The following is a 53,685-nucleotide window of genomic DNA, read 5'->3' as shown; positions in this document are numbered from 1 at the left end:
CTCGACACTGGCATCGACGTGTCCGGTCACGAGGAACTGGCGGCCTCACTGGAGCGTGGCGGGTGGGCCGAGTTCGACGAGAACGGCGCTCGGGTCGACTCGGAGCCAAACGCACAGACAGCGTACCCGGGAGGCGGCCACGGCACGAGCGTCAGCGGCATCATCGCAGGCGGCAGTACGGATGCTGGAGAGGAGTACGGTATCGCACCCGGAGTGAACCTCTACAAGGCGAAGATGGTCAGCCAGCCACCGGAGGGAAACCGGACACTCTCGGTGTTCGCGGGTATCGAGTGGGCCATCGAACAGGATGTCGATATCCTGTCGATGAGTCTCGGCCTCCCGCAGTACAACCAGGCGTTCGTGGAGCCGATTCGAAACGCCGTCGAGAGCGGCCTGCTCGTGGTCAGTGCCACCGGAAACTCCAGTCGGTACGCGTCGGTCTCACCGGCGAACATTCCCAGGGTGCTCTCGGTTGGTGGCGTCGACGACGACCGGACGATATACGAGAACAGCAACGGCGAGCGTATCGACACCGACCGCTACTGGGGCGACACCGCGGCCGACTCCTGGCCCGACTCGTACACCGTCCCCGATGTGACCGCGCCGGCCGTCGACATGCTGGCGCCAGTGCTCGACGGCGAGTACGAGCGGAATACGGGTACGAGCTTTGCGGCACCCTGCGTGGCCGGCGTCGCAGCGCTCGCACTCGCCGCGACCGACGCCGACACCGCGGCGGTTCGGCATGCGATTACCGAAACAGCCCGCCACCCGGCCGCCGCGGATAGCTTCGATGTCGACCCCGGACACGACGACCGGTACGGACGTGGCATCGCCTCCGCGATGGCGGCGATTAGCCACCTCGAGGCCAGCGCAACACTCTCCGGGAGGGTCACGGACGCGTCCGGCACTCCACTCGACGGGGCGACGGTCGCTTCGGAGGCTGGGCTCCAAACCGAGACAGATTCACAGGGCCGGTACGAACTGACACTCCCGCCAGCCCCGCAGCCTATCGGCGCTACGTCTCTCGGTTTCGAGACGCAGGTGGCGAACATCGACCCGACCAACACCGAGAGCCGGACGTTCCAGCTCGCCCAGACGAACGCGCTCGGCGTCGAGTTGACCGACCGCATGGCGACACGAATCGATACAGGAGAGCAGGCGACGGCGACGTTCGACGTTGCGAACGTCGAAACGGTGACCGTCGAGATAGCGGCCGAAGGACCGTTCGACCCGGCAGACCTGAACCTCAGTGTTGCTGGTACTGCAACGCCGTTTGGAGAGGCGGTCAGTGTCGACCCGGACCAGACGCAGATACGGGTCGCGGTCGCGGTTCCCGAGTCGCTCCTGCTCGCGCAGTTCCGGCTCTCTTACGAGTTCGCGGGCGGCGGTGAGTCGGCCACTGGTGAGGGACATCTGGTCCACGCACACGCCGACCCGCTGGTCATTGCCCCGTCCGACCCACCGACGCTGCAGGCTCCGGTCGACCTGGTGGCTCCCGACACGACGGTCGAACTCACACAGGGACAGGGCGAGGTGGTTGCCGAGGCAGGCGACGACGCGGGACTCGTCATCGACAAACCACTGACACTGACGGCTGCCGACGGAGCCACGCCGACCATTCAGTTCACAAACGACGGGGCAGAGAACCCGGCGGTCGCGCTGGTTGACGTAAACGACGTGACCATCTCTGGGCTTTCTGTCGACGGAACTGGTGCCACAACGGCGATTCAGGTGGCCCGCGACGGTGCCGTCCCGCGGCCGTTGGCAAACCCATCCGGCGTGACGATTCGTGACCTCACCGTCTCTGGAGCGGACACGGCTGTTTACACCGGACAGGCTCCGGCTCTAGACATCGTCGACAACGAGTTGACGGCCGAGACGACAGCCATCAGCGTCGGTCGGCAGGTGGATTTCAGAGACACCGTCACCGTTACCGGTCGGGCGAAGACAACAGTTCGGGACAATTCGATTGCCGATGTCGAGACGGGAATCGACGTGGTCGGACAGGTCGCGGCTGTCGACGGTAACACGCTCTCGAACATCGACGCGACCGCGATTCATCTCGGGACGCCTCGGTTCCTGAGTCGGCACTGGGGAGTGGATATCGGGCCGATTCGCTCGAACACGATTACCGGGTCGGGCCGCGGTATCGTCGTCTCTGGTGTGCTGACTTCACCAATCGAGAAGAACGACTTGTCCGACATCGACGCGACGGCACTCGTCGTCGAGGGGGCAGTTCTCGCTGCGATTCGCGCCAACCGTATCGACGGCGCACAGACGGGACTCACCATCGCCGACGGTGCGGAGGTCACGACGCTTGCCGACAACGAATTTACCAACATTCAGCAACCGGGCGACGAGGCACAATCGGACGAGACAGACGAGACTGACACGGGTAACCAAGACGACACAGACGAGACAGGGTCTGGCGAAGATACCGAATCGGCCACTGACTCGGGCTCTGAGGCGGAGACCAGCGAAGACGGAGATGGCGACGCTGACTCGGACGCCGGCGGTCCTGGGTTCGGACTCGTGAGCGCGCTCGTCAGTCTTGGCGGCGCAGGCTACCTGCTGGGACGGCAGGGGGACGACGACACAGCATCGAGGGAGTAGGCTACAGTTTGGGCGCACTCACTGTCGGGTCACTCGGTCTCGAATCTGGGCACTCTCCGTCGCCGAGCGCATCGAACTGGCCTGAGTCGCGTCGGTACTGTTATACTCGGCTCGAAAAAATACGGCATATGGACATCTCGGAGACGGAATTGCCCGGTGTCGGCAAACGGTTCGAGGTCGATATCGGCGGCGGCGAGAGTGCAGTCGTCGTCGTCCACAACACCGGCCGGCGCGAACTGTTCGTCCGCCCGGAACCGGACGCCGACGCCGAAGAACTGCTCGATTTGAGTGACAAGGAAGCCCGAATTATCGGCTCGATTCTCGAAGGCGCACACTTCCAGCCCGTCGCGACCGACAACACGGCGACACAGATCGGCGACAACGTCATGCTGGAGTGGTACACGCTCGACGAAGACTCTCCGCTGGTCGGTAAGACGCTCGCTGCGGCCGACGTTCGAAACGCGACCGGCGCAACTATCGTGGCTGTTGAACGCGGCGACGAGGTGATCCAGAGCCCGGAAGCGAAGTTCACCGCCAAAGCAGGCGACCAGCTCATCGCCGTCGGCACCGGCGAGAACCACGAGGAGTTCGCCGAGGCGTATACGTGAGGAGGATGTGCAGTGCTGGTGGTCCACTAACGTGGCGCGGCTCTGGGGGTGTCGTCGGTGGCTGCTGAACTGTTCGAGATTGGCGTGATGTTCGTCGCGCTCGCGACTGTCGGCACGGTCGCGAGTCGGCTCCGCCAGTCGGTCATTCCGTTCTATATCGTCGTCGGCATGCTTTCGAGTGGCTTCGTCGCCGGCCGGCTCTCCGAACAGTATCTCGGCCGGGAACTCGCGGTCGGTCTCTCGGCGGAAGCAGACCACTTCATCGAACTCAGCGCGGAACTCGGTATCGTCTTTCTCCTCTTTTTTCTCGGCCTGGAGTTCAACCTCGACCGCCTGCTCGCCAACAGCGAGCAGATAGGCAAAGCCGGCACCATCGATCTGGTCGTCAACTTCGGTGTCGGGCTGATACTCGGATTCGCCATCTTTCGGGATCCGCTGGCCGCCTTCGTCGTCGCCGGGATGGTCTACATCTCCTCGTCGGCGATCATCACAAAGTCGCTGATCGACCTGGGCTGGATCGCCAACGACGAGAGCGCTCCGCTTCTGGGGACGCTCGTCTACGAGGACCTGTTCATCGCGGTCTATCTGGCTGTCCTCTCGGCGCTGCTCGTCGCCGGCGGAAGCGCCACGACGGCCGCCCTCTCGGTCGGCACCGCCGTCGGATTCATCCTGCTGCTTCTGGCTGTCGTCTACCTCGGGACCGGCTTTTTCAGCGAGATAATCGACACGAACTCCCACGAGTTCGTCGTCCTCCGGGTTACCGGTGTGACCGTCCTGATTGCCGGCATCGCGCTGGCCGTCGGCGTGAGCGAGGCGGTCGCGGCCTTTTTCGTCGGGATGGCGTTCAGTTCGACCGGTGAGGCCGAACTACTCGAAGACCTGCTCGAACCCGTCCGGGACATCTTCGCGGCGGTCTTTTTCTTCTGGATTGGACTCGTCACCGACCCGACGCTGTTTGCCGGTGTCGCTGGCCTCGTCGCCGTTGCTGTGCTCGTGACGACGCCGACGAAACTTCTCAGTGGCTTCTTGGGCGGGAAGGTCTACGACCTCTCGGACCGCCGGGCGACCCGTGTCGGTCTCGGGATGGTCACTCGCGGCGAGTTCACGCTCATCATCGCCTCGCTGCTCATCGTTAGCGAAACTGGGAGCGCGCTCGCGCCGGCTGTCGCCGCCGAACTCAACGCCTTCGCTGTCGGGTACGTTCTCGCGATGAGTATCCTCGGGACGATGCTGATGCAGTACTCCTCGGTCTTCGAGGACCGCGTCGTTGCCTGGCGCGGCGGTGAGTAATTACTCAGAGACGGTTTCGGTATCTCGCTCGGGACCGCTCAACTCGACCGTGTGGCGGGTGTGTCGGGCGTGCGTCTTGGCAAAGCGCTCGGCTGGGCGTTCGGTGAGAAACTGCTCGCCCTGTGGACACTCCCGGCACTCGACGCGGTACGGCGTCACGTCGTCGGGATAGTGGCCCGTGTGTCGGTAGTGGTCCATCGCGAACTGTTCGACGGCGCTGTTGCCCGCGTGGAGTTCTTCGAGTTCGTATTCGAGGTTCCACTCCTGGCCACAGCGCGAGCAAGCGACCGTCGGCGTTCGCTCGGGGCTCTCCTGGTCGTGTGGGTCGTCCATGCGCGGTGTTCTCCCGGCGGTTGCTTGGGCCTGTCGGCTACGTCTTACGTTGGTCGCCCTCCAAAGTCAGGGAGTTGTGGAACTCCGTCCTCCCACGTCAGTGCGTCGAGTGTCGCGACGAGATGGTCTATCCGCTGGTCGAAGACGTTTAACGGGTGTTCGTCGATGAACGTGGCAGCCTCTCGCTGGACGGTTTCTCCGCGGTAGTCGACTTGGAGATGACACTCGCCGAACTCCGGGTGCGTCTCGTCTTGGTGCCAGCCAATCATGAGGTCCCGCTCGGACTCGACCCACTGAATCTGGTAGTAGTCGTGCTCCCGGCCCTGCGGGAAGTCGAATGAAACCTGTAACTCCGCTTCAGCGACGGGATAGGACGCTTGGAGAAACGCCTCCGGGTTCACTGTGGCCCGAACCTCGCTTTTGTTCAATTTGGACGGATGGTACCAGACCGCTTCGACTGGCCCGTCTTCGCCGGCCTGGGTCTGGAGCCAGCTGTGGACGCGAGTGAGCAGCGTCCGCTTGTCGAGGTTCGCCCGGTTTGCGAAGAATATCATCGGCTACGAGAGTGAGACCGGCGAGTTCGACGACCCATCTTCACCGCCGTAGAGTTCACGAGCGTCGTCGTACAGTTCCAGCGCGTGACTGAGCAGACGCTTGTTGTCCTCGTACTGCTCCCACTTCCGGAGCACTCGGTTGCGATGCTTGACCGCCTCGCTATCTGTCTCCTCGGTCAGCGTCGACTCCAATTCGCCGCGCGAGTCGACGCCAAACTCCGCTTTCCAGTCGTCAATGTCCGCCTGGATTGCGGCGATTTCTTCCCGGAGTTCTTCCCGGGTCTGCTCGTTTATCAACTCCGTCAGTTCGGTGAAATACCGCAACTGGTAGTTCGGTGCATACTTCGTGTTTCCGTCGTCGCCGTCGACGGCCTGTAACTGCCCGAACTCGACGAGCATCTCCAGTTCGTCTTTGGCCGTCTGCCACGAGGAGACCTGCGCTTGTTTGCGCACCCACTCGACAGAGCGCTGTTCTGTGAGCGCCGTTGCAATCTCTCTGACGCGCTCACGCGCCGTGTGGTCCTCGGTCCAAGAATCGAGCCCACGGTCAGTCATATACGAGTGTACCCGCGCAAGTCTGTTATTTCTTTGGACTACTCTCGTATATGCGAGATACTCACTGTTCGCGGCGCACTTCGTCACCGCTCGCATTCCCGAGATTTTCGCTTCGCTCGAATCTCGCTGTTCGCGGCTCCTTCCGCCGCCGCTCACATCTTGGAGAGCTCCTTCCAGTCGCTCTCCCTGCTCACGGGTCGTTCCTCCCCGTTCGCGTCTTGGAAGGCTCCCTACGGTCGCCTTCCCTGCTCGCGGTGCGCTCCGCTTCTCGCTCGCATTCCCGAGATTCTCGCGTTGCTCGAATCTCGCTATTCAACAAGACGTTTGTACCACGCCCCCACACACTCCCGTATGGTCGAAAACGTCATCTGGCCCGCCTATCTCGACGCGGATCTCACTCGCGACGAAGGCCGTCGAGTCTCGAAAGACCTCGCTGTCTCGGAACCCACCGTCGACGAGATTGCGCAGGCCGTCCAGCAGGTTGGCTACGACGCCGTCATCGAGCGCTCGAAGACCTACCCCCGCGAGTACGAACCCCGCGGCCGAGTCCTCGTCAAGGGGGCCGAGGACGCTTCCAAGAGTGACCTGCTCCAGGCCACCGCGGCCTACCTCGACGTGATCCGCGGATGAAACGCATCGGCGAGGCCGTCCGGATGGCACAGGGCAAACTCATCGTCCGCAGTCCCGACGACAGCCACCCCGACCTCGGCAGTGACGTTATCGACGAGGATCTCAATGATGTCGGCACCGTCGTCAGTGTCTTCGGGCCCGTCGAGCGGCCGTATCTCGCCGTGCTGGCCGACCGCGACGACGCCGCGTTGCTCGTCGGGTCGCCGCTATACGCCCGGCAGTAGCTACTCTCGCTGGAACCGGTCGAGCAGCCCAGCCAGTCGGTCGACCGAGGAACTGGTCAGTAGTCCAACCAGCCGCTGGCTCCGGTCGTACAGACTCCGGAGCGTCCGGACTTTCTTCAAGTCTCGTTCGGCCTGGTCGGAATCGGCCGCTTCCAGTTGCTGCTCGGCTCGTTCGAGCGAGCGGAGCATCGTCTCGATTTCACGACGCACTTCGCGGTCGAGAAACTCCTGAAAGACCGTCCAGAGGTCCCGTTCAGCCTCGTAGAAGGCTTTCTTCCCTTCGCCGGGAATCGAGCGCCGCCGAACCAGATACAGCCGCTTCAGGTCGCTCATCGCCGTACTGACCGTCGATTTCGCGTAGCCGCTCTCCTCGACGAGGGTGTCCAGCGACATCGGCTCGTCGGCGAAAAACAGTAAGCCGTACAGCCGGCCGTAACTGCGGCTCAAGCCGTAAATTTCGGCGGTGCGCTCCATCGCCTCGATAACCTCTTCGCGGGCCGCGTCGATCTCTGCGCTCGGCGCCTGACTCTCGTCCATCATGCTCAGATACACCACGAAAGGGTTAATACGTTTTGTTCAGTATATTCGGTTAATGCCGAATATAGAAAATCAAGCCGAACGGAATGGTTCGGAGCCGGTTGTCCGTGCGGCCGGCATCGAGAAACGCTACGAGTCCTCGCTGCCGCTCGTGGACCGCTCTGTGTCGGTACTAACTGGGGCCGACGTTGCGCTGTACCCGGGCGAAATCGTCGGTATCGTCGGCGAGAACGGGTCGGGGAAGTCGACGCTGATGCAGATTCTGGTCGGGGCGCTCGCGCCCGACGCCGGGGACATCACACGCCGTGGCACCGTCGGCTGGTGTCCACAGGAGCCACTGCTGTACGACCGCCTCACCGTTGCCGAAACGTTCGAGTTGTTCGGCGAGGCGTACGGACTGTCAGACGAGCGCCTCCGTGAGCGCCGCGACACGCTGGCCGAGCGGCTGGATTTCGAGGAATTTCTGGAGTACCGGATCGACCACCTCTCGGGCGGCAACCGCCAGAAGGTCAACCTTGCGACGGCGCTGCTGCACGACCCCGATGTACTCTTGCTCGACGAACCGTACACGGGCTTCGACTGGGAGACCTACCTCGCTTTCTGGGAGTTGGCCGAACAGCTCCGGGCAGAGGGTACGACCGTGGCGATTATCTCACACCTGATTAGCGAACGCGAGCGCTTCGACCGGATTCTCGAACTCCGCGACGGACGGCTCCACGAACAGGACGAGCCACCTCAACAGGCTCGCTCGGCGGCCCACGCCGGTGGTTCTCCGTGAGCGTCCAGACCGGCACGCGGGTCCGTCTCGCTGAACTCCTGCGCCAGCCGCTGACGCTGCTCGCGCTGTTCGTCCTGCCACCGGTCGTCATCGAAGTCTACGGTGTCGCCGCGGGGTCGTTCCCACAACTGCCGACTAGCGCCAGTGAGCCGGCGACGCTTGGCCGGCTCACCGGCGCGGTGTTCGCCGTTGCCTTTCTCGCCGCGCTCGTCGGACTATTCCAGATTGTCAGTGCGCGCGACGGCGACAGACGCCTCGCTATCGCCGGCCTCGCCCCAACGACACTGCTCGCAACCCGGCTGGCGACGACGCTACTGGTCGGAATCGGCGGCGCCGTCGTCGCGTTGCTGACCATCTCGCTGCGAGTCGACGTGGCTGCGCCGGCCATCGCCGCCGGTGCGCTCGTCCTCGCCGGGAGTATCTACGGCCTGCTCGGCATCGTCGTCGGCGCGGTCCTCCCACGAGAACTCGACGGCTCGCTCGTGCTCGTTTTCCTGGCTGACTTCGACACTGTCGTCTCTTCGGGACTGGTGCCCGTCGCCGGCTCGGTTTCGCTTCCGGTCGTCGGCGAGGTCACCGTCACCGACGTTGCGCCGCTTGCCCACCCGCACGAGCTGTTCAGGACCGCTGTCCTCGACGGCACGCTCGCCGACGGCCACCTCGTGGCCGCCCTCGGCTGGGTTGCTGCCCTTCTCGCCGTTGCTGTCCTCGCGTACACCCACTCGACCGGAGCGGGGTGGTCGGCGTGAGCCGCGTCGGCCTCGCTATCCAGACTGGCCTGCGAGACCTCCGGCGCACGCCGGTACTGGTCGCGCTGCTCGTCGCTGGCCCGGCGTACATGATTTGGGTATTCAGCGCAATCGCACCCGACGGGCCTGCGACGGTCTACCTCGGTACCGAGACGGTCCAGACGACGCTGTCGGCAGTGTTACCGGCAGTGGTGACGCCGATGACGGCCGCGCTGTTGTCCGGTGTGGCTGGCCTCTTTCTGATGCAGACGGCCGCCAGCGCCGATTCGCGGCTAGTTGTCGCTGGCTACCGTCCAGCAGAGGTTGTCCTCGCCCGCTTCGGACTCGTCGCTGCCGTCGCCGCAACCGCAACCCTCGTCTCGACGGCTGTGATGCTCACGACATTCCAGCCCGCCCGCCCCGGCTGGTTCCTGCTCGGCACGGGGCTGGCGGCGCTTTCCTACGGCTTGGTCGGGGTAGTCGTCGGCGCGCTCGCCGACCGCCTCGTCGGCGTCTACCTCCTCGTCTTTGGCTCGCTCATCGACCTTTTCGTCTTCCAGAATCCGCTCGCGACCGACACGCCAGCGCTCGGTACTGTCCTGCCCGGCCACTTCGCGCTCGCGGTCACCACCGAGGCTGGCTTCGCCGAGTCGGCCCCAGTCGAACCGGTCGCCGGTGCGCTCGCCTATCTTGTGGTACTGGCCTGCGTTGCGGTGGCGACCGTCTCGCGCACCCTCCGCGTCTGATCCCTGACGACCCGCTTGCGGGCCGTTCAAACCTGTCCATCACTAACCACCGGTATGGAAACCGTCACCGCCGCCGATGGCACCACCATCGCCTACGACCGCTTCGGCGAGGGTCGTCCGCTCGTCTGTCTGCACGGCACCGGCGTCCGCCGGACGATGTGGGCACTGCTCGGCCAGCAACTCTCGGAGTTCTCACTGCTCGCGCCCGACCGACGCGGCCGCGGCGACAGCACCGACACCGACCCCTACCACTTCGAGCGCGAAATCGAGGACGTTCAGGCGCTTGCCGCGGCCTGCGAGGAAGACCCGATTCTCGTCGGTAGTTCCTTCGGCGGACTACTGGCGATGGCGGCCGCCGACGCCGTCGACCCGGCCGGACTCGCGCTGTACGAACCACCGCTCCCGCGGGCGACACTCGAGGAGGCCTCGGAACGCAGTCTCGCTACCGAAACCGCCGCACACATCGACGCCGGCGACCCCGAAGCGGCCGCTCGAACCTTCTTCACCGAGGCGACCGGCGCGGAGTCGGTCGAACACTGGCCCATCTGGCCGGAGTGTGTCGAGTTTGCCCACACGATTCCCCGCGAGTGCCGCACTGTCGAGAACTTCGAGATTGCCGACGCCCCGACCGAGTTCGAGACGCTGCTGCTCACCGGCACCGAGAGCCCGCAGTATCTGCAGGATGGTATCGACCAACTGGCGACCCGGATTCCCGACCACACCCTCGCCACGCTGGCGGGCGTCGGCCACGCTGGCGTCGCGACTGCGCCGGACCAGGTTGCCGACGCGCTCGAATCAACCTTCGCGTAGCGAGTGTCCCGACTTGGTGGTGGACAGCAGGATGTCGATAACCTACATATCCCGGGAGGTCGTAGACCCGGGCGATGGAGACCGCCCTCGACGCGCTCCCGGGTCGACCGATGTCAGCCGAGGATATCGCGGCGCTGAACAACGCCGCGACCCTTCGGGTGATTCCCTACACCTGGCTCGGCGAGCAGGTCATGGCCGCGCTACTGTTGTACGACGAGCGCCGCGCCGACGACGACGAGGAGGTCGGCGCGGACGCCCGCGTCACCGACACCGACGCCGAGGAGGAAGCGGAGGACAACCCCTTCGGCGGCCGTGACGACAGCATCGGCACTGTCGAGGTGATTGGTGGTGAGGACTCCGAGCCAGAACCGGCAACCGAGCGCGTCAAGGAGGAGGACGACGACCTCCGGGTCTACGCGGTCGGCTACGACGACGGCGACGCCGCCTGGGTGGTCATCAGCGAAATCGACCCCGACGCGGAGTTCACCGACGCCGAACCCCCGATTCGGGAGTGGGCGACGGAGACCTATCACGAGGCCATCGTTGACCGCCTCGCTATTGGTCCCTCGGAGTACGAACTCGCAGAGTAATCAGTTCCCTGCCCGTACCGTCGCGCCGTTGTTCACTTGCGTTTCGTTCACGCTGACGGTCTGGCCGCCGACTGTGTAGTCGCCGGGGTAAGCGACACGGATGTTCGCGATACCGTTGTTGTTTGCCGTCGCAGTCCGTCGGTACTCGAACTGTTCGCCCGCGGTCTGGATTGTCCGTGTAACAGTGACGTTCGTTCCCGGCTCTGCCTGTGTCCGAACCACCGCGCCGTCAACGACGGCGAACGCCCGGACGTTACTCTCAGAGTAGATGAGCTGATAGTGGGCGACACTGTCGTTGCCCGCGCCGAAGTCCTCGAACAGCGTATCTTGGATAGTCCCTTCGGGCGCGTCAACGTCGGTCAACACGACATACCCAACCCTGTTGTTGAAGTTATTGAAATACGAGTCGGGGTTGCTATCGGAGATGAACGGTTCGTACGTTCCGCGTGCGTACCCGTACCCACGTGACTCACCGTTGACGAAGTGGTTGTACATCCGGTTTTCGCCCCACTCGCTCAGGACGAAGTTATCGGGATAGGACTGGTTCAGCTCCTCGACGCGCTCGTCGACGCTCTCCATCGCTCCGATTTGCTCGTCGGAGTACTGAATCTGTGAGAGCAGCGACGGGACGAAGATAAGATTGAGCAGGAATATCAGTCCGACTGCGCCGACGAGATACGCACCGATAGTTGGTGTCTCGGGGAGTGACAGTGACGGGCCTTCGGGAGGCTCTCGGTCGAATATCGTCACCGGCCGCGCGAGGTCGACGGCGCTGAGTAGATACACGAGGCCGACGCCGGCGAACACTGCACAGAGAACCGCGAACTTCGCGGCAAAACGAACCTGAAAGGTTGCAATGGCGAGGTAGTACCACGCGAAGGCAACGGCAGCGAGCCAGCCCGGTTCGTAGCGACGAACCACGTAGTATGTCAGGACCAGCAACGGCACGAGCGCGAAGTAGAATCCCAGCCCGAGTTGGCTGAGCGGGCCAAAGACGATTGCCTGGTCGAGTCTGAATAGCGACGCCGTCTCGGTCGCGGTTTCGCGGTTGAAGAAGGCATCCGAGCGCTCCTGCAGGCGCGCAACATCTTCCGGCCGCAGTCGACGGAACAGGACAATTCCGACGACGCCGAGGACGCCCTCTGCACCCAACAGTCCGAGCGCCGGCAGGTCTACACGTTGCCACAGGTGCGCCAGAACTGCGAGTGTAACGACCCCGACAGCGACGGCGACAGGCACCGTTGCGGCGATGGATTCGTGCCAGCCCCACCGGAGGTGTGCACCGAGTGCGAACAGACTCCCGACGACGACTCCCGTGAGCGCTGGCAGATTCCCAACGAACGGGTCGACTCCCGCTTCTGTGTCCGTCACGACTCGCCCGGCGAAGTAGGCTCCAATGGGGACGAACGACAGCGGCGACCCGCCCCAGGTGTGTGCGAGTGCGCCGGTGCCGAGCGCGAGCAAGCCGGCCACGGCCCACGCTCGCGGGGTTTGGACGTGCTTCCATGCCGGGTTGTCGGTACCGCTCTGCTGGTGCTTCTGCACGTCGACAGCCAGCCAGACCAGTGTATAGACGATGACCCCAATCCAGAGATACTGGTACGGACCGTGGTCGAGAAAGCCAAGCGCGGTGTAGGTGACGTGCACTGGCGTCAGCGCCAGGGTGAGGACCGCTGCGAGCGCGATTCGTCGGTCTCCCGTGAGGGTGCGCGCAATCCCGTACACCGCGAGGCCGAGTATCACGCTTGCGAGGACTGGCGCGAACGCGGCGACGAGGTCCGGCGCGCCCGAGAGTTCGGCCAGCCACCAGTTCAGTGCATGTGACATCGGTCGAATCCGCGTGAGTTCGCCAATCGTCGAGAGCATCCCGAAGTCGAACGCGCCGCTGGAACGCGCAAGCAACTCCGCCTGCCAGTACCGGAAGAAGTAGGAGTCATTCGCCGGCGAGACGACGCGGCCGTTGACGAACACCTGCCCAAAGAACAGCGAGCGCGCGGCGACGAGTACGGCGAGGGTGCCAACCAGTCCGACGAGCGCCCGCCGGTCGACTGCTGGGAGCGCGATATCGAGGTCTAGTTCCCGGTCGGTCGTCGACGTGTCTTCTTCTGTTCCGTGCAGGACGGCTCTGACGGCTTGCCGGTCAGCGAAGTGGTAGTCGCCGTCGGGCGCGTTCTCCACGAACGGGCGCGAGACGAGTTCGCCGAAAGTACCCGAGTCGAGGTCCGTATCGTCGAAGGCCCACGACTCCTCGTCCTGCTCGTGGGCATGTAACTGCTCGAGCGTGTCCTCGTGCTCTGGGTAGTCGTCGAGATACGAGCGCGTCGCTTGTTCGACACGCTCGGTGTCTGTCATTACTGGTATCGGTGGACGAGGGCGGATTTAGTGGTTACGCTCTCAACACCTTCCTCCGACTGGACTGCTTTTCCAGCGCTCAGTCAGACAGTGTGACCTCTGGTGTCTCCGCCTGACCGACCGAACACACCCCGACATCGCGAATCTCGAAGCGCGCCCCGCCTTCGGGGCTCTCGGTGACGGTCACGTCCCAGTCGTGACCCTCCGCAACCCGGCGGACGATGGAGAGGCCAAAGCCACTGCCACCCTGTGCCGTCGTGTACCCCGGCGTGAAAATTTGCTCACGGTCGGTCTCTGGAATGCCTGGGCCGGTATCCTCGATGAAAAACCCCTCGTGGTCTCGCTCGCTCTCTGGCCCGGATAACTGCGAGAGCGCGCCGAACCGAACAGTCACACCCGGGTCAGTGTGTTCGACGGCGTTGCGAAGCAGATTCTCGACGACAGATTTGGTCCGCTCCGGGTCTGCCTCGATTGCGAACGGTTCGATGTCGAGTTCGTCTGCGTCGCGACTCAGCGTCTGCCACGCCCGCGTCGCCAGTTGGTGAATGTCAACTTCACAGGTATTGTTGACGGTGATGCCAGTCTCGGCGAGCGTCCGGAGTTCGTCGATCATCTCTTCGATGCGGCCCAGTGCCGTCTCGACGCGCTCGAAGTCCTCGGCGGCGTGAGACTCACTCGCCAGCTTGATGCCCGCCTGTGCCGTCGTCAGCGGCGTCCGCATGTCGTGTGAGATGAACGAGACGATTTCTTTGAGGCGCTCGTTCTGGGCCTGGAGCTGTTCGCGCTGGTGTTTTTGTTCGGAGACGTCTCGCAGGATGCCAACCGACCCGCGGAATTCCTCGTCGAAGGGGAGTGCCGCCATGTGGTCACGACACGGCACCACGTCGCCGTCCTTGGTGTGGATATCCACCTCGAAGGCCTGGCGCTCGGGGCCGCCACCTGAGACGATCGACCGCAGACTCTCGTTTGCCTTCTCGACGCCCTCCTCGGTTTTGATGAGGCCCGGCGAGGACCTGATAATTTCCTCGCGGTCGTAGCCCGTCATCTCGACAAACGCCTCGTTGACGTAGCTGAACGCGGCGTTCTCGTCGACGACGTAGGTGGGGTAATCCAGCGCCTGTAGGACGGTGGCGTAGCGTTCGGATTCGCGCTCGGCGCGGAACTCCTTGGCTGCGTGGGCGACCCGATTGGCCAGTCGTTCGAGTTGGTCCGGTCCGCCCTTCTGGAGGTAGCCCGTGACGCCGGCGTTGATCGCCTCGCTGGCAATCGTCTCGCTCCCTTTGCCGGTGCAGAGGACAAAGGGGAGGTCCGGGTGGCCGTCTCGCACCTCGGTCAGTAGTGTTAGGCCGTCCATCTCGGGCATATCGTAGTCGCTGATAACGCAGTCGATTTCTTTCTCGGCGAGGTGCTCGGAGACCTGGGTGGGGTCTGTCGTGTTGACGACGGTGATTTTCTCGAGGTGTCGATGCAGGAACTCCTCGACGATATCGACCTGGCCGCGGTCGTCGTCGACGTGGAGTACTGTCGGGCCGTGTGCTGGCAGCGAGGGAGGCATCTGTTATTAGACTATTAGACTGTGAAAATATAGGGATACATCCTAATCTGGTTGGGCCACTTACTCTGACACACAGAATATATTCGGGTTGGAGTACCAACTCTGTTTGGTGGGTGTTTTATACATAATTCATCTTCAAAATTCACTTTCCAGTGCCTTCTCCACGTCGGCACTGATTGACGAGTACGCTTAGGCAGATTACTGGTCCGATAGTTTGCGTAGATTCACTGGACTTGTGTCGTCTGAGAGCCGCTTACTCTGAGTTATTACGGGACTCGCTCAACTTTTCCCAGATTTCTGCACAGCCGTCACCGTCTTCGATTTCAGCCAGGTGTTCTGACTCTGTTTCATTACTTGCCATAGTTACTCAGTATCTTAGTAAACAAATAACGACGATGCTACTTAAATCCTGTTACCGGCTGGACGGTAGTGTTTAGTTTGGAGCATTATGCCAGCGAGCGAAGCTTTGGAGCCATTTTTCAGCGGTCTTCGGTTCGACGTGACTGAAACAGTTTGAGAACGAAGAGGTTCGGCGTTTTACCTCGCGAAAGATACGTTCGACGCTATTCCGACTTCCGTGGCGTTCGGTTTGAAATCGGAGCCCTGCTCGGTGAAGTGCAGCTTGGAGGTGGTTCGCGCCATCAACGAGAAACACGGCGTCTTCGACATCGTGTTTCTGACGAAGTTCTCGAAGAAATATCTCCGTTAGAGCGGTTGTCGTGGTGGAAAACAGCCGCAGGTGGAGCAGTTCGTTTGTGTCTGGATCAGCAGCGGCGTACAGCCAGTACTGCTGATCGTTGATGCGAATCACTGTCTCGTCGACCGCGACGTGATTCGGAGTTTTGCCACTGGTCGGCTGTAGATCGGCTTTCTGAACCCAGTCGTGCACCGCCTTTCGAGAGCGTTGGACACCCAACTCATCAAGAACAGAGATGGTATTCGAAAGTGATAGTCCTGCCAAATGCATCTGAATACCAAGCTTCATCGCTGGCTCGGGTGTCCGCTCGCGCTCCACAAAATCCAAATCAATCCAGTCGCTACTTCCGCTGAGGCGTGTGATTTCTGGCATAGAGCACCACAAAATCATCACGCCTCACTTTTCACGCTTAACTAAACACCGCCGGCTGGACCACCTACCGGCGTTTAAATAGTGGTCAGAACATTATACGAGGTATGAACGATAGGTCGGATGCTGACCGTCTCTTCGAGCATCTCGGGCTCGGAGAGTACGAAACCACGGCGCTCAAAGGATTGCTCACCCACGGCCGGTCGACGGCGCCGAATCTTGCCGAGGCAACTGGCATTCCAAACGCGCGTATCTATGACGTACTTGATGAGTTGGCTGACCGCGGGTTCATCAAAGTCATTCCCGGCCGGCCGAAGGAGTTCCAACCAAAACCACCTGCGGATATTCTTGACCGCGCAGTCGAGAATCGTCAGCAGCAGTTCGAGTCGTTCCGCGCAGAACTCGATGATATCCGGGATGTCTTCCTTGATGCATACGAGTCCCGCTATCAGGCTGCCAGCGAAGACCTGTCGCCGACCGAGGAACTGTTTCATGTCGTCGATGTTGGCGAGCCTAGTGAGGCTGAAACGCGAGCTATCTATCGTAATGTTGAGGACACGCTGAACGTCATGACGAAAAGCCTCGAGTACTTCGAGAGCATCCGACCAGCGCTTACCACGGCAACCGAGCGTGGTGTCGACATCGAGATGCTGTTTCTGCACCCCGAGCATCTCTCCGAGCACAACGCCGAGATTCAACGAGAGGTCCTCCGAGAACTCAGGTCCGAGTTTCCCTCCGTCGGCATTCGGTTCAGCGAGCAGCCCCTGCCGTGGCGTGGTACGCTCGCAGATCCGAGTGTGGACTACGAGACCGGCATCGCCATTGTCCTCGTCGAAGAAAAAGACGTACCACTCCACATGCGTCAGGCTGCTGTTACAGAAAACGGCTCGTTCGTAGCCGGACTCAAACGGTATTTTGACCTCGTCTGGCAGTACGAAAGCGTTGACCCCGACAATATCGTAGAACTGTAATTTGTGATGACCGATTCACTCGCTGCTTCGTTCTCGAATCAACGTTCGAATCGTCTCCTCGACAGTGCGCGTCGGTTCCCAGTCGAGTTCTGATTTCGTGCGGCTCGTATCGACAGTGAACTGATCGACAAGCGTTTCGCCGCTGCGTGGGTTCTCGACCAACCTTACTTCCGTGTCGATGTCTGCTTCTTCGCTGGCAATCGTCTGCACCAGTTCACCGACGGCCTGCACGCTTGGATCTTCGTCACTCGCGATTTCGTAGGCTCGGGCTCCCGTCTCACCGCGTTCGAGTTGTGCCGCCAGCTGTTCGGCACTCCTGATGTACGCATTCGCAACGTCTTTAACGTGAATATAGTTTCGCGATTGGGTCCCGGGTTCGTAGACCGTCAGTGGCTCATCGGAGAACACTCGATCGATGAAGAAGTTGATGACCGTGCCTTTGCTCACCTGTTCGGTCCCGATGGTATGCTCGCCGTAGAGATTAGAGATGAGGAACAGGTGGGCTGGGAACGCGTCCTCGGCGTACGTTCGGATCGATTGCTCGCTCAGGAGTTTTGTCCGCCCGTACCAGTTTAGCGGGTCTCGAGGCAGATCAGCTGTGATCGGGAACTCTGCCGGGTCGCCCAGGACAGCCATACTGAACGGGAACGCGAGCGCAGCGCCGGTCTTTCGACAGAACCAGGCCACGTTTTCTGTTCCCTGGACGTTGACTTCGTAGGCGAGGTCTGCCTGTTGTTCGCAGTCGTCGACGCCGCTGATTGCCGCCAAGTGCATGACGATGTCTGCGCCGCTGAGGGTGTCCTCCAGTCGGTCCCGATCACGAATGTCGACGTGCTGGACGGTCACGTCACCAATCTCTCGAATCGTCCCGAGATAGAAGTTGTCGAGTGCGATAATCTCCCAGTCTGGATGCTCTTCCTGCAGTTTGTGAACGACACGACTGCCGATATATCCCGCAGCGCCTGTGACTGCTACTGTCAGTGATTCGTTGTCTGTGGTCATGAGTTCGTCTTCACGTCTCTGTCTGTAAATGCCGTTGCAAGTTCTCTGATTCCTTCTCGGAGTGTATACTCTGGTTGATAGCCAGTTGATTTGACGCGGTCGAAGTTCACGTGATACGAGGGACCGGGGTGTTCGTCTTCAAGATACGTGATGTCGATACCTGCCCCAACCTCGTCGTGGACAATCTCGGCAATCTCGCTAATTTGGTAGTTTTCGCTGTTCGCGCCGACGTTGTAGATCAACTCGGGCCACGAGTCCGGGTCGAGTGTTGCCTGTTTGAATGCGCGCGCTGCGTCTGTGACGTGCATGAATGGTCGCCAGTTCGAGCCGTCGCCGTAGACGGTCAGTGGCCGGTTCGTGAGCGCTCGAAACACGAAGGTGTTCACGACCAGATTGAAGCGAATACCCTCTGCGTAGCCGTAGTTCGTGCTGAGGCGTAACGCTGTCCCATTACCGTCAAACTCCGCGAGCAGTTCTTCGGCCTGTAATTTTGACTCAGCGTACGGGTTGATTGGGTGGGGCTCGGTGGTTTCGTCGACGTTTTCGTGGGGCGCTCGGCCGTAATTGTTGCACGATGAGGCGAACGTGACGGTGTCGACGCTGAGTTTTTCGGCTGCGTTGAGGACGTTTTGTGTGCCCTCGAGATTGACAGCGAAGGTCTCCTCACGGCGGTCGTGGGTGCTCGCCGCGCCCGTGATTGCAGCGAGGTGAATCACCGCGTCGGTGCCACGCATCGCGCTTTCGACCTCACCGTAGTTTCGCACGTCGCCCTGTCTGAATTCCAAGCTGTCGCCGATGTCTGCACCCATGAGGTTTCCCGGAGAGCCGCCGGTCAGCGAGTCAAGCACGACAACGCTGTCAACCTCGTCGGCGTCCTGTAGCTGTGGCACCAGTGCGCTCCCGATGTACCCACAGCCGCCTGTAACCAGCACCGTTTGCTCGGCCATAGTGTTCAGTCCTCGAGAACGCCCGGGAGGAACCGGTCCTCATGTGCTTTCACGCGCCCGTCGTATCGGAGCAGCGTCTCGAAGATATCCGAGACCGCATCCTCGAAGGACTGTGACTGGCCGTCAATGAGGTCCGCATAGCGGTCGTTTTCGATCTCCATCTTGTGTTCCTCGTCCTCATCGCGTGGGTTCTCGAAGTGTTCGACTGCCACGTCGAGGCCGTGCTCCTCGCCAACGTCGGCGATCGTGTTCGCAATCTCGACGATGCTGATTGCTCGCGTAACTTGGTTGTAGACGACGTGGTCGTCTGGTCGCTCGTCCGGGTTGGTGAGTGCGAGTTGTGCGAGACCTTCGACGGAATCTTCCAGCGAGACGAATGGTTTGCGCTGCTCACCCTTGCCGTAGACTGTCACCGGATAGCCTGTAACTGCCTGCGCGCAGAATCGATGCGCGACCGTTCCGAAGTAATAATCGAAGTCGAAGCGGGTGTTCAGACGCTCGTCTGCGCGTGTCTCTTTTGTTTCTGTGCCGTAGACGATCGCGGTTCGGACATCGCTGACCGGGATATCGAACTGCTGGTTGGCTAGCCGCATGTTCGCCGCGTCGTGGCTCTTCGTCAGGTGATACCACGATCCCGCCATCGCTGGGAACGGTACCTCGTCGCGTTCGTCTTGGTTCTCCATCGTCGCGCCGCCCTCTGGGATTGGGAACTCCGGCGCGCCGTAGACGCCCGTGGTCGTGGTTTCGATGAAGTGCGTGTCGGCCATGTCGTTTTCGTGAAGGCCAAAGAGGAGGTTTCGCGTCGACTGGAGGTTGTTGTGCTGGGTGTAGTTGGCGCGTTCGCCGTTGATTTGTGAGTACGGCGCAGAGGGTTGGGCCGCTGTGTGGACGACGGTGTCCGGTTCGTGGACTTGCAGGAGTTTGTCCACTTCCGCGCGGTCGGTAAGGTCCGCTTCGACGAACGAGAGGTTGTTGAGGTCGTGGACCTTCTTGGCGGCTTCGAGGCGATCGTCGATGTCCGCGATTGGGGTCGCGCTGACGCTGCCGACTTCTTCGACCCACTCGCGGCGCGCGAAGTTGTCGACGAGGACGACGCGGTCGTCGGTTCGTGTGGCGATTCTGAGTACGGTCGGCCAGCCGAGGTAGCCGTCACCGCCCGTGACGAGGATGCTCATGGTTACTCAGAATGTGAGTAAGTACATAGGTCTTTTCGTGTAGTTTGGCTGTAGCGACCTTCGACTGTGTCGCGTTACTCCAGTGCCTTCAGATTGTGCTGCACATCGAGCCAATCGAAGACGGCAGCGGTGGGTTCGATTGCGCTCGCGATTTGGCTCGCCGATTTGTACGCCATCGGTGCCTCATCGAGCACCGATTCGTCGATTGATTCGGAGTAGATGCCATCCATCGCTTCCTCGAACTCTCCGACAGAAATCGTCTCTGCGGCTTCACGACGGCTCATCGTCCGACCAGCGCCGTGTGGCGCGGTCCGGTTGTACGACTCGTTGCCCTTCCCGCGTGCGAGGACCGAACCATCGGCCATGTTGAACGGGATCACGAGTCGCTGGTTGTCTCGTGCTGGCGTTGCGCCTTTTCTGATCGTCAGATCGCGAAAGTCGATGTAGTTGTGGATCGATTGGAACCGCTCGCGGGGTTCGATATCGAGTGCAGCACAGATTGCGTCGCTCATCAACTCGCGGTTCCAACGGGCGTACTGCTGAGCAAACAGCATATCCACGTAGTAGCCGTGTGCCTCACGACCCTCCAGCCAGTCTAAATCGGTGTTGCGATCCTCGATTGTTTTGCGTGGCCGAGAGAGTGCCTGAAAGACCTCGTCGACTTCCGCTTCGTCGAAGTCGGTCCGAATTGCGTCTTTCCGGAGGTGGGATTCACCTTTACCGCCGGTCACCCACGCGAACAACTCCTCGTCGCTGACGGCCGTCGGATCGAACTTGAGATAGTCGTGATAGTCTGCGGGAAGCGCCCGCCGGATCGCGTCTGCATCACGGTACTCGGTTGCTTTGGCCTGCCAGTACTCGGCGACGGATTTGCCCAGATACCGCGAGCCGCTGTGGATGATCAGCCAGTAGGTGCCGGCGTCGCGGGCCTGTGCGAACTCGACGAAGTGGTTGCCGCCGCCCAAGGTCCCCGCGCTCTTGATGATGTGGCCCATCCCTTGGCGCTGGTCCGCGAGGACGCGTCGACAGAGCGATTTGAAATACGCGCCGTCGTAGCCGTCGAACTCGAAGTCGATCGGGTCGATTGACTGGCCGAACCGCTTAGGATAGGCCGTCTCGAACTGCTCGAAGACGGTGTTTGCTCGCTCGAAGGGAAACTCGTTGACGAGGTGTGGCGCATCGTCGTACGCGTGGGTCTGTTGGCCCATCGGCACGGCAGCACGAACTCGCTGCTCGCGGGTCGTGTGGTCGAGCGGGAGGGTGTCGCCGAGATTGGTTGCGGCCATGCCACAGCCAACATCTAAGCCGATGATATTTGGAACAACTCGGTCCGGCAGCGGCATGGTGAACCCGACCGGCGCGCCCGCACCGACGTGTGCATCCGGCATCGCTCTGACCGGTTCTGTGAAGGCTGGATGGTCGATCAGCGTTTGAATCTGTTCGAGACAGTTCTCCTCGATGAGCGACTCGTCGTCGACCATCACTCGGGCGTCGGTGTATTCACCGGTCAGTTCGATGGGCATCGGTTCGTCTTTCGATTGACGGGATGGGGATTTGAGTATGGTGTTGGTGTGTTGGTATTTGCCACACTCCTATACAGATTAACCATTCAAACTCTCAACTTGCAATATACGGAAGACTTGATCCTCCACAGAAAGTATTTATTGTACTGTGATCGATGTTGTCCTGATGTCCGCTCAGCCGCTCGTCGGAAAGCCACGCCGTCAATTTGCTGTCCGCGCGACCGCCTCCCCGAGGCCGTAGCGGGCGGCACACTGGTGGTGTGGGTACACATGGACGACAGAGAACTCCTCCGGCGCGAACTCCGTGCCACGCGAGAGGAACTGGTTCGTAAACAAGCACGGTCTACGGAGGGTCAGCCTATCGAAGACAGTCAGCTCCCGCTGATGCCGGATCGCAAGGAGCGTTTCCTCCGGATCGCGTTGATGGGTACCGACGAGCTGGAAAGGCATATCGAGCGGTTGGAACGCGACCTCGCTGATCTCGAAACAGGGTTCGAGGAGGGAGAAGACACTGACTGATCACCGGTGCCGTTCGTAACTGAGGTGAACAATCATGGCCACGACTGGAACTGACGATTCGACAGAGACCGAGCGTGTCTTGCACATCCGTTTCGAACAGAGCAACACCGAGTGTATCGAGGAGACTCTCCGTGCGCTTGACGCGGGCGACGACCCTGCGGCGTACTTCGAGTGTACCTTTCACGACCCGGACCAGTTGCATCAGGTGACGCGTCCACGAAATCTTGAATTGCTTCGGACGATTGCACAACACGAGCCAAGTGGGATTCGCGAGACAGCTCGGCTTGTTGATCGCGACGTGAGCCAAGTCCACCGCAATCTCGGTGAACTTGCAGATCTGGGTCTCATCGAGTTCGAGGCAGACGGCCAATCGAAGCGGCCCACTGTCTGGTACGATGCTATCGAGGTGGAATTACCCCTGCAGACGGACGATCAAGACTCCGAGCACGCTGACGCCTGATTCTCGGCCCTTGGTTGTCGGACAAAGCCAGTGAGTCTGTGATGATTCTTTGTCTCTCTCTTGTTCGTCAGCGAAGCGCTTGATGAATGGTTCCAAACGGAAGTCGGTTAGCGTCCTTTGTGTGTTGTCTATTCTACTCAGTCTGATCGGAGAAGGGGGATTTTGTACGCCGCTTCAACCTTGCCAGCCATTAGCGGAACTCGTTGGCTGAGGAATTTCCTCGCGGGCATCTCCATATGCTAGATCAGCCGGTGCTGGGTGGGTATCGTACAGACAATCATCGCACGACCACCAGACACTGCCGAGCGGTGCGCTGCACTCGACGTTGATATCACCGCTGTTGCAACTCGGACAGTGGAGCCAATCGTTGAACATGCGCTGCTGGTCGGACTCGTCGATGCGAGCATCACACTCCCGACAGGCAAAGGTCGCTCCATCTGCATCGAGATCTGTAATCAGCGCGATGGTCCCGCTCCCGCTGGCGCAACTTGGACAACTCACCCACGACGCTGCATCTGACCAGTGGGCAGGCCGGAGCGTGTGGATCTCTTTGTAGACCGGTAGATTGTCGTTCTCCGCACGGCTGAGTACTTGATCCAGTACACGTTCGAGTCTGAACGACCCAGTTAACTCCCTGATGGAACTGGTCGGATAATATTCGCTCTCGTGCTCAGTGAGCGTCAGCGGGTCGCGGACGGCCAGTTCGTACGTCTCCCCATGCCCAATTACCTCGCCGGTCTCTGCATCGCGTCTATGGCGATCATCAGGAAGGTGTAGCACGTGGAGATACGGAGAGTCACGTCTGGTTTGAGTGAACGTTTCCGCCGATATCGCCTTCTCGTATACCTCCGCGATGGGAGTGAGTGACCGTGTTGCAGTCCGCTTGTATGGTGTCATACTGTCGTTTGTATTCGGTTATTCTACTCGCTCGAACCCATCGAGGCTGCCGTGGGTGAACGTAACCTGGTATCTGACGAGTGAGTCGACAGCATCGAACGACTCTGTGATCTGGAAGCGGCCGTGGTACGACTCTCGTTCAGTCCAGCCGTCGTGAATGCGTTTCATCATCCCCACATAGTAGCGGAAGTCGTCCTCGTCAACATCCTCGTCATCCGCGTATGGTCGCTCTTCTGGCGGAACTGGTTCCGCATGCCACTCTTTTTCGAGCAACCGGCCGTCTGCGGTGATCTTGAACGTGTTCATGCAGGGTCTGTCGATGCCCTTCGTCTGCCAGTTGACTTCCTCTGGTGGCGCGACACCGTCCGGGTAGTTCGGCAGGTGTACGCCGTCGTACAGTTCGACGATATCAAATAGTCCCATAATTTCACCTCCTGCAATCCAATCACACTGATCGGGTGCTAAGGCCGACGGTGACAGTACACTGTTTTTGTGAGTGTGTATTAACGCTGTTTGACGTATGTCCTACTATGTCATGGCCATCTGACGACGACTCCGATGGGAAATACGATAGTATTCTGCTCTCCAAGAGACGTGTCACGAGACCACGCAGGCTTTGAACCGATTGTTGATTGTTCGCATACCCGCAGAAAGTACTTATCCAATTGCCCGGTACAGGAGACAGATGCACCGACGGAAAACGGATCGGACCGAACAACAACGCTGTTAGTGAGCGGTCTGCGCGACCGCCTCTTTGGGCCGTAGCGGGCTGTGTCCCTGACAGCGTGGAGCAAACACATGGATGACGCCGAACTCCTCCGCCGAGAGCTTCGGGCGGCACGAGAAGAACTGGTTCGCAAGCGATCACGCCAGTCTGAGGACCCGGGAAAGACGGGAGATGCGCTGCCGCTGATGCCCGACCGCGATGAGGAATTTCTCCGGCTTGCGTTGATGAGTATCGACGACCTGGAAACACACGTCAAACGGCTTGAGCGTGATCTCGACGATCTTGAAGACGGGTTCGACAATCTGGAACGAACTGAGACGGAGTAACACAGTCTCTGATATTCCTGTCGAGGTGTGTGGTGGTAACTAACATACGATAAGAACTGCTTTTACCAGTCGAAATGAACTGCGTCTGTGAAGGTCTACCCGAAGATTCCGCGCTACGATCATCCGGTCGTTCCGGACGAATTCTTCGATGCCGATGATCTGCTTCTCGTCGAGAAGTTCGACGGGAGTTCGTTCCGGTTCACGCTGTATGATGAGCGGTATGGTGATCTGTATCCGGAGCAGGTAGCCGCGGCAGCTGACGGCGACGGCAGCCTTGTGTTTGGCACCCGACGCCAAATTCGTGGGAGTCATCGAGATTCACTGGATACCATCGACGGGGCACTCCACCGGGCCGTGCGATGTCTCCGCGAGGGTGTCGACGAGACGGTCCTACGAACTGCCCACGAGGAGTTTGGCTGTCCCGTCGTGGTCTATGCTGAAAACATGGTCTACTCCACAGTGGACTACGGCTTCACCGAGCAGGCTGTTCCAGCACTCGCCGCCTTCGATCTGTTGCCGTTCGACGCGATCGAGACGATGACACCAAGAGGAAATCCCTACGAGGAAACCTTCGAGGGATTCTGCTCGGCGTCCACTGCGTGGGACGTGTTCGAGCGACTGCAGATATCGGCTGTTCCACCCGAATTCGCATTTGTGCCTGCGACACGTCTCGATCAACCTGAATCAGGATTCGATCCAGATACCTACACCGTCCCCGAGTCTTCGCTGGCGAACGTTCGTATGGAGGGAGTCATCGTTCGGAGTGACGAGCGGGCACGCCGGGTGAAGATTCTCAGGGAGGGCTTTCAGGAGCGAAACCGCGAACAGTTCGGGAGACAACCCGACGACGCCAAGACAGGTGCCGAATATGTTGTCGCAACATACTGCACGTCGGGTCGGATTCGGTCGGTGCTCAGGCAGCTTGTTGTTGAGGAAGGCCGGGAATTCGGATTGCACCTGAACGAGGAGTTACACGAGCGTGTCGTTGAAGATATCTGGGCAGAGAACTGGCAAGAGTTGATGACTCTCGATCGGTCGTTCACCCCGGCAGAGATCTATCCGCTCGTTGCACAGCGGTGTATCTCGGAGTTGCGCTCGATGCAGACGAATGCCGAATTGAACGATGTTGCGCCGACAGAGATCTGGACACATCTGGAGTGAATTGTTCCGGCATGCTGCTAACTATTTAATAGATTGACACTGCTACATGGAGTATGAAGATCGAATCGGATACCATCTACCGACAGGATGAGCACGATGAAGTGCTCGTCCTTGGTGTCCACCAGCGGTATGACTCATACGATACAGACGAAAATACGGGTGCCGAGAACGGGATGTACAGGCGGTTGAGGCGACTGCCCCGGGGCTTGACCCTGGGGTTGAAGCCGACAGCATTATACTGCTTGAATCTGCACAGTTCAGTATGGGGAAGATGGAATGTTACCCGAAACTGCGACAACGCGGGGTCGTCACAATCCCAGAAGAAGTCCGAGACGGCCTTAATCTGGAAGAAGGTGACCAGCTAAAACTCACCGTCCAAAAACTCGACTGACAACGATGAAACACACGCTTCGCTCCCGTGCGTACCTGCCTGACGACGTGGCGAGTGAAGCGTGGTACCAGATTGACATCCTCCGTCAGATTCGTAACCACGCTGTCCGAGACTACTACAATTCGGACTACAACAACCGACCATCTGACTACGACCAACACGCCAAGCTCACCGAATGGACAGACCGCTGGCCGACCTTTGCAGAACCATCACGACACGCCGCACAACAAGCTATCAGCCAGATCCACAGCGATTTGGAAACGATCCAAGAACGCCGAGAAAACGGCTACAATGTCGGTCGGTTGCAGTGGCAAGGTACCGGTGAATTTCGGTCGGTATCGTACAATCAACCCCGTCGCTGGAACGTGGATCACAACACGGGCGACGACCGATTCGTTCGACTCCGACTCGAAAAAATCGGCTGGTTCAACGTCCGAGCAGACCGTGACGTGCCACCAGCGGAAGCCATTGAGGAGATCATCCTGAAAAAAGAGACTACGGGTGAGTGGTACATCTCGCTGGTGACTAGTCCCGAAGACACGCCAGAAAAGCCATCACTAAGCGAGGTTGAACCCGAGGACTGTATCGGTGTTGACCTCGGCATCACCAACTACATCCACACATCCGAGAACCTGTCCGTAGGGACCCTTAGCCTGTCAGATGAGTACGACCGCTACGGACGCGAGCAGCGGAAACTCGACCGGAAAGAACACGGCTCTGCCAACTGGGAAAAGCAACGCCAACAGGTCGCACGAGTCAAACGCAAAATCAAGCGCAAGGTCGAAGATTTCCAGCACAAACTCACGACGTGGCTCGTCAAAGAGTACGACGTGGTGGCCGTCGAAGACTTGGATGTGAAGCCGATGCTAGAAACCAGTCAGAACGCGAAAAACAAACAGGACGCCGCGTGGTCACGCTTCATCGAGTTGTTGGAATACAAAGGTGACCTGCACGGCACGCACGTTGAAACGGTCGAACCTCGCGGAACGACGAAAGAATGCGCGTTCTGTGGTGTCGAAACGGCCAAGCCGATCTGGGTGCGCGAACACTCGTGTCCGGCGTGTGGACACGTGGAAGACCGCGACCTCAACGCGGCGAAAAATATTCTCAATCGTGCACTGCGGCAGTTAGGGGCGGGACGCTCCGAATCAACGCCTGTGCAGACTGCGCTCCCTACGTTCACACCTCAACGAGAGGCCGTGGATGCAAAGCGCGTCGTTGAAGCAGGAAGCCCCGGGGCCTGACCCCGGGGTGCGTTCACGTGCGATACGCCTACGAGTGGGATAGATATGGAGCGATGCCTGGAGCCACTATTGTCGATCCGATTGAAGAATTCACTACGGCTGTTGGAGAGAAAATTCGTCGGTTTGATCATGTCTGACGACGGCCAGAGCTGTTTATTCCATTGGCGACAGGTTCGGATGCTGGAGCGAAGACTATCTGCACCAATGCTCGAACGGAATCATCGCACAAGCCCAACAACATGGCTGTACGCACATCGCGTTCGAGGACTTGGAGCAGATTCGAGAACGTATCAGCGACGACAAGAAATTCCAGCAATGGGCATTCCGCGAACTTCAAGAACAGACCGAAAACAAAGCGGAACCGGCTGGCATCGTGGTCGAAACAGTCGAACCGTCCTACACCAGCCAACAATGCTCGAAATGTGGCTGTACGCTCGAAGAAAACCGTGACGGCCAACGGTTCCAGTGTCTCGACTGTTCGTACGCGGCAAACGCCGACTACAACGCGGTCGTCAGACCCCGTCTGACGGGTAGCAAACGCGGAGCGTTTGCGACGGCGAAAAATGTCGCCCGGAAACTCGCGCTCAAACTCCAGCGAGGGCAGAAGCCCCCCGCTGGAGGGGCGTTCTGTCAGTACGCCCTGAACTCGGGGATAATGACCGTGAACGCTACTGAAGTGGCGTCCGACACCTATGTATCGGCAGAACGGGAGTCCACCGACAAGCCAACGGGTTCAGCCGTTGGTAGCTGATGTCAGGAAATCGCGTCCAGTTTCAGATTCGAACTGTTCGCATCCAGTCGTCGATTGCCGACCGATATGCACTCTTGTCCGGATCTGGGAACGAATCCAGTGTGTTGAATTGATCGTGAATTGCGTTGCGTGCACGTTCTTCGAGTTTTTCAGGAACAAACTCTGCATCAGACGAGCGCTTGTGGCTGACCAGATCCTCGACAACTGCTTCATCACTACCATCGACTGCCTTGGCTAATTCAAACACATCCGCCTCGATATCCTCGAATTCGACGACATACTGAGCGCCGAGCAGTCCCCGATAGACGTAAAGAAACTTCTTTGCGTCAGGTGCGTAGCCCTCAACTTTCTCCGGATCGAGATGTTTGTAATAGTTCGATTTTGCCATGCCAAGATATGCGTGCGGAACGTTCAGTGGAAGATGCTCGCGAATGAGATTCTGGAGTGAGTCAATTTCCAGTGGCATCCCGTTCATGACTGTTGGCGCCTCAATAACGAGTTCGATGATATTGTAGTTCGCTTTCGCCAGCAGTGAGCCGAACTTTTTGAGTTCATTACTCCGGAGATCGACCTCCGCGAACGCTTCGAAGCCATCGGTTGTTCCGTCCATATTGACAGTCACTTCCTCAGTGGGGGTGTCCAGATAGGCATACTCTTCAGCTGGCGCGAGGTGGAGACCTCGAACGTCAATGTCGCTTTCTGCGCTATCGAACCCATAGATGTGACTACCGGTAACTGCATAGAACCGTGGCTGGTTCTGTGTTCCTTTCTGTGCGACGGCCTTTTCGATGAAATCGCGTAGTTCTGCTGCGCTATATGTCAGGTCGAGATCTTTGATCGTCATCTGTCTAGTCCTCTTCGCTCGTGGATACTATTCGCATCGACAATGCGCGAATATCTCTACAGAGAATCTGGCGTCAGTTGGTCGATGGAGTCGATGCAGACTGTCTCGGCGAGTCGTTCACGAAGCTCATTGATAGTTACTGTCGCCTCGATAGTCACAGCAACCGTCGCTATGGTCGCGGACAGTCCGGGTTGAATCCCGCGGAGTCCATCAACACTGACCGCACGAACGCCCTCGATAGCTGCCAACCGCTGCTCGGCTTCGGTTGTGAGATCGAAGCCGGCGCCATCTGGAATACGAACGGCAACGATAGCCGTTACAGTCGTGACTGTCGGGTCTGTCTGAGTAGTTCCCATATCAATCACCTCGTGAGCGCCGCGCGGTCGTGCCGCGACGCACGCTCTGATGCGCGAGGAGTGATTCGAACACTCGTTTCGGCCATGGCGAGGCCGCGTGATCGGCCAAGCTACACCACTCGCGCAAAAAATTGAACTAGAATGGGTCGAATGTCGTGATCTCGTCGATGACCTCCCCGACCTCCTCGGTGTGCTCGATGAATTCAAGCACGTTCTCCGACCAGCCAGAGATGTTGTAGACGCCCTCGTAGCCTTCCGGCGTGACGAGGTCGCCGTACGATGCTAGGTCAATCATATACAGCGACGCCTCCGAAGCAACAGCCTCTCGATACGCGTCGAACTCCTCACGGATCATGTTCGCGTCGTCGCTGAACCGAACCCGTGAATCCCAGATCTGCATGTCGGTGAATACAACAATTCGGTCAACCACGATCTCCTCCTTGCGGAGGTATCGAACCGCCTTCCATCCGTTCGTCGAGTTCCCGACCTCTTGGTCGATACCCAGCAGTGCATCCTGGCGCTGAAGCACTGGTGCGTCGACGTGCATCTGGACGGCCTGGAAGTCGTCACCGAATCCACCGACACGAGCACCTCGGTCAGCGAGTATCGCTCCGAACAGCGAGCCGATTTCCTTCCGCGCGAGGGTACTGTTGTCAGAAAGATGTGCGTCCATTGATCCTGAAAGGTCCACAGCAACGAACGTTTCACCCAGACCGTCCGGAATGGTCTCGACGGAGTCGATTCCGGAGTGCTCCCGAGGGGAATTGAACCCCCGACCTCCAGCTCGAAAGGCTGGCGTCTCTCGCCAACGGAGACTCCAGGAGCAAACCAGTATATGCCGGGACCAACTGGTCCTGAGGCCGACCTCATCTCGGTCAGCCGGACGCCTGGAGAAGGAGTCGAACCGAGAACCCGTTGCCGGGCTGCCGTAGCAGGTCAGTGAGGTCACCAGTCCTCAGACACGGCAAGTGAGCCGATGAGGATTCGACCCTCAGTCTCGTGCACCCAAGGCAGGGATCGTGCCACTAGACTACCGGCCCACAGAGGCTGCCGACCGTCGGCAGCTACTTGTCTATCGATACGTCTACGTGTGCGAGAGGAGTTGAAATCCCTCGCACACAGGAGGGCGTACTTTGGGGAGTCCGGGAATACCACATCGGGCCATGTCGGTTACAGACCCTGCCGGGTCCAGCAGTCCGCCGATGGAGGACATCGACCGGCTGCTGCCAACCTCGATGGGTATCCCCAGCGTTCGACACGCCGCCTACGCCGACGTCGGGACCGAGTGAAGTCTTAGACTTCACGAGGGTCGGAAGAGGTGTCTTCCGGAATTTGAACCCGAGCCACGGCCGCGACAGGGCCGCATGCTGCCGGACTGCACCACGTCGGCGTGCAGTCGCCCCGGCCGGAATCGAACCGGCGACCTCTGGATCCAAAGTCCAGCGTCCCTCGCCAGCGGAGACTCCGGGGCTGGTGAGTGGATTGATGATCCGCGATCCTCAGTGGAACTCTGTTCCACGGTGGACAGAGCAGCAGCTCTCGGTGGGGAACGGATGTAATACCAGCTCCTCTGACGCTCAGCGCGTCGGGAGCTGTCGTTCCGTTGTGGAACGCAGGTCAAAATGCCGCGAGCATCATCGCCTCGACTGATCCAACGGAGGGGTAGCAGTCTGGCTGGACAATGAATGCAGGCGACAACCCGTCTTTCCCGGCTCCGAACGGGTATTCCGTGTGGGAGCCAAGTTATGCGGGAGAAGGTGACCGGCTATCGCCGGCGGACATCTTGCCTTCGAGTTTGACGTCCTGCCAGCGATTGCCGTCCAATTGTTCCACACGCTGATTGTGTAGGTATTCGCCAGCCACGTGACCTGCGGCTAAAAGAGAGCAAACAGGTCGTGGGGTGGGGCGAATTGAAATCATCGTGTGGGAAACCTCCAGTTTGTGCGTCGTGTTTGACTTCACTCACAACCAAACGTGCCAGTTGTATTAACTCTAGTTATGGTGTGTTACCAATGGTCAAGACAGGCGTGAAAATCGTTGGATCCGATGTTCGAATGCCAGAACAATGATCGGGACAACCTTCGGCTGAACGCCGATCATCCTGGCTATGAGTGGGGTGTGTACGCTTGCTCGACGTTGGTCAACTAGCGAATCATGACCTGCCCCAGATCAGAGGATCTTGATGTGGAAACTCCGCTTTTGCCGTCTGTGGTGGGGTGTAGTACCGCGATGCGACATCATAGTATCCAAACTCAGGGGGGATACGAGCACATGCTTCAGCCAATCGCTTCTCGGCTGTGTGCGTGATCCCGAAATCGTCGTGAAAGCGCTCGAACATGCCGACTTGATTTGAGGTGTTCACTCGTTGTGGGGTGTGTGGGTGAGACTAGTCGGTGTGGATGTGTTTGTGGTGGAACACTCGACACAGTGGATTCGTTGTTTCGAGAAGTTCACGACACACCCGGGTGGGTGCTCTGATTTGTCAGTACCTGTTCTGAATCTTCATCGGAGCGTATCTGCTTCGACTGATGCTGAACAGTTGGTGGTCACGCACGATGTACTACCCTGTAACTGCGCCCGTAACCTCCCCCATCGGAGTTACGTCCACTCGTGGCTGTCCCACCCTTCGTAGTGCTTCAGGCGACTCTTGATCTCGAAGGCTTCCCACTCGCATTCGTCGTACAGTAGATCAGCGAGTGTTCCGAACTCGCCACTGTTCAGTTCGATACCGCGCTTCCCTCGATTGGTGATATAAGGAGCAGTCCGGAGTTCGTCAAACAACTCACTCGCAGTGGGATAGTCGCCCGTCTCGATAGCAGCTATGGAGAGGAGATTTTCCTCAGTGATTGGAGAGCCCCAGCGGTGCTCGGCTATCATTGCGGCGAGGAGAGCGCATTTCACTGACGGCTTGCGCATGTCTACTTATTCTCCTCCTCTATTATAAAAGGTGTTAATGGCTGTTTACGCCAAAAGAAACACCTATGTACGTCGATCAGTATAGTAAGCATATGAGTGAGTCATCGCAGGGACATCCGGCAGCGGAGAAAGACACTAAGGAGGCTCGTCTCGAGAACCCGAGTGGTGTCCTTCATCTCTTTCAGCACGAGAGTGTTCCGATCCTCCTCGACGCTATTCTTACCCTTCCACCGGGTCGGGAATTCAACAAGACGGAGTTTGCTGACCACGCTGGTGTCACTCGACAAACGGTGAGTACCTACATCGACCTCCTGCTGGAAACTGATATTGTCGAAGAGGTACCAAACACCTCGCCTCGCCGGTACCGTGTCGCCAAGAGCGATGTTGTTCAAGAACTCTTTGAACTGAACAGCGCGCTAAACGTCGCCGGGAACTAGCGAGAGCGAATCTGAGAGTCTTGTTGATACTTTTTGAGCGGGTAGATCAGACTAGGTTCAGTATATAACGTCTGTTTCTAGTCCAATCTGGTCTTTTACAGGCGATCAAGACGAATGCCTCGGAGTTTGATCCCATAGATGAAGTCGACATTCAATAAAATTGATGATTAAATGAATTCTCCGAATGTCGTCTCGCTCGCGGTACTCTAATTTCATAAGCCGGTCGTGTACTCAGTTACTCCTAACGATAGACGACAGCGGATGGTTACTCGTCAAGTGCGTCGAGAATCTCTCGATCTTCTTTGATGAGGCGATTGAGTTTCTCGTCAGCGGTCTCGTCTTCGATCAGTTGTGCAACCTCTTCATCACTATCATCACCGGGTTCGGCGTGATCCGCATCAGGAACGATTGCCAGGACATCGAGGACTTCTCGTAGCATTTCAAACGCTGCTGCACGCGAGATATCAAGAATCTCTGCAATTGCACGATGTGTCATCTCGCCAGCGGCGTACTGCTGGGATAGTGGAATGAATTCAGCAAGTGTCACAATCCCGTACTGGTCAATAAACCGGTCGATTTCCGGATTAGTTCCCCGCTGTGCGATGACACGGGCAAGCTCTGGAGTAACTGTGAATTCTGTCTCTGCGATCTGGATTGTAACCTGAAATTCCTCCGCACGGTACTGTGTACTGCCATTGACCGTCCCTATTTCAGTGACGAGGCCAGCTCGTTGGAGGAGAGCAATATACTTGTACGCGGTCGATTTTTCGATGCTGAGATCAGGCAATAATTCTGGGATAGTTGCCGAACCTTCCCGGAGTTGTACATACAACTCCGCAAATTTCGGCTCCTCGATGAGTTTGAAGATGGGAGAGAGATCAGACACGACAGTCTCTCGGGATGCGGTTCGGTCGGTTGCCATGATGTTTGCAGTTTGTGGTCCGCAAACTAAAAACTTAGTTATTATAAAAATAATCTCCCGCTTCAGGGCGGCGTACCGTCCTGTGGGTGGGAAACGGCGCTGACCGTTGGCTCGGCGAGACACAGTCGGTGCTGTTGCGTTCCTGTATCCGAGACGACGGCCAACTGTGCGTTGATCCGCGCTTCCGTCGCACCGAGCGTCGGCGTGGCGATATCATCCGGTGCGCAGTTGGGACACCGACACCGAGCGAGACGCTACGTGGTGTTTCGACAGTCCGGTAGGCGTACACCGACACCTGATTGCCTTCACCTATAGTAATCTCCAGAAGTATCTACTCACATCTCTCGCCACATCCCCGAGAACCAACGAGATACGGCATTCCTCGGCGGGTATACCTGCAAAGACTTCCAGATTCTACTATAGCTGGGTGCCACAACTGCAACAGCGGACTTCGAGCGAGGGCAACCCCACATGAAGCCCGGTGAACAATTGTTCAAGCGCGGCCACGGCGGCGTGTTCACTTGTTGGATCTTCATCTCCGGCGACCTGTAGCCCACCATCCGGTTCGACTTCTATTACTGCTCACACAGTTGCAGCATCAGCGTCATCTGCGTCCAGTGACAGCTCGATATCAATCTCATCAAATCGGACAACTGGCCGTTTTGACCGACCGTCCTCCTGCAGATCAATGACATTCAATGCGTCGAGTTCGGTCAGGTTGCGATGGACTTCTTTAAAATCGCGACCGACGAGATCGGCAGCTCCGCGCATACTTTCCGGTTCGTGGTGCCGAATCGCTCTGAGCAATGCAAGATTCGATGGGCTGAGCAGCCGTTGTAATTCTTTTTCGTTATCAAGGACGAGGACGTGTCGCTCATCCACTTCCTCACCACGTTCGAGGGCGCGGATATCCTCAAGTAGTTCGCTGTGCTGTTCGTCACTGTCCAGTCGAACTTCGAGTGTCTGGTTTTCTGTCATTGTGTCTCACTCCTAATGGGCTGGTGTGACCGATGAACTCACTCTGACTCCAACGCATTGAGTTCTCGTTCGAACCGCTGGATGAGCGTTTCCATCCCGGGAAATTCAATTTCTTCGACGGTATCAGTGGTGTGGCGTTCGTGGCCTTTCTGGCGTTCGTGTGCGTTATCATAGCGAAGTATCGTTTCGCAGTCGGTCGTTCCGTAGTGTAGCGTGTAGTCGTATCCACATGGATACTGATCGCTGTCTGTCCGACGCACGCGAATGTGTTTCACGTAATTTCCATCTTTCTCTGTTAGTTCCCGCTCGGTCTCGTAAGGCACCATCCACATTCGATGGTACGTCCCCCATCAATATAGGTTTGATGGGCTTATTCCCATCAATACGTTGGTAACTGCTGTGATGGGGTTAGCGGAATCGAGGGTGGTAAATTCCCATCCTCCAGGAGGCGGCGGAAGTTGCCGAGTAGGCAGGAGTCGTTCATTGTTTTGTATGGGGGAACAGGAGTTATGAGGGCCACAACAGTCTATTCGGGGGCGTCACGGTGGTGTACCGTCTGACGGTGAAGAGACTGCTGTGATTGTTGGCTCTGTGAGACACAACCGATGCTGTTGTGTTCTCGCATCGGAGACGACAGCTAAGCGCGCACTGACGCGACACTCTGTCGCACCGAGTGTCGGCGTGGCGATGTCGTCCGGCGCGCAGTCTGTACATCGACAGCGGGCGAGATGCCAGCGCGGCGTCTCCACCGTCCGATAGGCGTACACCGATACCTGCTCGCCTTCGCCCAACTGTGTATCACACCCAGTGCACCGGACCTCAAGTGACGGCAGCCCCACACGAAGGCCGGTAAAGAGTTGTTCAAGCGCGGCCACGGCGGCGTGGTCGCTTGTTGAATCTCCATTGCCGGTGACCTGCAAACCGCCGTCCGTTTCGACTGGCTTCATCACCGCTCACCTCCGATGGCCTCGATGTCACTCGGATATACCTGCACCGGCACGGCAGCGTGCTCAGTCTCATCATCACCGACGAACTCGCCGAGGGGCCCAGCCCACGCTGGCTGTGCGTCACGACCAACGGCCTGCGTGAACAACCGCGCCCAGACTGGCCCGTCGTCGAGGCGCTCGCTGTCCTCTGGGGCGACTTCGAATAACGCGGTGCTGCAGACGACGATGGTCAGTAGCTTCGATCGTGAGATGGCGACGAGGAGTCGTCGTGGATTAACGATGAACCGTTCCTCGTTTCGAGCGAATTGTGGATCGGAGACTGTCGCGGAGACGGCGATGATATCACGCTCATCGCCCTGATACTTCTCGACAGTGTTGGCTGTCACGGTGTCGGGTAACACGGTACTAAGTGTACCTCGTTGTGCGTTGTGCGGTGTGACGACTCCCACGCTCGGTGGCTCATTCATTGCTGCCTCGGGCTGCCCGTGTTCTTGTACCTGCGACGTGTTCGCGTCGCCGGCAGGCCCCTCGCCGAGGGTCCCGCTCGCACCGCCGTCCGGACGCGCTGGGGGCTCGTGGTGGACGTTGAGGCGAACGGGTTGATCAGGCGGACTTTGGATGGCTTCACCATTGTGTGCTCGCGGTCGTGGTAACCCACGAAGACGAGCGACGAGCCAGCCTCAAAGACCGCTTCTTGGCCTGCCGTGGCCAGCTCAACGCAACAGATCGGGAGCGATCATGGCTTGGCGGTGGTCAGCATGATTCCTTCGTTGTCAGGAGGCACGTATCGAATGTGGGAATTTCAGGGACTAATCGAGCGAGAAGTCACGCGAGGACTGCGTTTGCGCCAAGGGCGTTGGCGAGTACCTCTGTGGCAAAAAAGTAAGCGGTACGGGAGGAACGCCTGTCTGAACTCATATCTGTCGCTATCGCGTAGCACAATTCAACAGTTTCGTTCGATCCACTCAACCCATTCTTCGAACTCATCTGCGCCACACTGGTCGGCAATCGATCGGTACGTGTCCTGAGAGATTTTATCAGCCTCAGTCAATGGGACGGTGACGACCCGAACGTCGTCAGTTTCCGGATACTCGTACCGAAGCTTGACGTGACTCCCGGTCCGATCGACTGGTCTGAACCGTTTTGAGCGGAGTGCTTTGATGATTTCACGGCCGGAAAAATCAGCATACACCATTTCTTAGCCAAGCCATGGCGGCGGCGTCTCATCCTCATCAACCGCATCTGGATCAATTCCAATATCACGAAGGAATTGGTCTTCGTCCTCAACGGGATTCCCACCATCTTCGTGAAGCGCAAGTGCCTCTGCAAGCATGGCGAGGGCTTCAGCTTTTGAGTCACCGGATGATGCAACCCCGGTCTCAATATCTCGGGCCGTCACGAGATCTTCCTCGTAACTAAACTCGACGCCTTCCTTTCGGTGACCATCCGCTGTTTTACTCATTGCACGTTCGTTAGCTCGCCGCAATAAAAAGTGTATCTGTCCAACAATGGCGCTGAGCCGATTTCGGCCCACTTTATTTATTTCTGTCGACAGACGGCGTTCGCGTCAAGAATGATTCTCTCCATCACTTGAGAAGGTCGAGTTCGGATGCAACACGCAGGAAGTCGGCGTGCTCCATCCCGAGAGACGCACTAGCTTCTCGATAGGTTAGCTCACCGGCTTCGATCTCGTCCCAGAGGGCAACGATCTCGTCGAGAATCTCGTCACCGTATCGTTGCGTTGCATACTCTAGCGTCTGGCTCTCCTTCTCGACAGCGGATGCAATCTCGTCGAGGGAGAGTTCGATCCTGAAGTCGACCGCTGTATACGTGGCTGGCTTCTCTTGGAGTCGATCGAGGAGGCCTGCTTCGTGCAGTTCACGACAGTATTCGTGTGCTGTCGAGTGCGGTAAATCAAGCTCGCGTTTCAATTCCGTGACTGTGAACTGCTCGTGTGCTGCTGCGTAGGTCAAAATGTCCAACTTCCGGTCGTTTGCCAACTGTTCTCCGATTTCTTGGAGTTGCTTCCGGGACAGTGGTGCAGGATCAGTTGTGCTCATCGTTCTTGCTTGATATACGATATTCTCGTATATACGGTTTGTGTGTACGTCTCAATAGCTGTGACTGTGGCCCGCTGGAGGGCATCAGGGTGGCGTTCCCTCCGGTGGGTTTCTTATTTTGTCACGGTGACGTTCCATCTCGTGGCGACGAGACAGTACCGATGGTCGGTTCAGCGAGACACAGTCGGTGCTGTTGCGCTCCCACATCCGAGACGACGGCCAATCGCGCGCTGATCCGTACTTCCGTCGCACCGAGCGTCGGTGTGGCGATGTCGTCCGGTGCGCAGTCCGGGCAGCGACATCGAGCGAGATGCCAGCGCGGTGTTTCGACAGTCCGGTAGGCGTACACAGAAACTGTGGCGCCTTCGCCCAACTTGGCCCCGCAAGCACAACACCGGATGGTCAGTGTCGGCAACCCGACGCGAAGCCCGGTGAACAATTGCTTGAGTGGCGCCACAACAGCGTGTTCAGCAGTGGCATTCGCATCACCGGTGATGTGGAGACCACCGTCTGTCTCCACTGACTCCATCATTGATCACCTCTGTCAGTGTCGATGTCGCTCGGGTACACTTGCACCGGCACGTCCGCGTGGTCGGCAGCATCGTCACCGACAAACTCGCCGAGGAGCCCAGCCCACGCTGGCTGTGCGTCACGACCAACCGCCTGCGTGAACAACCGCGCCCAGACTGGCCCGTCGTCAAGCCGCTCGCTGTCCTCTGGGGCGACCTCGAACAACGCGGTGCTGCAAACGACGATGGTCAGTAGCTTCGATCGTGAGATGGCGACGAGCAACCGCCGGGGGTTCAGGATGAACCGTTCCTCATTTCGAGCGAATTGTGGATCAGACACCGTCGCCGAGACGGCGATGATGTCACGCTCGCCACCCTGATACTTTTCGACGGTGTTAGCTGTCACGGATTCGGGCAGGACAGCACCGAGTGCGCCACGCTGAGCGTTGTGTGGTGTGACGACACCCACGCTTGGTGGGCCATCTATTGCTGACGTGTCGTCCCGCGTGTGCGACGTATCTTGTTCGGGGCCCGGCCCCTCGCCGAGGGTCCCGCTCGCACCGCCATCCGGACGCGCCGTGGACTCGTGGTGGACGGATGAGGCGAGTGCGTCGATCAAGCGGGTTTCGATCGGGTTCACCATCGTGTGTTCGCGGTCGTCGTAACACACAAACACAAGCGATGAATCGGACTCGAACATGGTTTCCTGCCCTCCTGTCGCCGGGTCGACGCAGCGGGTTGGGAGCGGTCGTGCCTCGGCGGCGGTCAATGTAACCCCGTCCTCGCGATACTGGAACTGCGTGAGTAACTGTGCAAGTTCCTCATCGAACCGATGGGACTCCGTGAGTTGCTCGATCCGAAGCTGGTCGGCTGGGTGGGCTGGTTCACCCGAGGCGTCGCCGGTCATCGGTCACCTCCTGTGGGGTCGCTGTCTGCATCGGTAATGAATCGCGCGAGCGCGCTCTGTCGTGAGCCGCCGTCGGTGGCTGTCGGGTGGCGCTCAGTCGTCGCGGCGAGTGCTTGCACGTATTCCAGTGCGGAGCGATACGCCTCTGTCTCTGCAACCGGCCGGCGCCGCGTGTTCGCCCAATCCACCTCAGACACAGTCGCCAGTTGGCGGTGATCGCCGACGAGCAGTGTTTGCCCGTCGGGTTTGAGTGCGCTCGTGGCGAGGAAGAGTCGTGGCAAGTCGAGCATACTGGCTTCGTCGAGACAGACGACATCGGCCAGGCCAGGTTCGTACCGCATCGCCGCCGGGGCGGACGTGCTGTCGATGGCCGAGCATGTCTCTGCGACAATTCCGAGGACGCGATACAGCGTCGCCGGCGTTGCAAACAGGAGTCGCTGTGTCGGCTCGTCTTGTGTCATCGCACGCGCAATGCTCTCGATCGTTTCCGTGCCGGCGTCGCTGTGGTACGCGGCGTACGTAACCTCAACGCGAGATGTGTTGGCATCTGCCCGGACTGTGTCCACTGGTGGCGGTGTCGGCGTGACACGCACGAGATCGAGATCGGTTAGTCCCGACGTGGCTGCTCGCCAGTTATTGAGACAGTCGACCACGCCGCCGAGGACGGCATCGACGGCTTCGTGCGAGGGAGCAATGACAATGCCTGTGAACGACTGGTTGTGTTGTGCGCGTGCGTACGCCCGAGCCAGCAGGGCTGGTGCGGTCGCGCCGCTGGTTTTGCCCGTTCCCGGTGGGCCCTGCAGCGGAACGAGCGGGCGATCAACCGCCTTGATGAACTGCCGCTGGGCGTCGTTGGGTGTGAGACAGGCCTCGCTTGCGGCCATCTGCTCGCAGAACGCAGCGATGTCCGCTGGCGCAGCAACCTGGGCTGTTGGCTGTGGCTGGCTGCCTGTCTGGTGAATCGTCTGGAGCTGGTGCCAAAGCGGGTTATGTTGAGAACGGTAGCCGGCTAGTGTATGAGGATATATCATTAGAAGAAAAAAGTCGACGTGGGTGAGTGTGACGGATGGGGTTACACTGCGAGCGACAGTCTCACCGAAACTAATACACCTGTGAATTTAGTATAAATTTATATGAGCCGGACATCCATCCCTGTCGATGAGGCGACGAAGGACCGACTCGATGAGCTGAAACGTGATGACGAGACGTGGGACGAGTTTTTGGAACGAACTGCCCTCAGCAATAACCCAATCAAAAAGGGTTTCTTGTCTGCGGACGGTGCCGACGAAGCCCGGAAAAATGTTGAGAAGACACGTGAGAGCTTCTAGATGCTCTTTCTCGATAGTTCTGTAATCATTGCGTACAGTGAAGAACACCCTACCGTGGTTGAATACGTCGAAGACAGTGGACAACTGTTCACGTCCGCCATCTGTGTCTACGAAGTGGTCAACGGCGAAATGTGGGCCAGTGGAAAGAGTGCTCACACGATCAGAGAGGGCTTTGGCGGCGTGCAGTCGATCGGACTCAACGAAGAAATTGCTATGGAGGCTGCCCGGATGCAAACACAACTGCGCCGTGACGGAGACGAAATGGCTGTACGGGACCTCCTGATTGGCGCAACTGCCCGCACGACCGGGGCGGAACTCGTTGTTGCTGACTCTGATTTTGAAACTGAACACCTGCGTGAGTTCATCTCCGTTACGAACCTCAACGCTGGAGACGACTGACAAAAGCCACGAACACGTTCGGAATGTACTCGTCAGTGCAAAATGACGATTTCATCAAGTTTGCTGGGGATACGATCACGGGCATATTCGTCAAGCCGCTCGAAACCTCGCCTTGCCGTGTCGATCAGTTCCCAGTCCCAGTCAACCATTGTTGTCATACGTCAACACACCGATATTGAACCCCCGCTTCACGTCCTCACTACGACCTCTATACCCCAGTTACGGATCGTTCGGGATCTGCTCCGCTTTCAGAGGACCGCGTGTACCCCCTAGAGCAGGCGCTTCTCGGTGTGACTGAATCAAACCATGCCGGCGGTGGACAGGGCGAAGGAAGTTATTTATAACACCGGCTTGTGCGCGATCCCGAGATTGTGGTGAAAGCGCTTGATCACTCGAAGTCGGTGTGAATGTTCACTTGTTACGTGGTGTGGGGGAAGCCAGTCGTCGGAGTAGCTACCACAGGGACTCAATCCGTTGTTCGATTGCAGAGAACACTGTAGAGTATACTTCGAGTGGATGGAGCGATGGTAAGTCGAGATCAGTGACTTCAGCACCTGTTGGGGGTTCGTGGAAGTGAGTTCGCGCATTATGCGGGTTCGGATGCCGATCCCAACGACATTCCCAGATACTGTCGTCGGTTCGCTGTTCAACGTAGTGCATCGAGAAATTACCCGTCGTGAACCACCGGATATCGACACGAACTGTCGTTACCGAATCAGGATACCGCTGCGTATTGAGTTCTACCTGAAGCAGCCGTGGTTCGTATGGATCCGGCTCGAACCTGGTTTCAACAACAAGTGGGTCTGAAGCGAGCTGGTCCTCGAGGAGGCGTAATGTCTGCCGATCTGGCGGCCCAGTCGACCCTGCTGTCGGCTCCGGTGGCGGTGGACACATCTATGCTGGGAGTAAGTGGCCGTCATTTTCTGAGAGTTGGCGGGCAAGTTCGTACAGACGAAGCTCCCGGATCACGCCCTGCCACTCGCTGACTGCCACCATCCGTTCGTGGATGGTTTCGTGATCCGATGACTCAAACACAGAGACAGTTGCTGGATCTGTTGTCCCAAACTGTGCTTCGTACTCCGTCCGCTGCTCTTCGAGGGCTGCGACACGGTCAAGAATCTCATCGACAGACAGGTCAGCGGCGATCTCGCTTGCGTCCTGCCACTCGAGATATCCCTCGTTGCGCTCGTACATAGCTGGGCGGGTTTCGCGATCTGCGTTCGCAATTCCCATTTCGGCCAACCGGTCAAGGTGTTTTTTCGCTGCGTTTGGGGAACAGTCTGCGAGTTCGGCAATCTCAGTATATACAGTTGGTGACGTAATCCCAAGGACGACCGCATGGATGCGACCGAATGTGTCTGTCCCCTTCTGCCACCGAGACGAGTCAGTATTGGACTCCGGGGCCAGGTCGAAGTCAGTCATACCCCTGTTTAGGAGATGCGGATAGATATATGCTTGTGTCCTCATATATCTGTGAGAAATGTACTTGGATGTTGCTCCGTGGGTGTGTGTTCGGCAAACCCACACGTCTACAGCTGGGAGGCTCGCTTGGTTTGGCTGGATTATTCTTCGATTTCGTAGATTGTTACAGGGACGTTCACGTGTTTATCATCGTTACAGACGAACTCGCTAGAGGCCCTGCCCATGCTGGGTTCGAATCGTGGCCGACAGCCTGTTCACTGCGGTTCCATTACTAGCAACTTAGAATCTGCCGTTTGTCTTGACTGGTCCCATACCGATCATTACCATCGCGGTACAGATTACGGTCTTCGGGATCTCAAAAAAGACGGGTGTGTCTCGAAAAAGCAAGTCGAATATTCAACTGACTGGCTTAGCAACGATTAGCATCCCCTAGACTGTTCCTGCGTTCTGGATATGTTCTATATCGCACCTAAACGGTATGCAGTTGCGAAACGGGAAACAACGAACCTTGGTAATGACCCGCGAGTATAATCACCACAGCATACCTATTCACTGCACACTACAGAACGAAGCTCCTCAAGTAATTCAGGATGGTGTTCTTCTAAAACTTCTACATCATCTGTGAGTTCATCGTTAATTCGTGAGCGAATTTCGGAGACTGCTTGATACCTTCTATTTCCAGCATCATCATCTGCTAACAGTTCCCGATCCCTCTCAGTAAGCAACCCTCTTGTCCGAGCCATTTGGTTTGCCTATTCGTACACACCTACTTCCGTCTACTGCTTGTGTTCCCTTCATTGGTTAACACATAAGACAACGTTTGCCTATGTGCAAACATTTTAATTGGAGTAGAAAGTAGATGTAACTGGAGTACGGGTCGCCTCAGAGAAATGAGGCTGGTGCTGCAGACACCAACCCCGTGCTTCGCTGGAGTACAACGAAGCATGCGAATACAATTTGTCCCCGGACTTCAACACTCCGGAACGAGCGACGCACAGACAATCGACTATCAAAGTCAGTGGGGAGATGGCCAATGAGCCAGTCGGATTCCACACCTAGTGAAGAAATCCGTCGAACGGTCCAGATCCCGTCTCTGTTGACGAACTCCCTGCGGGCAGTCCTCGATGCCTTCGGCGAGGACATCATCCGCTTGCAAGCAAGCGGCAGCATTGAAACGACCAACGGCACACTCCTTGACAACCTTCGAGAGTACGGCGTCAGCTGGGAACAACAAGACCAGCAGCGGGTCTCGATTGATTACGAACAACTGCCCGGCGCAGACGGGCCGACGAATCCGCTGACTGTAGAGGCCCAGACAGAACTGCTCGAGGAAGTTGAGGCACGTCTCGCCTCACAGGACACGACCGCCGAACCAGATCTCGCGGTCACACAGTTCACCGTCAGGATCACAGACGAACGGCTGCAGGCAGTCACGCCAGCACAGACACCTGAATTCGACCTGCGATTCGTCTCCGATCCGGCAGAACCACCAATTCGTGAGGTGACGAAACGCTACAATGCCGACCGCAATCTCTACGCGGAACTTGGCTTCGAGGTGCGCAATCTCAACCTGCGCTCGGTGATTGAAACGGAGACGAAATTCCACGAACAGGCCGACGGCAAGTATCTCAGCTGGGCCGGCCCGGACGACATCCGGCCGCGGTCACCGGAACGACTGGCCGTTCGCATCAACGACCACGTCCTCCCTGACGCGTATGGCGTGTTGAAACCGTACGTCGTGACTGACGATCAGGTCCTCGAACTTGGTGAGAACGTTGACGATGTGGTGGATCCACAGCCATTCGCCCAGGACAGTGGAGGTGATGCCTGATGGCGTCGGTCCAGTTCAGCATTGCCGCCGATGATGGATTCTACCTCACGGTGGCCGACGAGATTACCATCTACGAGGAGTACGACGCGGCTGTGGCGGAGATTCAGTCAAAGCTGTCGACTGACGCCGACGGCTTCCTCGCCGAGGTGGCCATCGAACGCGACGGTGACGATGATGTGGCCGTCACACTCGAACAGATTGGCTGGCAGCGGATTATCCGTGATCTGGGCGTCCCGGGGGGCGATGCATGATCCGTCAGGAACGAATTCCAGTCGAGGAGCTTGTCGTCGATCCTGTCCAAGCCCGTGACGAGGCATGGACGAACGACAAAACCGATCGGCAGCTGGCAGCCTCCGTCGCCGAAGACGGACTGCTCCAAAATCTGATTGTCCGTCCGATTGAGCACATCACAGATGGGATGGACCTCGGGGATAACAGTGAGGCGTCCTATGCCATCGTGGCGGGCTCGCGGCGCTACCACGCGGCGATGGATGCTGGATACGAAGCGGTTCCCTGCAAGGTGCTCGACGCTGACGATCTCGATGCCGCCTGGACATCGCTGCTCGAGAATACAGATCGAAAGGACCTGTCCGAACAGGAAATCGCCCAACAACTCGCGTTGATCTACGAACTTGTCCGGCCGCGACAAGAGCCGGCGGCGTGTCCACAGTGTGGTGAACCCGTCGCTGACGGCCCTGCACTTGATGCTCATTACGATCAAACTGACTGTACGCCGCGAGGCGACGACGACAATGTCAACTTGCAGAGCAAGGCTGCTGCGGGCAACGCTGCTGCGGGCAACGCACCGACGCGATTCAGCACAGATCGACAGGCCAAGTGCTATCTCGCACAGCGTTTTCTCGGACGAACAGATGACAGTGCGATTGCCCTCATTGAGGGTCACCTTCGAACGGCAGCACTGCCAGACTCGCTACAGGCGCTGTTCAAAACACCCGACGACCGGACGACATCGGAACGGCAAACGCTGGAGAATTACGGCATCGAGACGGACACGACGCTTGGCAGTGGTGAGGGGAAATCCGGCACATCTCGTGAGATCGTTGCCCTGCACGACACTGTCGAGACAGACCTCGCCGACGACGCCGTGGACGGAACTGATGCTGTCCTAGAGACGGTTGGCTCACTCACCCACCCCGAGATGTCTGAACAGGAACTTCGCCGGACACTGCGGGACTTTCGCCATGACGTGACAGCAGCGGTGGAGACTGATGCGCCAGCGACTGCCCAGCGCCAACAGTTCACCGAGACACTGCAGGCCTGTGCCGAAGAGTTGCGAGAAACCTACGAGGAAGTCGAGCCACAGCGCCCGTTCAAGAAAGTCGACGTGCTCGGTCCCGACACGCAACGACATAGCCGCTGGCATGCACATGCCAAGCAGTCTCGTGAGGTGTCTGGTCACGGTGAACTGGTTCGTGAGTTGTATCAGGAGCGCCTCGAGACGCTGGCAGAACAGGAGGGGTGGGAGTAATCATGGCCTCAAGACAGCTAGACCCGGCGCGATTGCCAGCCGCGTACGACCAACTCATCCCGGTTGAACAGCTCGAACACGGCGTCCATAACCCACGGCGAGTTCGGCCACGCGAGGAGCTTCGGGAATCGCTCAAACAGGACGGTCTCCAGCGACCGCTGATCGTCCGACCTGCTGATGAGGGTGACGTGTACTACATCACAGACGGCTGGCAACGGTACCAGGCGGCGACTAGCCTCGGTTGGGAACAACTGCCCGTGACAGTCTATGACTCTGCGCTGGCCGCACTCTCGGCTACGGAAACGGCGAGTATCGTTCGTGAATGGAGTTCCTACGACTGGGCACAGTACTGTCAGTCACTCGCGGAAGAAGTTCAGGATGGGGCCGACTCGAGAGGACAGATCGCTAATCGAGTGGCAGCACGGACTAGCCGGAGCCCACAAACAGTCCGGCGATACCTTGATGGGTTATCGTTGCCGCCTGTCGTCCATCCATTGCTCTGTGATGGGCCCGACGGTGACGAAGAGGCATGGCAGGCCCTGCAGCACTACAACGAGAGTGTGCGTCGATACAATGGTCTCTCCTGGCGTGTCGCTGCACGGCTTGGGCGACGACAGCGTGACGTTGAAGTCTCGGATGCCCGAACGATTGGAGCCGCCGCAAACGCTGTCGAGTACGACACGGCGGATGCGCTCAGGTTCGTTGATGTCGCGATGGACGAACCCGAGATCCCCTTCCGGGCGGTCCACCGGCGAATCCAGCAGGCAGGCCAGTACAGTGAGTACCTGCAGGTTCCTAGTGTCACAGTGGCACTCGACCAGGCAGAACGGGAAGCGATCATGGCCTACTGTGCTGAGCAGCGCCAACCACTGAGTGCACTGATCGAATCACAGGTTCGGACGCTGGCAACGGAGTTGATCGAGCAGTGAGTCGGGCGGGTTCCTGTAAGGACGCTGTCCATCAGCCAACAGACGAGCAGTTGGCGTCGTCGACGCTCAGTCAGATTCTGACAGGGCACGTCGTCGATGATTCTTCAGCTACAGCTCGGTGTACCGTATGTACGGATGCACTCGTGAGTGGCGACATCGTCTTCGCGCTGGCGTCGCGGTGTGTCGAGCAACGACGCTGGACTGTGCCACGCTTGTACTGTGTTGGGTGTGCGCCAACTTCGATTGAGTCGCCTACCCTCGGCGTTACCGAAGGACTAGTTGCTGGGCGACTCGGAACACTGTCCTTGCCAACAACACGAAGCCACGCACTGTGTCTGACCGAGTTGGCTGTGCGGGAGTTGAGTCCGCCGACTGAGAGCTAATTCCTTGATTCGGTCAAGTTAGGGGATAGGATAATCTCGTGACAAACTCCTAACCCATCTGTGAGTTAACGACGGCCGAGACATTTACCGGAGTCGTTACAAAGATAGCTTTAATACTCATTTCTTCGGTTGCTCTATGTCTGTAGCCCAACGGAATTGGTGACGGCGTTAAACCTCGTGTCTTGAAGTTGGTGTGGCCGTTTTCCAACTCGCAAAAACGGCGGTTTCGCCTCGAGTATCTCAGCAGTGGGGGCGAAGTTGGACACTCCGCGCCACTGGTCACGGGCTAATTCACACAAGGGCGTGGTGTGATCGGGGTAATTCTGGAGTTAGACCCTCAGTTAGAGGGGGTTTGATCAGGAGTGCAGGGGAAAGAGGGTAAAACCACTAGACGGGGCGCAGTTAGAGGACCGTAGATACGACTGATAATAAGAAGAAGAATACACTAACTAACTCCCACCGAACTGTGAAAACAGAACGTTACTAGCCAGCGCGGAGGCAAGGAAATTCCAGTCGTCATGAATGTCATTGGCACTCGGCCAAAGCGAACCTCCCCACCCAGACTGCGCGGGATCTCTCATTGGCGTAGCTACTCCCAGAGGTCAGGGAAGATACCAGGCTGTATAATAATCATACGTAGAATATGATTGTCTAAATAGCTGATATAAATCTGAATAATGCCCCCAATTCAGTCGACAGAAGAAACTCCCAATTTTCAGCACTGGCTCACTATTCTTCTCCCTGTCAAGAGTGTTGCCAGCCACTCTCAAAATACCAAATATCATATATTACGGTCAACTTGACTCCATTTCTCCATGCCCGCTCCGCTAGGGGCACTGCTTGGCTGGCTCTGGCCAGGCCAAGTATATCCGCTCTTCCCACGGACACAATTACAACTCTCTTTTCTTCTTATTGTCAGTCGGGGATGAACCCCCTCTAACTCCTCGCCTTCATCGACTTCTACCCGTTATTCCCTCGTCTCCTATTCACCCGTAATCTACCCCCTCACACACCCCCTCTAATGGTCCTTCGAATCCACTTTTTACCATCAGGCAACTCAATATTGGCGGGGTGGTAACCAACCCACATACCAACGGCTTTGTTACTACCAGTATGATAGCTTTCTTATAGTATTGGCCGGAGCCGGGAATGAACCCGGTCCGAAGAGTGTTACTTGTTTGTAGACTACTGCCTGTTGACCAGCAGTCGCTCGCTCCAGTTACAGCAGTCGTTGTCCATCTCAGCACACATACTATCCGATATAAAAAATATCACTCTGGTGGTAAATATCGGCGCGACCGTCCGTGCAGTACGTCGTCTTGGCTGCCGGCTGCCTTCGCGAGTACCGTCTCGACTGAGTGGGAGATCGGTTCGTCCGTTTGGTGACGCAGATAGGAAAGGAACTCTGGCACGATCGCTGCTACTGACAGAGTTTCATCAGGGACAGTGACGGTGTACTGATCGAGGAATGTCTCTGCGGCTGCTGCTTCGCGGAAGGTGGACTGTTGATGATCCCAAGACGCGGTTCTCCGATACTCTTTAAAATTCACTCCATCTTGCGTGCGCACAGTCGCCGTTTCGAGCCCGGTTGCGAGGTGTGCTGGACGTGCTGGCTCCCGAATCGGGGTAACAACTTCCTGAACCTCCTTGCGACTCTCGAATGTTCTTGTTTCGTCTGTCGCTGGCTGTGTCAGTGTTATTGTGTCACCGGTGCGTGTTACGTGTGGTAGCTGTGCCAGCATCGTCTCAAGCGAACCGGTGAGATCGCCACTGGCCATAACAGTTCCATCGACAATGCATCGGAGTTCGTTGTCCGGTATACCGACCCAGCGTTCAGGTGACGACTCGACTGGGCGGACTGCAACCTTCGCATTTGCCTCCAGCGCCCGATTCTGCCGATACAATACCGTTCCGGTTGGCATCGACTCAGCACTCTCTTTGAACGGTTGTAAGATGGTCCTGACGGCCTTCTGTGCAAGAGATTGTGTGGCGGTAAAGACAGTCACACCGTCAACCGTCGGATCATGGTGTGTCTGCCAGGTTGCAGCGATGAGCTGTCCCCGCTGCAGTGGTGCATCGGCAACAGGATATGCAAGTGTGTTGGTCCAGTGGGGCGTCGTCCATTCGAAGGGGCTTACTCTGGCATCGCTTTTTGCCGGACGTACCGTTTTACCCCGTTCGAGACACCACCGCGCAACGTCGGTCGTGAAATCTGAACACTCACCAAGGACTCCAGTTGGTGTCTGTCTTGACGCTGCTACCGTTGGGTCAGTCTCAGCAACGCTCATCGTTTCTGGGACATGAACCGGTCCGACTGGCGAAATCTGGATTGAGGATCGCCCAGGAAGGTCCCGCCATACTGATTGCGGATAGGAGTGGGTCGACACTGGATACAACCCTGGGAGCTGTTCAGTACCCGGTGTCAGTTGACCAGTTGCATTGATGGATTCATACTGTGTCGCCAACGGATCGGCAGGCGCTCGTCTGAACATTTGCGCATACTCTTCGGATGAGCGAGCAAGTGCAAGCGCGCGGTTTGCGGCCCAGTCGTTACGGCGTGCGGCATAGATTTTGCGAAGCAGTGGCTGGGCTTCACCTGAGAGTCGAGATTCGGTCGCTTGTTGCCACCCACCTTCCTCCAGAAGCTCACAGGTTGTCATCGTGGGGTGTTGCTCAAACACATCACCGATCGAGAGCGGTGGATCGGTCCATGCCTGTGCCAGTGTGTCCCGAGAGTAGGTCTGTGCGCCGAGCGAAAAATCCACGAACCGAACAACGATTTCGGTTGTCCCATCGGCACCACGAGTCGCAACTACGGAGAGTGCGTGTGGCCGCTGTGTGGCTGCAGCAAGCAACTCCGCAAGCGGCGGTGATGTGGTCGACATTGAGATCGATGTAGCCCGTGAGGGAACAAGCAACCGCTGCGTGGTTGCGTTCGTTCGGCCAACTGGTGTCGCATTGACATTGACGATACCGAGACCAACCTGCTTAGGACACGCCTGATAGGCGGGGCCAGCGAGGCATGCAGTCGCGTCCATTATTTCGGCTGTCACAGACGGTGGTAGCTCTGGTGGTGAAGCGTTCGCACTCGGTGTGGTGCCTGCTCGGAGTAACGTCCGTTGTCGATTCACCCCTGGCACGGACAGATACGTGACGGGTCCGCAGTCGTACGTCCACAACGCTTCGTGGACGACTGTTGCAATTGTCTTGTTGATTGGTGCTGCGTGATCCGGAAGTGGCTGGCTGTCATCGAGTGTGACTTCGAGTGCCTGCCACGAGCGGTCAGATGGGTGCATATTGGTCTGAAAAGATTGTGTCGGTTTTGCTAAGGTGTTACTCGTCGGTACTGGTTGAGTCGTCACTGTTGCCATCCGTCTCATCGAAATCGGCCGGCGGCCCGGGTTGATGTGGGGAATCCGAGGTTGGTGTGAACAGCAGATCGTACCCAGCGAAATATTTGTAGTCGTTACCCGTTGCTCCTTTTTTTGCGTCAGCGAAGTCCTCGGGGAGCAGTTGCCCAAGTACCGAGCGGACCGGGGGGTCAAATTGCGAGCGTCCGCCGAACCACGTCGCAAACGCGTCCTCAAGCTTTTCGTAGGTGAGGTCTGGACCGTCTCGCTCGACGATCAAGCGGTCAAAGAAGGTATCGAAGCCGCCTTGTCGGCTCTCTCCTCGGTCGTTTGTTTCCCACTCCGGATCAGGATCGTAGACGCGTAGTTGATTCGTTTCGGTATCGCGGTACGTAACCGTCGCAAAATCCAGATAGTTCAGAGCTACCGGCACATGCGGTTCGCGGATCTGTGTCCAATCTGCTCTGAAGGTCTTTTTTTCACTGTATTCCTCGATGAGGTCGCCCTCGGCTGTTTCAACTCGGTGCGTTCCCTCATCGGTCTCGTAGTAATATCCACACTGCGTGGCGTCCTCATCAGTCCCCCAGTCGTATGTCCCGACATCTTCGTCTGCCGGCCCGCGTGCAAGCTCACCTGCATCATCTTCCGCGATGATCGTCGTCCCCTCCAAAATGTACGTTGTACTGCCACTACCACGGCGGACGAGCTGTCGGCCATCCAGCGCTTTGACTGGACCAGTCCCATTATATAATATCACACCGCGTTCAAGCCGTTGCTTAACCGGCTCTCGCAAGTGTTCGTAGCCGGTTTCAACATCCTCTTTGCGGTAGACGAAGATGACGTGGCGGTCGGCTGCGTACGCGCGTGCCGCGTTCTTCAACGTATTCGCGGCTTTGGTGACGTTTTTACTCTCGAGTTCCACTGGTATCACACCGGGGGGGAGCTGCTTCCCGAGTGTCTTAATCTCCCCATCCTCTGATTCGATCCGCTGATCCGGGAGCTCCTCGGTTGTTTGTTCAACCTTGGTAATGCTATCGCCACCTTCCAAGAAAGTCTTGTATGCGTACTTTTCGAGGCCAATATGACCTGCTGCTCCGTCGTTTTCGACGCCAGAATTGGGCCATGGTCGTTCTTCTTCGTCATCGCCCAAACCAAACTTCGCAGGATCTTCCACTTCGATATCATCCCGACTGTGAAATACTGGCGCAGATCGCCCCTCGATGGCTATCCAGGCGTTGGTTGTCCACCGGCGTGTGACAGTGCTGACAAACGGCTTCAACCGAGATTCGGGCACCGAAAACCGCCCGTACCACCCGAATTCATCTTTGAGTATTGGTTCGACGTAGGTGTCGCCATTGAGGAGTCGCTGGTGTTCCTTATGGCCCAGTATGATTTCTTTGATCAAGTCTGCTTCATGCCGAGTCTGTGCCCGTGTTTTGTACTTGCTCACTGCCTTGTAATTGTACGTCGCTTCGTAGGTGGGCGCCCCAGAGACTGACTCGTCGTACGTGGTGTTCCAATGTAACTCGGCCAGGGAAGAATCGTGATTTGATCCGATATTAAATGGCCGGAAGACGCGGGCAGGATCGGTCGGTTTGCCCTGTTCGACGAGTTGTGCGAAGCCACGATCGCCGGTATAATTATCTCGTGGGTGGTACGTGGCGAGTCGGGCCGTCACGTTATACGTTCCGTCACCGCCATCGACGATCACCTGGTAAATAAATGGATCATTGCCCTTCTCTAATGCTTCAAACAACGTATCAAGTGGCCCCGGTTCTACATTCCCTTCGGGTGGTACGTAGCCATCTTCTTTGAGATACAATCGTGTGGTCGTCACATCGGAGATGCCGATAGGTTCCAGATCCAACCATCCAATCTCGGCGGTGACTGTAGATGGATATCGTCGCTTAACCGATTGCTTGAGTTTGTTGAGGGCCGGTTTGTGGAGTTTCTTATCAAACGTGTCTAACTTCGACTGCGTATCACTTCGTCCGTCAAGTGCGTATGGCCGTGGATGGAGGACAAATACGAGGCCATCCGGCCCCGGGTAGATCAGTATCTCGACACTCTCGATGCAGTTTTCCCCACAGATATCCGCGATAACCCACATCAGTACGCCGTTGATGTCTGCTGGTAACTCGTCCCGTTTTTCTGGATCTCGCGGGAGACGAATCCGTACTGCGTGTTTGCGCTGTCTCGGGCCACCGCTCAGGATCGGTACCTGGGTTTGCCGACTTGAGACGTACTCTGGTGCTTGTAGTTCATCTTCGCCGGTCGTTTGTGTGTCTGTCCCATCTGCGTTGTCGGATTCTTGAATGTGAATCGACATGATTGTTGCTTACTACAGGTTGCTACCCTGCTCTGGATATGACTGGGATGAGAATCGTAATTAGAGGGTGAGCGGTTAATGACCGCCGGAAATAGCACTAGGATTTATATACAAGATACACGTGCCCCCCATTCCAGCGTTTATACTAGTCGTCAAGCCGAATACCCCGACCTACTGTAGTCGGAAATGAAGCCAACAATCTTGGTACAGGCCATTAGGTAACAGGTCTCTAATCAGAATCTGGCGATGGAACACAGCACTACTACGCTTATCCGACGCAAGAGGTAGCGGAGGGACTGGCACACCATCTTGATGTTCATCGCTAACTTCAAGAATAGAGTTCCCCGCGCCACCCTGTGCGGGAAAACATTCAAATGTGCTCGATGCTTGATTGTCTGCAGCAATGACCAGATCTCGGATTAAATCGCAGACTAATCTGGATTGCCCATCGTCATGGGATGGCGAGGTGATACCGACGTGGGCAGCGGATTATTTTGATAATGAGTCGTGGAGTCTTTCGGGCAAGCAGACACGAGAGACAATTTTTGCCTTGCTGCAATGGCAGGGGGCAATGACTTCTGGGCGGGTAGTCACACCGGCATCTGTTAGAGATCTACACAACGGACGATTTAGCGCGTCAACGTATGAAAAGTGCTTCCGTGAGTTCGCTGAGGGCGGATTGATTGAAGCTCTTGATATCGGTGACGGCGTCTATCGAATACCAGATGATCGAAAGCTCGGAGATGTGTTCAATGTTGATAACCCGCCCGTGAGACTCAATTACGGCGAGGAAACACGCAAGACTGGCTGCGTGGTTGCTCCGACACAAATCGTTCATGCGGCCTACGATCGTTTTCATGAACTGACCTACACACAGTATGTCCAAGGTGGGGACCGAGCATTGGCTTTTGCACTCTGTGGTGTCATGCTGATACTCGTTGCAACCCCGCTAGAAGCAATTACGACTACAAATCCACAGATCGTTGTTACGTGGGCCGCACTGTCGTTTGCGATCTCGGCACTAGCCATTGGGACGATACTCAGTTTTGTGAGGTCATCCGATCAGTCGGCGACCAGTGCGGGAGTCCGCAATTGATACTCATAGATCACTAAAAATTGTGACTATCTCTCCAATGACATCCTCCTGAGAAGATGGAAGAATATACCCCATTCGTTCTAGTTTAGTGGCGGTCAAAGCCGAACTCACCTCGTTCAACCTGCTCACGTAACCGATCTCTGTGTGGATTTGGATTTCGTGACGCCCACAGCAGCAGCTCATCTAAATC

General features: G+C 57.9%; 61 protein-coding genes, 5 tRNA genes and 1 pseudogene (1 of these 67 only partly in view). 28 read left to right on the top strand and 39 right to left on the bottom strand.

All coding sequences use genetic code 11. The annotated features are described in order from the left end of the window. The 3 genes from ACMGFM_RS15915 to ACMGFM_RS15905 form a co-directional block, all read left to right on the top strand. Positions 1–2,613, top strand: partial view of a S8 family serine peptidase gene (locus tag ACMGFM_RS15915; RefSeq protein ID WP_436903656.1) — the 3' portion only. It extends 534 nt beyond the left edge of the window; 2,613 of the gene's 3,147 nt are visible here — the last part of the coding sequence; the start codon falls outside the window, past its left edge; it ends in the stop codon at positions 2,611–2,613. A 128-nt stretch (positions 2,614–2,741) separates the two neighbouring features. Continuing rightward, the gene (locus ACMGFM_RS15910) at positions 2,742–3,221 is read left to right on the top strand and encodes a cation:proton antiporter regulatory subunit (protein WP_436903655.1); all 480 of its coding nucleotides are present in this window, start codon (positions 2,742–2,744) and stop codon (positions 3,219–3,221) included. A 57-nt stretch (positions 3,222–3,278) separates the two neighbouring features. Next, a complete protein-coding gene (locus ACMGFM_RS15905; protein ID WP_436903654.1) occupies positions 3,279–4,511 on the top strand; it encodes a cation:proton antiporter in 1,233 nt (410 codons plus the stop codon). Here ACMGFM_RS15905 and ACMGFM_RS15900 read toward each other — a convergent pair whose 3' ends face one another. From ACMGFM_RS15900 to ACMGFM_RS15890, 3 genes are read right to left on the bottom strand one after another with little or no spacing between them, the layout of a single operon-like run. Further along, complete coding sequence (locus ACMGFM_RS15900) at positions 4,512–4,844, bottom strand: DUF8062 family protein (RefSeq protein WP_436903653.1); 333 nt, start codon at positions 4,842–4,844, stop codon at positions 4,512–4,514. Between the two features lie 44 nt (positions 4,845–4,888). Then, positions 4,889–5,398, bottom strand: a complete 510-nt coding sequence (locus ACMGFM_RS15895) for a hypothetical protein (RefSeq protein WP_436903652.1) — start codon at positions 5,396–5,398, stop codon at positions 4,889–4,891. A 3-nt stretch (positions 5,399–5,401) separates the two neighbouring features. Continuing rightward, positions 5,402–5,953: a DUF7342 family protein gene (locus tag ACMGFM_RS15890; protein ID WP_436903651.1), complete on the bottom strand. Its 552-nt coding sequence runs from the start codon at positions 5,951–5,953 to the stop codon at positions 5,402–5,404. Positions 5,954–6,304: 351 nt separating this feature from the next. Here ACMGFM_RS15890 and srp19 point away from each other — a divergent pair, with 351 nt between their 5' ends. Together srp19 and ACMGFM_RS15880 are read left to right on the top strand one after the other, a co-directional pair. Further along, positions 6,305–6,583 carry a signal recognition particle subunit SRP19 gene (gene srp19, locus ACMGFM_RS15885; protein ID WP_436903650.1) on the top strand — a complete coding sequence of 93 codons (279 nt, stop codon included), beginning with the start codon at positions 6,305–6,307 and terminating at the stop codon, positions 6,581–6,583. Next, positions 6,580–6,807, top strand: a complete 228-nt coding sequence (locus ACMGFM_RS15880; RefSeq protein ID WP_436903648.1) for a Gar1/Naf1 family protein — start codon at positions 6,580–6,582, stop codon at positions 6,805–6,807. Before srp19 ends, ACMGFM_RS15880 begins: the two co-directional genes overlap by 4 nt. Here the strand turns inward: ACMGFM_RS15880 and ACMGFM_RS15875 are convergent, their stop codons facing one another. Beyond that, entirely contained in the window at positions 6,808–7,344 is a 537-nt protein-coding gene (locus ACMGFM_RS15875) for a GbsR/MarR family transcriptional regulator (protein WP_436903647.1), read from the bottom strand. It abuts the gene before it with no gap. A gap of 55 nt (positions 7,345–7,399) precedes the next feature. On the opposite strand from ACMGFM_RS15875, the gene ACMGFM_RS15870 reads away from it, so the two are divergent. From ACMGFM_RS15870 to ACMGFM_RS15850, 5 genes are all read left to right on the top strand, one after another. Further along, positions 7,400–8,122, top strand: coding sequence for an ABC transporter ATP-binding protein (locus ACMGFM_RS15870; RefSeq protein WP_436903645.1), 723 nt, complete (start codon positions 7,400–7,402; stop codon positions 8,120–8,122). Continuing rightward, the gene (locus ACMGFM_RS15865) at positions 8,119–8,871 is read left to right on the top strand and encodes an ABC transporter permease (RefSeq protein WP_436903644.1); all 753 of its coding nucleotides are present in this window, start codon (positions 8,119–8,121) and stop codon (positions 8,869–8,871) included. The genes ACMGFM_RS15870 and ACMGFM_RS15865 overlap by 4 nt, the downstream gene beginning before the upstream one ends. Next, entirely contained in the window at positions 8,868–9,596 is a 729-nt protein-coding gene (locus ACMGFM_RS15860) for a hypothetical protein (RefSeq protein ID WP_436903643.1), read from the top strand. Before ACMGFM_RS15865 ends, ACMGFM_RS15860 begins: the two co-directional genes overlap by 4 nt. Before the next feature lie 54 nt (positions 9,597–9,650). Then, entirely contained in the window at positions 9,651–10,406 is a 756-nt protein-coding gene (locus ACMGFM_RS15855) for an alpha/beta fold hydrolase (protein WP_436903642.1), read from the top strand. A gap of 74 nt (positions 10,407–10,480) precedes the next feature. After that, positions 10,481–10,996 (top strand): hypothetical protein, encoded by a 516-nt coding sequence (locus ACMGFM_RS15850; protein ID WP_436903641.1) that lies wholly within the window; start codon positions 10,481–10,483, stop codon positions 10,994–10,996. On the opposite strand, the gene ACMGFM_RS15845 is transcribed toward ACMGFM_RS15850, so the two are convergent. The 4 genes from ACMGFM_RS15845 to ACMGFM_RS15835 form a co-directional block, all read right to left on the bottom strand. Further along, on the bottom strand, positions 10,997–13,348 hold the full coding sequence (locus ACMGFM_RS15845; RefSeq protein ID WP_436903640.1) for a glycosyltransferase family 39 protein: 2,352 nt from the start codon (positions 13,346–13,348) through the stop codon (positions 10,997–10,999). It lies immediately after the preceding gene. A 79-nt stretch (positions 13,349–13,427) separates the two neighbouring features. Further along, positions 13,428–14,903, bottom strand: coding sequence for a two-component system sensor histidine kinase NtrB (locus ACMGFM_RS15840; protein WP_436903638.1), 1,476 nt, complete (start codon positions 14,901–14,903; stop codon positions 13,428–13,430). 253 nt (positions 14,904–15,156) lie between these two features. Beyond that, positions 15,157–15,264 (bottom strand): DUF8595 family protein, encoded by a 108-nt coding sequence (locus tag ACMGFM_RS16690; protein WP_495849263.1) that lies wholly within the window; start codon positions 15,262–15,264, stop codon positions 15,157–15,159. A gap of 72 nt (positions 15,265–15,336) precedes the next feature. Further along, a complete protein-coding gene (locus ACMGFM_RS15835; protein WP_436903637.1) occupies positions 15,337–15,972 on the bottom strand; it encodes an IS6 family transposase in 636 nt (211 codons plus the stop codon). Positions 15,973–16,076: 104 nt separating this feature from the next. Between ACMGFM_RS15835 and ACMGFM_RS15830 the strand changes: the two genes are divergently transcribed. After that, the gene (locus tag ACMGFM_RS15830; protein ID WP_436903636.1) at positions 16,077–16,940 is read left to right on the top strand and encodes a TrmB family transcriptional regulator; all 864 of its coding nucleotides are present in this window, start codon (positions 16,077–16,079) and stop codon (positions 16,938–16,940) included. A 15-nt stretch (positions 16,941–16,955) separates the two neighbouring features. On the opposite strand, the gene ACMGFM_RS15825 is transcribed toward ACMGFM_RS15830, so the two are convergent. The 4 genes from ACMGFM_RS15825 to ACMGFM_RS15810 all read right to left on the bottom strand — a co-directional run bounded on the left by ACMGFM_RS15825 (position 16,956) and on the right by ACMGFM_RS15810 (position 21,587). Then, complete coding sequence (locus ACMGFM_RS15825) at positions 16,956–17,942, bottom strand: NAD-dependent epimerase/dehydratase family protein (protein WP_436903635.1); 987 nt, start codon at positions 17,940–17,942, stop codon at positions 16,956–16,958. Next, positions 17,939–18,889 (bottom strand): NAD-dependent epimerase/dehydratase family protein, encoded by a 951-nt coding sequence (locus ACMGFM_RS15820; RefSeq protein WP_436903634.1) that lies wholly within the window; start codon positions 18,887–18,889, stop codon positions 17,939–17,941. Before ACMGFM_RS15820 ends, ACMGFM_RS15825 begins: the two co-directional genes overlap by 4 nt. Positions 18,890–18,894: 5 nt before the next feature. Continuing rightward, positions 18,895–20,064: an NAD-dependent epimerase/dehydratase family protein gene (locus ACMGFM_RS15815; protein ID WP_436903633.1), complete on the bottom strand. Its 1,170-nt coding sequence runs from the start codon at positions 20,062–20,064 to the stop codon at positions 18,895–18,897. Between the two features lie 74 nt (positions 20,065–20,138). Beyond that, positions 20,139–21,587 carry an RtcB family protein gene (locus ACMGFM_RS15810; RefSeq protein WP_436903632.1) on the bottom strand — a complete coding sequence of 483 codons (1,449 nt, stop codon included), beginning with the start codon at positions 21,585–21,587 and terminating at the stop codon, positions 20,139–20,141. Positions 21,588–21,857: 270 nt separating this feature from the next. Between ACMGFM_RS15810 and ACMGFM_RS15805 the strand changes: the two genes are divergently transcribed. Together ACMGFM_RS15805 and ACMGFM_RS15800 are read left to right on the top strand one after the other, a co-directional pair. Further along, complete coding sequence (locus ACMGFM_RS15805; protein ID WP_436903631.1) at positions 21,858–22,106, top strand: hypothetical protein; 249 nt, start codon at positions 21,858–21,860, stop codon at positions 22,104–22,106. Between the two features lie 34 nt (positions 22,107–22,140). After that, positions 22,141–22,566: an HVO_A0114 family putative DNA-binding protein gene (locus tag ACMGFM_RS15800; RefSeq protein WP_436903629.1), complete on the top strand. Its 426-nt coding sequence runs from the start codon at positions 22,141–22,143 to the stop codon at positions 22,564–22,566. A 174-nt stretch (positions 22,567–22,740) separates the two neighbouring features. Here the strand turns inward: ACMGFM_RS15800 and ACMGFM_RS15795 are convergent, their stop codons facing one another. Next, positions 22,741–23,463, bottom strand: a complete 723-nt coding sequence (locus ACMGFM_RS15795) for a hypothetical protein (RefSeq protein ID WP_436903628.1) — start codon at positions 23,461–23,463, stop codon at positions 22,741–22,743. Between the two features lie 18 nt (positions 23,464–23,481). Beyond that, positions 23,482–23,886, bottom strand: a complete 405-nt coding sequence (locus ACMGFM_RS15790) for a hypothetical protein (protein ID WP_436903627.1) — start codon at positions 23,884–23,886, stop codon at positions 23,482–23,484. A gap of 375 nt (positions 23,887–24,261) precedes the next feature. Here ACMGFM_RS15790 and ACMGFM_RS15785 point away from each other — a divergent pair, with 375 nt between their 5' ends. From ACMGFM_RS15785 to ACMGFM_RS15765, 5 genes are all read left to right on the top strand, one after another. Then, on the top strand, positions 24,262–24,516 hold the full coding sequence (locus ACMGFM_RS15785) for a hypothetical protein (protein ID WP_436903626.1): 255 nt from the start codon (positions 24,262–24,264) through the stop codon (positions 24,514–24,516). An 87-nt stretch (positions 24,517–24,603) separates the two neighbouring features. Then, the gene (locus ACMGFM_RS15780; protein WP_436903625.1) at positions 24,604–25,677 is read left to right on the top strand and encodes a hypothetical protein; all 1,074 of its coding nucleotides are present in this window, start codon (positions 24,604–24,606) and stop codon (positions 25,675–25,677) included. A 262-nt stretch (positions 25,678–25,939) separates the two neighbouring features. Beyond that, entirely contained in the window at positions 25,940–26,068 is a 129-nt protein-coding gene (locus ACMGFM_RS15775; protein ID WP_436903624.1) for an AbrB/MazE/SpoVT family DNA-binding domain-containing protein, read from the top strand. Positions 26,069–26,073: 5 nt separating this feature from the next. After that, positions 26,074–27,312: an RNA-guided endonuclease InsQ/TnpB family protein gene (locus ACMGFM_RS15770; protein ID WP_436903623.1), complete on the top strand. Its 1,239-nt coding sequence runs from the start codon at positions 26,074–26,076 to the stop codon at positions 27,310–27,312. Positions 27,313–27,445: 133 nt separating this feature from the next. Continuing rightward, positions 27,446–28,063, top strand: a complete 618-nt coding sequence (locus ACMGFM_RS15765; RefSeq protein WP_436903669.1) for a zinc ribbon domain-containing protein — start codon at positions 27,446–27,448, stop codon at positions 28,061–28,063. 22 nt (positions 28,064–28,085) lie between these two features. Here the strand turns inward: ACMGFM_RS15765 and ACMGFM_RS15760 are convergent, their stop codons facing one another. From ACMGFM_RS15760 to ACMGFM_RS15735, 6 genes are all read right to left on the bottom strand, one after another. Continuing rightward, a complete protein-coding gene (locus ACMGFM_RS15760) occupies positions 28,086–28,907 on the bottom strand; it encodes a nucleotidyltransferase domain-containing protein (RefSeq protein WP_436903621.1) in 822 nt (273 codons plus the stop codon). Positions 28,908–28,963: 56 nt separating this feature from the next. Beyond that, positions 28,964–29,263 (bottom strand): hypothetical protein, encoded by a 300-nt coding sequence (locus ACMGFM_RS15755; RefSeq protein WP_436903620.1) that lies wholly within the window; start codon positions 29,261–29,263, stop codon positions 28,964–28,966. A 50-nt stretch (positions 29,264–29,313) separates the two neighbouring features. Then, positions 29,314–29,388: transfer RNA gene (locus tag ACMGFM_RS15750), tRNA-Gly, on the bottom strand. A gap of 11 nt (positions 29,389–29,399) precedes the next feature. After that, on the bottom strand, positions 29,400–29,954 hold the full coding sequence (locus ACMGFM_RS15745; RefSeq protein WP_436903619.1) for a hypothetical protein: 555 nt from the start codon (positions 29,952–29,954) through the stop codon (positions 29,400–29,402). Between the two features lie 58 nt (positions 29,955–30,012). Beyond that, a tRNA-Glu gene (locus ACMGFM_RS15740) sits at positions 30,013–30,088 on the bottom strand. Between the two features lie 144 nt (positions 30,089–30,232). Next, positions 30,233–30,303: transfer RNA gene (locus ACMGFM_RS15735), tRNA-Pro, on the bottom strand. Between the two features lie 123 nt (positions 30,304–30,426). Between ACMGFM_RS15735 and ACMGFM_RS15730 the strand changes: the two genes are divergently transcribed. Then, the gene (locus tag ACMGFM_RS15730) at positions 30,427–30,552 is read left to right on the top strand and encodes a hypothetical protein (RefSeq protein WP_436903618.1); all 126 of its coding nucleotides are present in this window, start codon (positions 30,427–30,429) and stop codon (positions 30,550–30,552) included. 30 nt (positions 30,553–30,582) lie between these two features. On the opposite strand, the gene ACMGFM_RS15725 is transcribed toward ACMGFM_RS15730, so the two are convergent. From ACMGFM_RS15725 to ACMGFM_RS15715, 3 genes are all read right to left on the bottom strand, one after another. Continuing rightward, a tRNA-Asp gene (locus tag ACMGFM_RS15725) sits at positions 30,583–30,647 on the bottom strand. A gap of 12 nt (positions 30,648–30,659) precedes the next feature. Next, positions 30,660–30,735 (bottom strand) — tRNA-Gln (locus ACMGFM_RS15720). A gap of 1,126 nt (positions 30,736–31,861) precedes the next feature. After that, positions 31,862–32,179 carry a hypothetical protein gene (locus tag ACMGFM_RS15715; RefSeq protein WP_436903617.1) on the bottom strand — a complete coding sequence of 106 codons (318 nt, stop codon included), beginning with the start codon at positions 32,177–32,179 and terminating at the stop codon, positions 31,862–31,864. Positions 32,180–32,271: 92 nt separating this feature from the next. Between ACMGFM_RS15715 and ACMGFM_RS15710 the strand changes: the two genes are divergently transcribed. After that, a complete protein-coding gene (locus ACMGFM_RS15710) occupies positions 32,272–32,616 on the top strand; it encodes a hypothetical protein (protein WP_436903616.1) in 345 nt (114 codons plus the stop codon). Between the two features lie 265 nt (positions 32,617–32,881). On the opposite strand, the gene ACMGFM_RS15705 is transcribed toward ACMGFM_RS15710, so the two are convergent. The 12 genes and pseudogenes from ACMGFM_RS15705 to ACMGFM_RS15655 form a co-directional block, all read right to left on the bottom strand. Continuing rightward, a complete protein-coding gene (locus tag ACMGFM_RS15705; protein WP_436903615.1) occupies positions 32,882–33,538 on the bottom strand; it encodes a DUF7437 domain-containing protein in 657 nt (218 codons plus the stop codon). Positions 33,539–33,600: 62 nt separating this feature from the next. Further along, positions 33,601–33,774 (bottom strand): annotated as a pseudogene (locus ACMGFM_RS16685) (DUF8112 family protein); the annotation flags it as partial. 346 nt (positions 33,775–34,120) lie between these two features. Then, positions 34,121–34,516 carry an HVO_A0114 family putative DNA-binding protein gene (locus ACMGFM_RS15700; RefSeq protein ID WP_436903613.1) on the bottom strand — a complete coding sequence of 132 codons (396 nt, stop codon included), beginning with the start codon at positions 34,514–34,516 and terminating at the stop codon, positions 34,121–34,123. 38 nt (positions 34,517–34,554) lie between these two features. Beyond that, on the bottom strand, positions 34,555–34,848 hold the full coding sequence (locus ACMGFM_RS15695; RefSeq protein WP_436903612.1) for a toxin-antitoxin system TumE family protein: 294 nt from the start codon (positions 34,846–34,848) through the stop codon (positions 34,555–34,557). Between the two features lie 207 nt (positions 34,849–35,055). Further along, the gene (locus ACMGFM_RS15690) at positions 35,056–35,463 is read right to left on the bottom strand and encodes a DUF8112 family protein (RefSeq protein WP_436903610.1); all 408 of its coding nucleotides are present in this window, start codon (positions 35,461–35,463) and stop codon (positions 35,056–35,058) included. Beyond that, a complete protein-coding gene (locus tag ACMGFM_RS15685; protein WP_436903609.1) occupies positions 35,463–35,930 on the bottom strand; it encodes an AAA domain-containing protein in 468 nt (155 codons plus the stop codon). Before ACMGFM_RS15685 ends, ACMGFM_RS15690 begins: the two co-directional genes overlap by 1 nt. Before the next feature lie 476 nt (positions 35,931–36,406). Then, a complete protein-coding gene (locus ACMGFM_RS15680; RefSeq protein WP_436903608.1) occupies positions 36,407–36,658 on the bottom strand; it encodes a type II toxin-antitoxin system HicA family toxin in 252 nt (83 codons plus the stop codon). Between the two features lie 3 nt (positions 36,659–36,661). Further along, positions 36,662–36,925 carry a type II toxin-antitoxin system HicB family antitoxin gene (locus ACMGFM_RS15675; RefSeq protein WP_436903607.1) on the bottom strand — a complete coding sequence of 88 codons (264 nt, stop codon included), beginning with the start codon at positions 36,923–36,925 and terminating at the stop codon, positions 36,662–36,664. Between the two features lie 124 nt (positions 36,926–37,049). Continuing rightward, on the bottom strand, positions 37,050–37,523 hold the full coding sequence (locus ACMGFM_RS15670; protein ID WP_436903605.1) for a helix-turn-helix domain-containing protein: 474 nt from the start codon (positions 37,521–37,523) through the stop codon (positions 37,050–37,052). Positions 37,524–37,644: 121 nt separating this feature from the next. Further along, positions 37,645–38,055, bottom strand: coding sequence for a DUF8112 family protein (locus ACMGFM_RS15665; RefSeq protein ID WP_436903604.1), 411 nt, complete (start codon positions 38,053–38,055; stop codon positions 37,645–37,647). Beyond that, entirely contained in the window at positions 38,052–38,939 is an 888-nt protein-coding gene (locus tag ACMGFM_RS15660) for an AAA domain-containing protein (RefSeq protein WP_436903603.1), read from the bottom strand. The genes ACMGFM_RS15665 and ACMGFM_RS15660 overlap by 4 nt, the downstream gene beginning before the upstream one ends. Then, positions 38,936–39,970, bottom strand: a complete 1,035-nt coding sequence (locus tag ACMGFM_RS15655) for an AAA domain-containing protein (RefSeq protein ID WP_436903602.1) — start codon at positions 39,968–39,970, stop codon at positions 38,936–38,938. The genes ACMGFM_RS15660 and ACMGFM_RS15655 overlap by 4 nt, the downstream gene beginning before the upstream one ends. Before the next feature lie 102 nt (positions 39,971–40,072). On the opposite strand from ACMGFM_RS15655, the gene ACMGFM_RS15650 reads away from it, so the two are divergent. Both ACMGFM_RS15650 and ACMGFM_RS15645 read left to right on the top strand, forming a co-directional pair. Next, a complete protein-coding gene (locus ACMGFM_RS15650; protein ID WP_436903601.1) occupies positions 40,073–40,267 on the top strand; it encodes a DUF7557 family protein in 195 nt (64 codons plus the stop codon). Next, complete coding sequence (locus ACMGFM_RS15645) at positions 40,268–40,666, top strand: PIN domain-containing protein (RefSeq protein ID WP_436903600.1); 399 nt, start codon at positions 40,268–40,270, stop codon at positions 40,664–40,666. Positions 40,667–41,119: 453 nt separating this feature from the next. Here the strand turns inward: ACMGFM_RS15645 and ACMGFM_RS15640 are convergent, their stop codons facing one another. Both ACMGFM_RS15640 and ACMGFM_RS15635 read right to left on the bottom strand, forming a co-directional pair. Beyond that, complete coding sequence (locus ACMGFM_RS15640; RefSeq protein ID WP_436903599.1) at positions 41,120–41,560, bottom strand: toxin-antitoxin system TumE family protein; 441 nt, start codon at positions 41,558–41,560, stop codon at positions 41,120–41,122. After that, positions 41,561–42,088: a DUF7342 family protein gene (locus ACMGFM_RS15635; protein ID WP_436903597.1), complete on the bottom strand. Its 528-nt coding sequence runs from the start codon at positions 42,086–42,088 to the stop codon at positions 41,561–41,563. A gap of 1,033 nt (positions 42,089–43,121) precedes the next feature. Between ACMGFM_RS15635 and ACMGFM_RS15630 the strand changes: the two genes are divergently transcribed. From ACMGFM_RS15630 to ACMGFM_RS16680, 5 genes are read left to right on the top strand one after another with little or no spacing between them, the layout of a single operon-like run. Beyond that, positions 43,122–43,919 (top strand): hypothetical protein, encoded by a 798-nt coding sequence (locus tag ACMGFM_RS15630; protein WP_436903596.1) that lies wholly within the window; start codon positions 43,122–43,124, stop codon positions 43,917–43,919. Then, a complete protein-coding gene (locus ACMGFM_RS15625) occupies positions 43,919–44,170 on the top strand; it encodes a hypothetical protein (protein ID WP_436903595.1) in 252 nt (83 codons plus the stop codon). The genes ACMGFM_RS15630 and ACMGFM_RS15625 overlap by 1 nt, the downstream gene beginning before the upstream one ends. Further along, on the top strand, positions 44,167–45,408 hold the full coding sequence (locus tag ACMGFM_RS15620; protein ID WP_436903594.1) for a ParB/RepB/Spo0J family partition protein: 1,242 nt from the start codon (positions 44,167–44,169) through the stop codon (positions 45,406–45,408). Before ACMGFM_RS15625 ends, ACMGFM_RS15620 begins: the two co-directional genes overlap by 4 nt. A gap of 2 nt (positions 45,409–45,410) precedes the next feature. Continuing rightward, a complete protein-coding gene (locus ACMGFM_RS15615; RefSeq protein WP_436903593.1) occupies positions 45,411–46,337 on the top strand; it encodes a ParB/RepB/Spo0J family partition protein in 927 nt (308 codons plus the stop codon). Further along, positions 46,334–46,720, top strand: coding sequence for a DUF8112 family protein (locus tag ACMGFM_RS16680; RefSeq protein WP_495849262.1), 387 nt, complete (start codon positions 46,334–46,336; stop codon positions 46,718–46,720). The genes ACMGFM_RS15615 and ACMGFM_RS16680 overlap by 4 nt, the downstream gene beginning before the upstream one ends. A 1,271-nt stretch (positions 46,721–47,991) precedes the next feature. Here the strand turns inward: ACMGFM_RS16680 and ACMGFM_RS15610 are convergent. Both ACMGFM_RS15610 and ACMGFM_RS15605 read right to left on the bottom strand, forming a co-directional pair. Next, a complete protein-coding gene (locus ACMGFM_RS15610) occupies positions 47,992–49,605 on the bottom strand; it encodes a hypothetical protein (RefSeq protein WP_436903592.1) in 1,614 nt (537 codons plus the stop codon). A gap of 448 nt (positions 49,606–50,053) precedes the next feature. Continuing rightward, positions 50,054–52,180 (bottom strand): hypothetical protein, encoded by a 2,127-nt coding sequence (locus tag ACMGFM_RS15605; RefSeq protein WP_436903591.1) that lies wholly within the window; start codon positions 52,178–52,180, stop codon positions 50,054–50,056. Positions 52,181–52,802: 622 nt separating this feature from the next. On the opposite strand from ACMGFM_RS15605, the gene ACMGFM_RS15600 reads away from it, so the two are divergent. Further along, complete coding sequence (locus tag ACMGFM_RS15600) at positions 52,803–53,495, top strand: hypothetical protein (protein ID WP_436903590.1); 693 nt, start codon at positions 52,803–52,805, stop codon at positions 53,493–53,495. Positions 53,496–53,685 lie beyond the last annotated feature (190 nt).

The organism is Halovenus halobia, from assembly GCF_051414135.1.
Taxonomy (GTDB): domain Archaea; phylum Halobacteriota; class Halobacteria; order Halobacteriales; family Haloarculaceae; genus Halovenus; species Halovenus halobia.
The sequence above is the reverse complement of the archived record's forward strand: the minus strand, read 5'-3'. Positions and strand labels throughout refer to the sequence as shown.

Bases quoted from the DNA above. Each gene is read 5' to 3' on its own strand.
- ACMGFM_RS15910 (WP_436903655.1), top strand. From the start codon at position 2,742: ATGGACATCTCGGAGACGGAATTGCCCGGTGTCGGCAAACGGTTCGAG.
- ACMGFM_RS15900 (WP_436903653.1), bottom strand. From the start codon at position 4,844: ATGGACGACCCACACGACCAGGAGAGCCCCGAGCGAACGCCGACGGTC.
- ACMGFM_RS15895 (WP_436903652.1), bottom strand. From the start codon at position 5,398: ATGATATTCTTCGCAAACCGGGCGAACCTCGACAAGCGGACGCTGCTC.
- ACMGFM_RS15890 (WP_436903651.1), bottom strand. From the start codon at position 5,953: ATGACTGACCGTGGGCTCGATTCTTGGACCGAGGACCACACGGCGCGT.
- srp19 (WP_436903650.1), top strand. From the start codon at position 6,305: ATGGTCGAAAACGTCATCTGGCCCGCCTATCTCGACGCGGATCTCACT.
- ACMGFM_RS15880 (WP_436903648.1), top strand. From the start codon at position 6,580: ATGAAACGCATCGGCGAGGCCGTCCGGATGGCACAGGGCAAACTCATC.
- ACMGFM_RS15875 (WP_436903647.1), bottom strand. From the start codon at position 7,344: ATGGACGAGAGTCAGGCGCCGAGCGCAGAGATCGACGCGGCCCGCGAA.
- ACMGFM_RS15870 (WP_436903645.1), top strand. From the start codon at position 7,400: ATGCCGAATATAGAAAATCAAGCCGAACGGAATGGTTCGGAGCCGGTT.
- ACMGFM_RS15855 (WP_436903642.1), top strand. From the start codon at position 9,651: ATGGAAACCGTCACCGCCGCCGATGGCACCACCATCGCCTACGACCGC.
- ACMGFM_RS15850 (WP_436903641.1), top strand. From the start codon at position 10,481: ATGGAGACCGCCCTCGACGCGCTCCCGGGTCGACCGATGTCAGCCGAG.
- ACMGFM_RS15845 (WP_436903640.1), bottom strand. From the start codon at position 13,348: ATGACAGACACCGAGCGTGTCGAACAAGCGACGCGCTCGTATCTCGAC.
- ACMGFM_RS15840 (WP_436903638.1), bottom strand. From the start codon at position 14,903: ATGCCTCCCTCGCTGCCAGCACACGGCCCGACAGTACTCCACGTCGAC.
- ACMGFM_RS16690 (WP_495849263.1), bottom strand. From the start codon at position 15,264: ATGGCAAGTAATGAAACAGAGTCAGAACACCTGGCTGAAATCGAAGAC.
- ACMGFM_RS15835 (WP_436903637.1), bottom strand. From the start codon at position 15,972: ATGCCAGAAATCACACGCCTCAGCGGAAGTAGCGACTGGATTGATTTG.
- ACMGFM_RS15830 (WP_436903636.1), top strand. From the start codon at position 16,077: ATGAACGATAGGTCGGATGCTGACCGTCTCTTCGAGCATCTCGGGCTC.
- ACMGFM_RS15825 (WP_436903635.1), bottom strand. From the start codon at position 17,942: ATGACCACAGACAACGAATCACTGACAGTAGCAGTCACAGGCGCTGCG.
- ACMGFM_RS15820 (WP_436903634.1), bottom strand. From the start codon at position 18,889: ATGGCCGAGCAAACGGTGCTGGTTACAGGCGGCTGTGGGTACATCGGG.
- ACMGFM_RS15815 (WP_436903633.1), bottom strand. From the start codon at position 20,064: ATGAGCATCCTCGTCACGGGCGGTGACGGCTACCTCGGCTGGCCGACC.
- ACMGFM_RS15810 (WP_436903632.1), bottom strand. From the start codon at position 21,587: ATGCCCATCGAACTGACCGGTGAATACACCGACGCCCGAGTGATGGTC.
- ACMGFM_RS15805 (WP_436903631.1), top strand. From the start codon at position 21,858: ATGGACGACAGAGAACTCCTCCGGCGCGAACTCCGTGCCACGCGAGAG.
- ACMGFM_RS15800 (WP_436903629.1), top strand. From the start codon at position 22,141: ATGGCCACGACTGGAACTGACGATTCGACAGAGACCGAGCGTGTCTTG.
- ACMGFM_RS15795 (WP_436903628.1), bottom strand. From the start codon at position 23,463: ATGACACCATACAAGCGGACTGCAACACGGTCACTCACTCCCATCGCG.
- ACMGFM_RS15790 (WP_436903627.1), bottom strand. From the start codon at position 23,886: ATGGGACTATTTGATATCGTCGAACTGTACGACGGCGTACACCTGCCG.
- ACMGFM_RS15785 (WP_436903626.1), top strand. From the start codon at position 24,262: ATGGATGACGCCGAACTCCTCCGCCGAGAGCTTCGGGCGGCACGAGAA.
- ACMGFM_RS15775 (WP_436903624.1), top strand. From the start codon at position 25,940: ATGGGGAAGATGGAATGTTACCCGAAACTGCGACAACGCGGGGTCGTC.
- ACMGFM_RS15770 (WP_436903623.1), top strand. From the start codon at position 26,074: ATGAAACACACGCTTCGCTCCCGTGCGTACCTGCCTGACGACGTGGCG.
- ACMGFM_RS15760 (WP_436903621.1), bottom strand. From the start codon at position 28,907: ATGACGATCAAAGATCTCGACCTGACATATAGCGCAGCAGAACTACGC.
- ACMGFM_RS15755 (WP_436903620.1), bottom strand. From the start codon at position 29,263: ATGGGAACTACTCAGACAGACCCGACAGTCACGACTGTAACGGCTATC.
- ACMGFM_RS15730 (WP_436903618.1), top strand. From the start codon at position 30,427: ATGTCGGTTACAGACCCTGCCGGGTCCAGCAGTCCGCCGATGGAGGAC.
- ACMGFM_RS15715 (WP_436903617.1), bottom strand. From the start codon at position 32,179: ATGCGCAAGCCGTCAGTGAAATGCGCTCTCCTCGCCGCAATGATAGCC.
- ACMGFM_RS15710 (WP_436903616.1), top strand. From the start codon at position 32,272: ATGAGTGAGTCATCGCAGGGACATCCGGCAGCGGAGAAAGACACTAAG.
- ACMGFM_RS15705 (WP_436903615.1), bottom strand. From the start codon at position 33,538: ATGGCAACCGACCGAACCGCATCCCGAGAGACTGTCGTGTCTGATCTC.
- ACMGFM_RS15700 (WP_436903613.1), bottom strand. From the start codon at position 34,516: ATGACAGAAAACCAGACACTCGAAGTTCGACTGGACAGTGACGAACAG.
- ACMGFM_RS15695 (WP_436903612.1), bottom strand. From the start codon at position 34,848: ATGTGGATGGTGCCTTACGAGACCGAGCGGGAACTAACAGAGAAAGAT.
- ACMGFM_RS15690 (WP_436903610.1), bottom strand. From the start codon at position 35,463: ATGAAGCCAGTCGAAACGGACGGCGGTTTGCAGGTCACCGGCAATGGA.
- ACMGFM_RS15685 (WP_436903609.1), bottom strand. From the start codon at position 35,930: ATGAATGAGCCACCGAGCGTGGGAGTCGTCACACCGCACAACGCACAA.
- ACMGFM_RS15680 (WP_436903608.1), bottom strand. From the start codon at position 36,658: ATGGTGTATGCTGATTTTTCCGGCCGTGAAATCATCAAAGCACTCCGC.
- ACMGFM_RS15675 (WP_436903607.1), bottom strand. From the start codon at position 36,925: ATGAGTAAAACAGCGGATGGTCACCGAAAGGAAGGCGTCGAGTTTAGT.
- ACMGFM_RS15670 (WP_436903605.1), bottom strand. From the start codon at position 37,523: ATGAGCACAACTGATCCTGCACCACTGTCCCGGAAGCAACTCCAAGAA.
- ACMGFM_RS15665 (WP_436903604.1), bottom strand. From the start codon at position 38,055: ATGATGGAGTCAGTGGAGACAGACGGTGGTCTCCACATCACCGGTGAT.
- ACMGFM_RS15660 (WP_436903603.1), bottom strand. From the start codon at position 38,939: ATGACCGGCGACGCCTCGGGTGAACCAGCCCACCCAGCCGACCAGCTT.
- ACMGFM_RS15655 (WP_436903602.1), bottom strand. From the start codon at position 39,970: ATGATATATCCTCATACACTAGCCGGCTACCGTTCTCAACATAACCCG.
- ACMGFM_RS15650 (WP_436903601.1), top strand. From the start codon at position 40,073: ATGAGCCGGACATCCATCCCTGTCGATGAGGCGACGAAGGACCGACTC.
- ACMGFM_RS15645 (WP_436903600.1), top strand. From the start codon at position 40,268: ATGCTCTTTCTCGATAGTTCTGTAATCATTGCGTACAGTGAAGAACAC.
- ACMGFM_RS15640 (WP_436903599.1), bottom strand. From the start codon at position 41,560: ATGTGTCCACCGCCACCGGAGCCGACAGCAGGGTCGACTGGGCCGCCA.
- ACMGFM_RS15635 (WP_436903597.1), bottom strand. From the start codon at position 42,088: ATGACTGACTTCGACCTGGCCCCGGAGTCCAATACTGACTCGTCTCGG.
- ACMGFM_RS15630 (WP_436903596.1), top strand. From the start codon at position 43,122: ATGAGCCAGTCGGATTCCACACCTAGTGAAGAAATCCGTCGAACGGTC.
- ACMGFM_RS15625 (WP_436903595.1), top strand. From the start codon at position 43,919: ATGGCGTCGGTCCAGTTCAGCATTGCCGCCGATGATGGATTCTACCTC.
- ACMGFM_RS15620 (WP_436903594.1), top strand. From the start codon at position 44,167: ATGATCCGTCAGGAACGAATTCCAGTCGAGGAGCTTGTCGTCGATCCT.
- ACMGFM_RS15615 (WP_436903593.1), top strand. From the start codon at position 45,411: ATGGCCTCAAGACAGCTAGACCCGGCGCGATTGCCAGCCGCGTACGAC.
- ACMGFM_RS15610 (WP_436903592.1), bottom strand. From the start codon at position 49,605: ATGTCGACCACATCACCGCCGCTTGCGGAGTTGCTTGCTGCAGCCACA.
- ACMGFM_RS15605 (WP_436903591.1), bottom strand. From the start codon at position 52,180: ATGTGGGTTATCGCGGATATCTGTGGGGAAAACTGCATCGAGAGTGTC.
- ACMGFM_RS15600 (WP_436903590.1), top strand. From the start codon at position 52,803: ATGACCAGATCTCGGATTAAATCGCAGACTAATCTGGATTGCCCATCG.